Consider the following 56,849-nt stretch of genomic DNA (forward strand, 5'->3'; position numbering starts at 1 on the left):
CGAACTCGCTTTCCAGGGAATCGATGATGGTTTCAGCGCGGACGAAGCCGTGGGACTCGCCCTTGTACAGACGGTAAATGTACTCCACTCCGGCCAGTTCGAGTGTATCGACGAATTCCTGCGCCTGTGAGGGTGGGACGATTGGGTCGCGGTCGCCTTGCATGACGGCCACGGGCACCGTGATATCGCTGGTCCGGCGAATCGGCGACCGGGTGATGTACTCGTCCTGAGCTGCGGGCCAAGGTCCGACGAGGCCGTCGATGTAGTGGGATTCGAAGTCGTGGGTGTCGACGACGAAGCGCATGAGGTCGGTGACTCCGAAGTACGAGGTGCCGCAGGCGAACACGTTCGTCGAGGCCAGGGCGGACAGCACCGTCCACCCGCCCGAGGAGGCTCCGGAGATGGCGATGCGATTCGGATCGGCGAGTCCGGCTGCGACGAGTCCGTTGACAGCGGCGACGGTGTCCTCGACGTCGACGACTCCCCACCCGCCGCGCAGCCGGTCACGCCAGGCACGGCCGAATCCGGTCGACCCGCCGTAGTTGACTTCGAGGATGCCGATGCCCTGGGAGGTGAAGAAGCTCGTGCGGGCTGTCATCTCCGGGGTCGCCTGCCCCGTCGGTCCGCCGTGGATCGAGACCACGAAGGGCGGGAGTTCGTCGTCGGGGGCGGCGAAGCGAGGGTTGTGGGGCGGGTGGATGACAACGGGCACTCCCCCGAGTTCGCCGACGCTCGGGCGGGAATAGTAGCCCTGATGGGTGTCGAGGCGTTCGCTGGCGATCTCCGTGAACAGTCCGGTCACCCGGTCGACGGCGTAGAGGATTCCGGGGCGCCTGGTCGACTTCGCCATCAGCAGCAGGTGGGTGCTTCCGAGGTAGAGGAGTTCGATCGTGCCGAAGGTCTCCCCCGTCGTGTCGATGGTCTCCCAAGTCGTGTCGGAAGGGGTGAGCGTTGTGTCGGATCGGCTCAGCCGGCGGCGCACGAGTGTTGCGGTGGCCGCCTGAGAATGCGCCCACACCTCATCTCCGTCGTTGAGGTGCCACCGCGTGCCCAGCTGCCAGAGGGCACCGCCGATCTCCTCGCCGGTGTCGATGACCGATCGCAGCCGGTCGAATCCGATTCTTTCGGGCGCCGGCGCCTGACGGTCGTCGGTGACCAGGGGACGCACGGCGACGGGGTCGATGTCGAGGCCGTACAGCGCCCAGTGCCCTTCGTGATCGGAGATGACGTGGAGAGACGAATCTGACGTGAACTCCGCCTGGAGCAGCGAGATTCCCGGGTCGGTCGGACTCGGCAATCCCGGATCGAACCTGCGCGGGCGTTCGATCCCGTCACCGCTGAGCACGGCGACCGCAGGTGTGGCCGGGGTGCGCACATCGACCAGCCACAGGGTGGTTCCGTCCCACGGCATGTTCGGGTGCTCCCAGCCGATGAACGCCAAGGTGCTGCCGTCGGGTGAGAGCCTGGGCCAGGCCATGAAATGTGAGTGTGTCGAAAGCACATTCGTCGTCCCGTGCTTGGTCAGCAGCACGATGGCGCGTTCACGACGGGTGGACCGACAGTCCTCGCGCACACATAGCAGCCCCCACGGGCTCATGTGCAGATCCCCGTAGCGGATCCGCCCCGAAGTGTCCGGGGTCAGCGCGTGCGGAGCTCGCCCGGGAATGATCTGCCAGACGCGCTGATCAGCGGCGTTGACGAAGTAGATGACCTCGCTGCTCTGGTCGAGAGCCCACGAGGCTCCCCCGTATTCGTGCACGGCGGAGCGGATGTTGAACCCGGTCGGAATGACCTGCTCGCGCTCTCCCGGACGTGACAGTGATGTACGGACGAGGCCGGTGCGGGCCTTCTCGGCGGGAATCTTCGTCGAGTAGAAGATCTCGTCTCCGCGGAAGGCGGCATCGAAGATCGGAGCGGCACCGGCAGCCACCTCGGCGGCGCCCAGAGGTGAAGACCAGGTTCCATAAGGTGCCGTGACGACATCTTGGGGACTTTCCTTCATGACCCCAGAGTATCGCCCGTGGCCGACATCGGCCCCGAAGCCGTCGCTTAAGTGAGGTGAAGCGCCTCAGGCGCCTGCGAATTCGGGTGCCGGGGTGATGCGGTCCTTGGCCGTGGAGTCGATGGTGGCCTGACCGAGTACACGGGTGCCGCGGTAGATGACCATGGTCTGGCCTGGAGCAACTCCGGACAGCTCCTCATCGACGTCGACGTGCATGAGCTGCCCGGCCGGGCGTGCGGCAGGCACCTCGACCTCGTCGATGACCGGATTCGCCTCATGCTCGGGTGCTTCGGCGACGAACTCGCCGAGCCAGGCCCGGGCCGGCACCGGATCGGCGTGGGCGCGGATCTGCACTTCGCAGTCGATCCCGGTCTCCGGAGTCGAACCCATGTCCGACGGGGCCGCTCCAGCCCAGGAGGTGCGGATGCCGGTCAGATGCGAGACCGCGAGGTCGGCACGCGATCCGACGGTGACGGTGTTCGTCGCAGGATCGAGGCCGGTGACGAAGCGCGGCTTGCCATCACGAGCGGGCTTCTCGATGCCCAGGCCCTTGCGCTGACCGATCGTGTACGTCATCGCCCCGTCGTGCTCGCCGAGAACCTCACCTTCGGAGTCCTTGATGAGTCCCGGACGCATCGGAATCTTGTCGGCCAGCCACGCCTTCGTGTCCCCGTCGGGGATGAAGCAGATGTCGTAGGAGTCGGGCTTGTTCGCTACCGAGAATCCGCGCTCGGCCGCCTCGGCGCGCACTTCGGCCTTCGACGCGGTCGCCCCGATCGGGAAGTAGCAGTGCTCGAGCTGGTCGGAGGTGAGCACACCGAGGACGTACGACTGGTCCTTGGCCAGATCCTCACCGCGGTGCAGTTCGGGCCGGCCCTCGTCGTCACGCAGCACCTCGGCGTAGTGGCCGGTGGCGATGGCGTCGAAGCCGAGCGCCAGGGCCCGGTCGAGGAGGGCGGCGAACTTGATGCGCTCATTGCAGCGCATGCACGGGTTCGGGGTGCGTCCGGCGGCGTATTCGGCGATGAAGTCATCGACGATGTCTTCCTTGAACCGCTCGGAGAAATCCCAGACGTAGAAGGGGATGTCGAGCATTCCCGCCACGCGGTGGGCGTCGCGGGAGTCTTCGATCGTGCAGCAGCCGCGCGATCCGGTGCGCAGGGTCCCGGGCATTCGGGACAGGGCGAGGTGAACGCCGACGACTTCGTGTCCGGCGTCGACGGCACGGGCGGCTGCGACGGAGGAATCGACTCCGCCGGACATGGCGACGAGTACTCTCATGATGCTCCTTGCATCCATCGGGGTGTTGCCGAAACCATCCCGGCTCGGCGTGCCTGGTCGACGACCTCGGGCAGGGCCGCGAGCAGGGCGTCGACATCGGCTTCGGTCGTATCGTGACCGAGCGTGAAGCGTTGGGTGGTGCGGGCGCTGTCCTCATCCAGTCCACAGGCCAAGAGCACGTGGGAGGGACGGGAGACACCGGCAGAGCAGGCCGATCCCGTCGAGGTGGCCAATCCCCTGGCATCGAGACCGAACAGCAGTGAGTCCCCTTCGCAGCCCGGGAACGTGAAATGGGCGTTGGCAGGCAGGCGGTCCGCTCCGCGCGGGCCCGAGAGCACGGAACCATCGATGCTCGATTCGATTCCCGCGATGAGGCGGTCGCGCAGCCACGACAGTCGGGCCGACCGGGACTCAAGGTCGACAGTGACGAGGTCGACGGCGGCGGCGAAGGCAACGGCACCGGCGACGTCGAGGGTGCCCGAGCGCACGCTGCGCTCCTGTCCCCCGCCGTGGAGGATGGGCGTCGGGCTCGCTGCGCGGTCGAGCAGGAGTGCGCCGACGCCGACGGGGCCGCCGATCTTGTGCGCGGTGATCGTCATGGCCGTCGCCTTGAGTGCGGCGAAGTCGAGCGGAATCTGTCCGAGTGCCTGCACGGCGTCGATGTGGAAGGGAATGCCGAGTTCGGCGGCGATCTCACCGATCTCGGCGATCGGCTGCAGAGTGCCGATCTCGTTGTTCGCGGCCATCACGCTGATGAGCGCGGTGCGTTCGGGATCGCGGCGCAGTTCAGCGGTCGCCGCGTCCATATCGAGACGCCCCGACGAGTCGACGTCGAGGTACACGGCTTCGGCTCCGAGGCTCTCCAGCCACTCCACGGTCTCGAGAATCGCAGGATGTTCGATCGTCGTCGTCAGCACCCGAGGGCGGGCAGGCTCCGTGAACGTTCCGTTGTTGCGGGCGAGGTAGAGGCCCTTGAGAGCGAAATTGTCGGCCTCGGTGCCTCCGGATGTGAAGATCACCTCCGACGAGGTGGCCGCACCGACCGCGCGGGCAATTCCTTCGCGTGCTTCTTCGATGCGCATCCGTGCCGCCTGTCCGACCGCGTGCAGGGCCGAGGGGTTGGCCCGACGGGCCAGCTCCTTCGTGTACACCTCGAGCACCTCGGCGGGCATCGGCGAGGTGGCTGCGTGATCGAGATAGATGGGCACCCTGCCATTTTAGGCCGTGAGCCGGGCTACGGCCAGGATCCGTGCGGCATCTCACCCGCCGAGCGACACCTCCGGACGAGTTGCCCGCCGGCATGGCCGACTAAACTGAGTCGGGTGTTCACCGTTTTCATTATCGTCCTCTATGCCGCCACCGGCATCCTGACTCTGTGGTCGATCGTCGAGACCATCCGCAATCGTCCGGCCGGCAAGGCCCTGCTCGGCGGTGCCGCTCTGCTTCTGCTGCTGCTCATCGTGCAGCTGATCATCTCGATAGCGACCTTCGGCTCCACGCATGATGTCGACCCGCTGCTCTACTTCGGCTACATCATCACCGCGATCATGGTGATGGCGCTGGCCGGGTTCTGGGCGTTTGCCGAACTGAGCCGCTGGGGGCCGGGAGTCCTGGCCGCGGCAGGACTGACGGTGATCGTGATGATCGAGAGATTGGACCAGATTTGGCAGTGACCAGACGCAATCGGTTCGGCGGGGATTCCGCCGACGATGCGAACTCAGCAGGCAACAGCCCAACAGGCCGTGCACAATCAGCAGACGATGCGGACTCCACGGCCGCCTCGGCGCGGGGAAAGACGGGACGGTCGCCGTACTCGGCGATGCATACCGGACCGGGGCGGGCGCTGACGGCGGTGTACGGAGTCTTCGCGCTCTCGGCCACAGCCCGGGCGGGCTATCAGCTCATCCGCGAGTTCGACGTCGCACCGATCGCGTATTCGCTGTCCGCCATGGCTGCGGTGATCTACATCCTCGCCACGGTCTGCCTGGTCATCGGCAACCGGGTTTCACACCGGATCGCCGTCGCGGCCTGTGCGATCGAGTTCCTCGGCGTCATCGTCGTCGGCATCCTCAGCCACACCCACCCCGAGGACTTCGCGAAGCCGTCGGTGTGGTCGAACTTCGGCAGCGGGTACGGCTATATTCCGCTGCTCCTGCCGCTCATCGGCCTGTGGTGGCTGCTGCGCGTCGGCCGCCGCGCCAGTCGCAGATGAGTCGCGGCTGAGTCGCGCATGAGCGGGTTCAAAGTGCATATGCCGTGATCTCGATCAGTGCGCATGAATTTCGAACCCGCTGGTGTTGACGCACCACGCCCACCGCGGCTGAGCGCGGTTCACTCCACCTTGGAGGACAGAACGTTCCAGTCGGTGGCGACTGCGGTGAGTTCGTCACCGGTTCGCATCAGCACATAGGGGTGCGCGGTGTCGACCGTGATGGTGTCGCCCTCTTTTTCGTTCGTCTTCACGGCTTCGACGGTGTCGCCGAGGTCGAGAGCGTAGTCCGACGGCGCCTTGATCGTCAGCGTGCAGCGCACTTCGCCCATCCCGATCGCGCCGTGCTCGGTGCTCAAGCTCATGTCCTCGAACTTGAGGTCATCATAGGGCTTGCAGTCGACGTCGACCTTATCGAAGCCGGAGTCCTTGTCCCGCAGGTCACCCAGGTAGTCACGGAACCCCTTGAATCCACCCTCCTTGAGTCCCTCGGGACCCCCGGATTTCGCCTTGCCGTCGACGAGGAACGATGAGACGTCACCGGACACGGTCGTCAGATCCTCGGAGAAGTCCTCCGACCCCTTCTCCACGGCGCCGCGGTCATCGGCCATGAGGGCGGGCATCTGCTCGGTGGGAATGTAGGACGCCGAACGCACGAGCGGATCGGTCGACGCCGATTCCCGCGTCACCAGCATCACCTTGGTCAGCTGCTTGTCGCCGTCCGTGGAACTCTTGTCCGCGGTCCCGAAGGCGTAGAACCACATCGGATATTCGGTGAAGTTCGGGCTGCCGGCGACGACCTCGGTGAAGTTCGGCGCACGCAGCTTCTGCTTCGCCTTATCCGCGATCTGGATCTGCGCACGGGTGTGGTCGATGAGCGGTGCCGCCTGGATCTTGTCGAGGTCGGAGCCCTTGTCACCGAGCGTCTTGTCCAGCGATTCCGTGTAGTTCGTCATGAACTTCCCGGCCTCACCGGGGCGCACCGCCGTGCGCTCGTACGGGGTGGTGTCCGGGCTGCTGGGTTTGGCGATCGGCATATTCGCACAGCCGCTGAGCACGAGCCCGGTGCCCAAGACGGAGGCCGTCACTGCACGGAAGGACCGCCGGTTCCGCAGATCCCGTCGCCGCGGCGGCGCCTGGCCGGCCGTGCCCGGCTGCACTGTCGAGATCGGCTGGGTCGCCGGCCCCGGCTCGCCATTGACCGCGCGGTCAGCGGCCGGTCCCCGACCGTCACGGCCGCTGCGGCCGGAGCCGCCTGAGGGACCGTTTTCATCGCCGTCGGAGTCGCTGCCGCCTCCCTCGGGCCCGCCATCCTCGGGTCCGTTGCCTCCCTCGGGTCCGCTGCCGCTCGGGAGTCCGACGTCCTTCTTCGGCGGGCGGATGCGCGAGGTCCACCAGCGCATGAAGAGGAACACCGAGAATCCGGCGAGCATGATCGTGCCGGCAATGCCGAGCAGGCTGAGTGCGAACACGCCCTTGGCGCGCATCTGGAGACTCACCGTCGTTCCATCAAGACTGTCATCGGAGTTCGCAGGAGCGATGACGAGCACCTGCGGCTGCGCATCGAGGTCGAAGGTCTTCGCGACCGTCTGTCCCGTCTCCGTACTGATCCACCAGTCGCGATCGGCGATATCGGCCTCCGGCTTCGCGTCACCGGGAGTGAACCGGTGGGAGGCGGAGTTCGGGAAGGAGACATCACTGATCTGCTCCTGTGCCACACCGTCGAGGTAGCTGTCGGCGTCGACCCCGCTGGCGGTGCCGACGAACAGCTCCGTGCCCTTCGAGTTCTTCGCCGTCACGGTCACGCTCGAACCCGAATAGGGCACGATCGCCTCATCGAGGACGACGGCGTAGGCTCCGTCCCTGACCGTGAAGGCAGGCGTCTCGGTGATCTCGTCGGTGCCGACGACCGAGAGCGCAGAGATGACCAGTCCGGCGAGCGTGAGTGCCGCTGCGCCGAAGAGGACGGCGGTGATGAGTCGGATTCGCTGGATCAGAACAGTGCCCTCATGAGTGCGGTCCGAGCCTTGGTCACGGCTGGATCCTCGGCGCCGAGGACCTCGAAGAGATCGAGGACCCGCAGGCGCAGGGACTCCTTCTCATCACCCGCGGTGGTGCGGATGAGAGAGATGAGTCGGTTGAAGGCGCTGCCGGCATTGCCGCTGACCACTTCGGCGTCGGCCGCGGCCTTCGCGGCCCCGACGTTCTTGGGGTCCGCATCGGCGGCAGCGATGAGGTCGGCCGGTTCCTGGTCGATGAGGCGGCGACCCAGGCCCGCACGGGCGAGACCGAACTTCGCCTCTTCGTCGGCCGGAGAGTTCGCCAGCGCGGCTTTGAACAGTTTCTCTGCGGTGTCGAAGTCGCCCTTGGCGAGTGCCTCTTCGGCTTCCGGATGGGCGGGGCCGGCCGGTTCGGGTTCGGCTTCCCCGGTGGCGGCGTGCCCGGTCACACCGTTCTCACCGGCGAGCTTGAGCAGTTCGTCGAAGTATGCCTGGACCTGCGGTTCGGGCAGAGCACTCTGGAACAGCGGCACGGGCTGACCCTTGATGAGGGCGACGACCGTGGGGATGGACTGAACACCGAAGGCCTGCTGCAGACGCGGGTTCGCATCGACGTCGACCTTCGCCAGCACGAGGCGTCCCCCATAGGAGGTGACGACGCGTTCGAGGACGGGCGAGAGCTGTTTGCAGGGTTCGCACCATTCGGCCCACAGGTCGATGACGACGGGCACGCGGTCGGACATCGCCACCAGGCTGGTGAACGTCGATTCGTCGACGTCGAAGACCAGTCCCGGAACGGCGACCGCATCCGGGTCCCCACCGACCTGGTCACCGGCAGCACCGGCTCCCGCACCGGCGGCGTGACCGGCCTGCCCGGCCTGCTCGGCGGGCATGTTCTTGCTGCGCACCGCCGACAGGTCGAGTCCCTGATCGGGCTGTGCGTTCTCCTGCGAGGGATCCATTGACACGTGGTCTCCTTTGTGACGCGGTCGGTGGGCTCGGTGCAAACCGTGACGCACCTGGTCCATACTTATCCAACAGAACGTATCAACACCGGTGCGCCCACGGCTATTTCCTCAGCCGTCAGGGAAGGAACACCACGGTGCCGACCCTTCCGCCTCAGCCTGCTTCGGCTCCGGCGAGAGTCTCGAGTCCGCCGATGAGTCTGACCTTGCCGTCTTTGGGCACGAGGAAGGTGAGCACCTGGGTGGTCTTCGTCGTCACGGGCTGTTTGGTCGACGCGGAGCCGACGAGCTCCTTCTGCGGCGATGACAGGGTCAGGGTGCCGGTGCGTCCCTCTTTCGATTCGGGGCTGATCGTCGATTCGGCGTCGATGACTCCGGTGACGATGGCGGCGTCGCCGGCGGTGCCCTGAGCGACGAGTTCCTTGCCCGGGGTGTACTTGTACTTCACCTCGGCCTTGCCTTCTTCGGCGCTGGCTTTCTGCTCCTTCTGGTTCTTCCAGATGGACTTCGAGAAGTCATCGGAGTCGAACTTCTTCGCTTCCTTCGAGTCCGCTCCGCTGCCGAGTGCCTTCGCGTAGTCGGCGACGGCCTTCTCCGGAGTCGTGACGAAGTCCTTGGATCCGGGCTCGAGCATCGTCGCGCCCTGACGTGAGTCGGGCAGTTCGGGCAGCTTCGTGCCGGCCGTCAGCTGGGTCTGCGACCACAGTTTGTAGTCGCTGCGCGGGTCCTCCTGGGTCAGCACGAGCAGCTGCGAGCTCCCTCCGGCAGAGGTGATCAGGCTGGTCACGCGCGGCCAGGCGTCGGTGGCCGACGTGTAGTTGGCGACGATCTGGTCGCTGGCCACGGCCGGTGCCATCTTCTGGTCTTCGACCTTCTCCTTGACCTTGTACAGGTCTTCACGCTGTTTGAGAGCGGGGCCGGCGGCACGTTCGGCCAGCGCCTTCTTATCGGTCTTCTTGTCCGCGGCCGTGATGGCGGTGGCGACAGAGTCGAGGATCCGCTTAGCCTGGTCGTCCGTGACTCCCGCGGCCGCTGAACTCGGCGCCTCGGAGGGTTCGGGCTTCGGCAGCTCTTCGGGCCCGCAGGCGCTGAGCGCGAGCACGGGGACGACGGCGAAGGCGGTGCCGTACTCGGCGAGTTTGCGGCGACGTTCCTGCCGTGCCTTGCGTCGGTTCGCTTCCTTCTTCGAATTGTTCGCGCCGAGGACGAGGAGGACGACGCCGCTGATGAAGGCGACACCGCCGATGATCATCAGCGGCAGCGCCCAGGGGGTATCTGCGTGGTTGGGCCAGGTCAGCGTCACGGATTCGACCTCTCCGGCTTCGCCGTCGCCGGCGATGAGGAAGCCGGTCCGGTTGGCGTCGTCATTCCATTCCAGTTCCACCGAATCGGTGCCGGTGACTTCCGACTGCCACAGATCGGACCCGGCCGGGTTGGGCACCGTGCCTTCACCGTCGGTCGCCTTGGTCGTGAGCTTGCCGCCTTCGGCGAGTCCGGTGACGCGGTCATAGGCGGACTGTCCTGCCCAGGCTTCGACGTTCTCGATCGGTGCCTGGGCGATCGTGAGGTCGCCGCTGCCCTTGGCCGTCAGTGTGGTCGGGGTTTCGTAGAGGTTGAGCATTCCGGGGTCGACGATGACCGCCGGTTTGTCGGCGTCGATCTGCGCGGTGGCAGTGATCGTATCCTCCGGCGCCCACAGGGTCTTCTGCAGGATGCCGAGGCCACCGACGACGACACCCACCACCATGAGAATCACAGCGAATGTGTAACGCACGTGCGTACCTTCCCTCAGCCGAGCAAAAATGGCACCCCAGTTCGGGGACTCTTCAAGTTTAAGTCACATGCCGGACATCGCCTTTGTGCGCACGCTCAGTGTGTGTCGACGTTCACACGCCCACCCCGGAATGTCCCGATCACCTGCCCCTGGCCTAAGCTGGGCGGGTGAGCAACGACAGAATTGTGTGGATCGACTGCGAAATGACCGGCCTCGACGAGGTGCGGGACGAACTCATCGAGGTGGCCGCGATCGTCACCGACTTCGAGCTCAACCCCCTCGACGAGGGAATCGACATCGTCATCAGGCCCTCGGCGGATGCACGGGCGAACATGAACGAGTTCGTCACGAATATGCACACCACCTCGGGCCTGATCACCGAACTCGACGCGGGCACCACCGCCGCCGAGGCGCAGGCGAAGGTCCTCGAATACGTGAAGAAGCATGTCCCCGAGGCGGGCAAGGCCCTGCTCGGCGGCAATTCCGTGGGCACCGACAAGGTTTTCCTGACCAAGCAGATGCCCGAACTCGTCGACTACCTGCACTACCGGATCATCGACGTCTCCTCGATCAAGGAGCTGTCCAAGCAGTGGTTCCCGCGCGCCTATTTCCAGGCGCCGGCCAAGCACGGCAATCACCGCGCACTCGGGGACATCATCGACTCGATCATCGAGCTCCAGTACTACCGGAAGGCCGTGTTCTCCGCCGAGGGACCGAGCTCCGATGAAGCGAAATCGATCGCCGCCGAGGTGGCCGAGAGCTTTTCGACCCTCACCGAGGCGAACGCGTCCGACGAGGGCTGAGCATCTCAGCCGGCCTTCTTCTCGGGGCGGGCGAAGATGTTCGACGGGAAGGCACCTGACTTCGCGATGACGCGCAGCAGATCCCGGCTCGGCGAGAGCAGCGATTCGATCGTCCGATCGTCGAGGGCCGACCACGCGGCTGCAACAGTGCCGTCGGTGAGGGCCTCGACCTGTTCCTTCAGGTCACGCCCTGCTTCGGTGATGGTGGGCAGGTCATGCCCGCGGTCGTCCTTGTCCACGGTGATCAGCCCCGCCTCGGCGAGCCTCGTCTGCGCGGTCTGCCATTCCTCATCCGTGTAGCCTCGGGTCTTCTGCGCCGCCCGCGGGCGGAATCCGGCGCCGGTGGCGACGTCGAGCATGAGGGCGTCGATTCCGGGCACACCGGCCGTGACGAGTGAGGCGACATGGCCGTCGCCGCGGAATTCGCGAGCTATGGTCGCCACGTCCCACAACTTCTCGAACGCGGTGTGCCCCTGGTGGCTGCCGATGACATCGGCGGTGGCGGCGGCCAGGGTGCGGCCGGAGAAGTCCATGGCGGCGAGCACGGGGGCCAGAGTCTGGGTCATCTGGTCGGCCGCCTCGGTGAGCAAGGCGATGTCGTCACGGTCGCCGAAGAGTTCACCCAGGTACGCGCTCACGGCGTCGAAGCGGGCCTGGACCATCTGCTCCGGGCTCACCGTCTCCCACAGGCGCGGCAGCATTCCGGCGACGAAATTCGGGGAGTAGTTGTAGTACGCGGCGGACACGACTCCGGGATTCACCCGTCCCAGCGGAGCCGAACGGGCAGCCATATTGCCTTCGACACCGGGTTCGAGTCCGTACTTGGCGTACTCGGCGCCGACCGCCTGTGAGAAGTAGATCGACGAGTGGAAGGAGTTGATGCGGGCCGAGACCGTTCTGATGTTCTGTGTACGCTGGGAATCCATATCGTCATCCTAGGGGCGGTCCCCTTCCCACGTAAGGTCTGCGCGTGCGTCGCTGCCCACACCGACCGGCGCAGGAGAATAGCACAGTCTTATAGGACCTAAATCGTTTGCCCCTCCCCCGAGGCGGCCGGACTCCCGCGTCGATCCTCGCACCGGCGCGCCCGTCCGGTCGCGCACATTTGCCGCGTCAGGACCCGGTGCTACGGTCTGAGCATGGAGTGACACGGACCGTTTGCGACCACGGCATCGTCCCGGTCGGAAGTCGATCCCGCCAACCGCATCAGCACAGCGTCCGGCTTGGAGGTCAGATGAGGATCGCACTGTTCGCCACCTGCATCGTCGATGCAATGTATCCCGAGGTTGCGCAGGCAACCGTGAGTATTCTGCGCCGACTCGGCCACGAGGTGATCTTCCCCGAAGGCCAGTCGTGCTGCGGGCAGATGCACATCAACTCCGGTAAGTTCGCGCAGGCCGAACCGGTCATCGCCAATCACGTCCGCGCCTTCACGAGCACCGAATGGGATGTCGCCGTCGCCCCGTCCGCCTCCTGCGTGGCCTCGCTCGGCCACCAGCAGCCGATGGTCGCCACCCGGGTGGGCAATGATGCCCTGGCGTCCGAGGCCGCCGAGGTGGCCGGCCGCACCTACGAGCTCACTCAGTTCCTCACCGACGTCCAAGGCGTCACGGATGCCGCTACCGATCTCGGTTCCTATTTCCCGCACCGGGTGACGTATCACCCGTCGTGCCACGGAATGCGGCTGCTGCGCCTCGGCGATCGGCAGTCCAACCTCGTCCGGTCCGTCGAGGCCATCGACTTCGTCGAACTGCCTCTGGCCGATTCCTGCTGCGGGTTCGGCGGCACCTTCTCCGTGAAGAACCCGGAGGTGTCCTCGGCGATGCTCGCCGACAAGGTGCGCACGATCCAGGCGACCGAAGCCGAAGTCTGCACCGGCGGCGATGTCTCCTGTCTGCTGCACATCGGCGGCGGAATGTCGCGGTTCGAACGCACCGGCAGGTTCGACGGCGCCCCGGACGTCACCGCCGTGCATGTGAAAGAGACGAGCTCGACCGATGAGCATGGGCACACGACCGGGACGCTGACGACGGTCGTCGGTGCCGACGATGACGACCATCTCACCCCGGGCCATCGGGGCACCTCTCCGGCCGAGCCGAGCCGCACCCAGTCCAGGTTCCGCGTCGGTCAAGCCGCGGTCCATCTGGCCCGGATCCTCGCGTCGACGAGGGAGGACCCGCTGCGGGTGCCGAGCGAAGGAGCAGAAGTGAGCGGAGGGAGCCTGCGATGACCTTTCTGGGAATGCCGCTGCTGCCGTCGAAGCGACGCAGCGATCTGCCCGGTGGGCAGGGCAACATCATCGAAGTCGAGGCCTTTCCCGAGGTCTCACACCAGCATCTGAGCAACCAGCAGCTGCGCAACAACATCGGCCACGCCACCTCGACGATCCGGTCGAAGCGCGCCGAGGTCGTCTCCGAGCTCGACGACTGGGAAGCCCTGCGCGACGCCGGTGAGGCTACGAAGAACCAAGTGATGGAGAACCTGCCCGAGTACCTCGCGCAGTTCGAAGAGGCATTCACCGCCGCCGGCGGCATCATCCACTGGGCCCGTGACGCCGATGAGGCCAATGCCATCGTCACCAAACTCGTCGAGGACAATGCGCCGGTGCTCGAGACCGGCCGCCGCGAGGTCATCAAAGTCAAGTCGATGGCCACCCAGGAGATCGGTCTCAACGAGCACCTCGAGCATGAGGGCATCGATGCGTTCGAGACGGATCTGGCCGAACTCATCGTCCAGCTCGGCGAGGACAAACCCAGCCACATCCTCGTTCCCGCCATCCACCGCAACCGGGATGAGATCCGTGAGATCTTCATGGACAAGATGCCCGACGCCGGGGAACTGACGAACGAACCGGCCGTCCTCGCCGAGGCGGCCCGCCGACATCTGCGCCACAAATTCCTCACCACGAAGGTCGCGATCTCCGGAGCGAACTTCGGCATCGCGGAGACCGGCACCCTCGGAGTGGTCGAGTCCGAGGGCAACGGGCGCATGTGCCTGACCCTGCCGGAGACGCTCATCACCGTCATGGGCATCGAGAAGCTGCTGCCGAGGTTCGCCGATCTCGAGGTGTTCCTGCAGCTGCTGCCACGCTCGTCGACGGGTGAGCGGATGAACCCGTACACCTCGTTCTGGACGGGGAAGTCCGAGGGAGACGGTCCACAGAACGTCCATCTCGTTCTCCTCGACAACGGACGCACTCGGGCGCTGGCCGATGAGCACGGACGTACGGCGCTCAACTGCATCCGCTGCTCGGCATGCATGAACGTCTGCCCAGTCTACGAACGCACCGGCGGCCACGCCTACGGCTCGACCTATCCGGGACCGATCGGAGCGATCCTCTCCCCGCTGCTCACAGGAGTCGAAGAGCAGGGCAACGGTTCACTGCCGTACGCGTCGAGCCTGTGCGGCGCCTGCTACGACGTGTGCCCCGTGAAGATCAATATCCCGGACATCCTCGTCCATCTGCGGGGCGAAGATGTCAAAGCCAACCACTCCCCTGTGTCCTCCCAGCTCGACGCCGCCCTCACCGGCGCGTCGTGGATGATGGGCGACGGGAAGCGGATGGCCGCGGCGGAGAAGGGACTGCCTCTCGCGCACAAGGTCACCGGCGGCGAGCAGATCAACGCCCTGCCCGGAATCGCCGGTGCCTGGACCTCGAGCCGCGACATCCCGGCCCTGCCCGAGAAGAGCTTCCGACAGCTGTGGGCCGAAGAGGAAACGAACGACGGCGAGGAGGGACAGCGATGAGCGATACCGCCCGCGAGGAGATCCTCGCCCGCATCAATGAGGCCCTCGGTCGCCGCGGCGGCGGGGAATACGTGTCGTCGTCTACGCCGACGGCGGTACCGGGCATCGGCGGCACTGCAGATGCCGTATCCGGCGGGGTCGCCTCGGCGGAGCCTGCCGCCACGGCCGCCGACGCCGGATACCACCATGAGGGCACGCACACGGGTGAGAACCTCGTCGAGCTGCTCATCGACCGCCTCGTCGACTACAAAGCCAACGTCCACCGCGCCGACGGCGACCCGAGCTCGACGATCGCCGAACTCATCGGCGACCACTCCTCGGTCGTCGTCCCCCGCGGTCTCGACTCGTCCTGGCTGGAGGGGTACTCCGGTGATGTGCGGGTCGATGCTCCCGGTGACGAGCTCAGCGTCGACGACCTCGACGCTCAGGGGGCGGTGGTGACCGCCTCGGCGGTGGCGATCGCGCAGACGGGCACCATCGTCCTCGACGGATCGGACGAGTGCGGCCGGAGGGCGATCACGCTCGTGCCCGACCATCATGTGTGCATCGTCCGGACGGACGACATCGTCGACATCGTCCCTGAGGGAATCGCTCGGCTCGACGCGCACGCACCGCTGACGTTCATCTCCGGGCCCTCGGCCACGAGCGACATCGAGCTCAGCCGGGTCGAAGGAGTGCACGGACCGCGCACCCTCGACGTCATCATCCTCAACGAGTGAGCGCAGCGGGGACGTTCGACTCCGCCGAGCCGGCGAGCGCACTCGGACCAGCGAATGCGAATGGACCGGCGAGTGCGGAACAATGGAGCTCATGACCACGGCGCAGACCCTTCCGTACCCGCGGCCGGATGACCAGCCTCGACGTCGCAGCAGGCGGACGACGTTCATCGTCTCCGCGGTCGTCATCGTCCTCACACTCATCATCGGCAGTGTGGCGGCCGACCGCATCGTCGACTACGCCACGGAGCAGCGCATCGCCGACGGGCTTGCCGACTACGGTGAAGCCGAGGTCTCTGTCGAAGGCTTCCCCATCCTCACGCAGCTGGCTTCCAGAGAACTGAACTCGGTGCATGTCACCGCCGATGAGGCCACCTATGAGGGCGTCGACTTCACCGATGTCGATGCGAAGCTCTATGACGTTCCCACCGGCGGGTCGAAGCCGATCGGCACCGTCGAGGGCACTGCGGTGCTCCCCCACTCGACCCTCGACGAGCTCGCCGCCGAGCATGCGAACCTGCCCGAGGGGATGTCTTTCACGACCGTCGACGGTGAGCTCTTCCTCAAGGGGTCGATGCTCGGTCAGGATCTGCTTGTGGGCATCGACCCGAAGGCCGACGGCAGGCGGGCCATCGTCGATGCGACGACGATCAAGCTGGGGTCGGCGGAGTTCCCTCTCGATCGCCTGCCTGGATTCCTCACCTCAGAGATCTCCGATATCGTCATCGATCTCGACTTCCTGCCCGCCGGTCTCGAGCTCACCGGCATCACTGCCACCGACTCGGGACTGCAGGTCCGCCTCCACGGATCCGGCGTCAGCCTGCAGTGACCGGCGGGGAACCCGGGCGATCACGGTGGGGGCGGGCCGCCTCAGCGGTCGGGTTCCTCGGCGGTCGGGTTCTTGGGGGAACCGAACCCGATTCTCGAAGATAAGTGGGGCCAAAGTGTCATCTTCGCCCGGTGGGCTCAGGGTTCGAGTGCAACAGTGGATTGGGCTCAAGCTACCTGCTCATGCAGCAGATCAGCTAGGACTTCGGCCGGTGGCACGGCCTTATGTCTCGGTGGCACGGCGCGCTGCCGGTCGGCTACACTGTCGGAATGACTCCCGCCATGCGCAATGCCGCTTTCCGTCCGAAAGTGTGGGTTCTGCCGCACTCGGGCACCAACGGCTACATCACCGCGTGGGGCGAGATGCAGTCGGGCACACAGCCGTTCTCACACCGAGATCTTCCGCTCCGACCCCTGGTGTGACTCTCCGACAGCTCTCATCTGCCGAGCCGACGACGTCCGCTCGAATCACGCACGGACGCTCAGCGTCGCCGAACTGAGCGCTGTCTGCACATCCACTCTTCGGGTCGATCTCTCTTGTCTGCCGACCACGAACGGGATCCCTGTGACCACTACCTCTGCACCCACTTCACGATCCGCCTCACCGAACACCCCGGGACAGCAGCTGTTCCAAGTACTCCGCCGCGACACCGTCGGCGGCGCACTGCTCCTCATCGCCGCTGCTGCCGCTCTGATCTGGGCGAACTCCCCCGCATCGGCTGCATACTTCGCAATCCGGGATTGGGAATTCGGCTATGAGCCCTGGCACCTGCGTCTGAGTATCGGGCAATGGGCCGCCGACGGACTGCTCGCGGTCTTCTTCTTCCTCGTCGGCATCGAACTCAAGGCGGAATTCACCCGCGGTGACCTGCGGCGTCTCCGCACCGCCGTCGTCCCGATCGCCGCGGCGGCCGGCGGAGTCCTCGTCCCCGCCCTCATCTGTGCGGCGTTTCTGCTCACCCGTCCGGAGCTGCTGCGCGGTTGGGCCATCCCCACCGCGACCGACATCGCCTTCGCCGTTGCCGTCCTCGCGATCGTCGGCTCCCACCTGCCCAAGGCGCTGCGCCTCTTCCTGCTCACCCTGGCCGCGGTCGACGATCTGCTGGCGATCACCATCATTGCGCTCTTCTACACCGAGACCATCGCGGCTCTCCCCCTGGCCGCGGCGCTCGGAGTCGTCCTCGTCTTCGGACTCGTCGCACACCGCTTCCGTCGCGTCTTCGTCGACCGTGCGTGGGCCGCGTGGGTCGTCCTGCTCCCGCTCGGCTTCGTCGCCTGGGCACTCATGCACGCCTCCGGTGTCCACGCGACCATCGCCGGAGTGCTGCTGGGCTTCATGATCCCCGCCGTCGTCGGTCGTGGTTCGACCCGCACGACCGGTGACGAACACGCTCGCTCCGTCGACCTCGCCGAGGCGCTCGAGCACCGTATCCGACCTCTGTCTGCCGGGTTCGCCGTTCCGGTCTTCGCCTTCTTCGCTGCCGGTGTCGATATCGGAGGATTCCACGGTCTGGCCTCCGCGTTCTCCCATCCCCTGACCTACGGGATCATGACGGCACTGATCGTCGGCAAGCCGGTCGGCATCCTCGCCTCCACGTGGCTGGTCACCCGGTTCACCGCGAGTGTGGACCCCAGCCTGCGCTGGGCCGACCTCACCGGCATCGGGTTGCTTGCCGGCATCGGGTTCACCGTCTCCCTCCTCGTCGCGGACCTCAGCTTCACCGCCGGTTCGGTCGAACACGATGTTGCGAAGGTTGCCGTTCTCAGCGCCTCACTGCTCTCGGCCGTGCTCGCAGCGCTCATTCTCACGGTCCGAAACGCCCACTATCGTCGACTGCTCCAGGCACGAAAGCAGTCCGCCTCAGACGTATAAGGAAGACGGTCACGGGCGTGTGGTCCGTAGGTGACCGTCGAAACCGAAGCAGCCGATTGCCAGTTCCGTCACAGACAGCCCCACTAGGCTTCGAATCGTCCGTGTTCCTCCCCACGATCAGCACCGACAGTGTATTCGACCAACTGAGAAGGACCGTGCCATGGCATTCGACAAATTCCTCGACAAGGCCAAGAACCTCGCCAGTGATCCCAAGGTCAAGGACAAGCTCAATTCTGACAAAGCCGAGAAGGCCACCGACTCAGTCCTCGACAAGGCCGCCGGTGTCGCCGATTCCCTGACCGGAGGCAAGCACTCTGACAAGATCAAGAAGGCCCGGGACGCGGCAGACAACGCCATCGGCAATGACCGTGGTCAGACCGGTGGAGCGAATCGCGGCGACGAGCAGTCCGGCGGTGCGGGCCGCAGCGACGACGTTCGTGGGAACGGTGTCCGCGGAGACGATCGTGATGACAATGGCTTCGACGGCGGCAACGGACCTGCCGGAAGCCGCTGATCGTCTGCGTCATTTGATCGAGCCCCTGCCGACTGCGGCAAGGGCTCGATCTCTGTTCGGCGGTCTTAAGCGGACGCAGCGATCTGACCAGCAGATTCAGATATGCGACGGTGCAGACAATCCGGCCTCAGGAATCGATGTCCGGCGTCGGCACGGCTGTCGGGTCGGCGTCGATCGTGATGCGGACTGCGTCGATGACAGTGTGATCGCGCAGCAGCTCCTCACCCGACACGGCCCAGGACTCTCCCTTCTTCTCTCCGCACGACTGGCCGCGCGGAGCGAAGACCTCACAGTCGACGGCGGTGATCGGTGCCGCTGACTCGATGACGAGGTCTCCGCGGTCCAGGGGACGGACGTAGACGACGACACCACTGTCCTGTTCTCCGTTCAGGTCCGCGGCCGGCACGGCTGCTCCGGCAACCTCGTAGTCGAGGATTCCTCGGTGAGATCCTGCGGCGAGCCTGTCCGTGGAGAAGTCGATATCGACCGAATGCAGCTCTGTGTCGATGTGCGCCTCGCCAGCGGTCGAATCGATGGTTCCCCGCGGATTCGAATACTGAGCCCGCAGGTACGGAGGCAGCAGGGACTCGGTGTCGGGCAGGCGGAATCCGTCGTGGACTTCCCCGCCGAACCCCCATGCCGTATCGAGCGCGAGCTCGAGTTTCGTGTCCATCCGCACCGAGTAGCTGCCATCGGCGGCGATGCTGACCGTGTGCTCGACATACTTGCTGCGCAGCGGGTTCGGTGCGGCATCCACTCCGCCGGGCGCTGCGATCACAGTCGTGATCGTCACAGCCGCTGCGAGCGCCGCCGTGACGGAGAACGCGCGACTGCGTGGGAATCTGTGCTTCATCTCGCTCATCCCTACCTTTCAGACGCGGGGATCGGGGACGCCGTCATTCCTGCAGGAGGAGCGAAGGCGATGATTTCATGGCTGTCGGCTACGGACTCCCGCCACACCACATGCGCGCCGGTATCAGAGTCATCAGCATCATCGACCCGAGCGAATGCTTCAGCGTCACAGCCGTCGCCGAGGGCGAAGTCGACGTTGTCGGCAGGACAGTAGACGGGCCCGTCGGTGTCGATGTCGAGCGTATGTGTCTTCTGCGCGAGCTGACCGTTGCCGAGGGCGGGGACGGGCACGGCGAAGAATTCCTCGCCGTCCACGGAGATGAACACGTCATCGAGGGCATACTCGAGCTCGATGACATGACGACCTGCGCCCCACTGCACGGCTTTTCCGTCGGAATCCTGCGGGGTGATTTCGACGTGCACCGCCGGATGGTCGAAGCCCTCCCGCTCCGACTCGTCGACGTCGATGTTCAGCTCTGCGAGGGTTTTCGGTGAGTCCTGAGTCGAATCGTCGGCTGTGCTCAGCTCGACTGCGCTCAGCGGCGACAGTGTCGGCATCATCGCCAGTCGGCGGTCGGTCCGAGGATCTTGACCCACCCCTGCATCACTGACCCACAGACCGACAGGTTGTCCGTTCTCGGGTGGGGTTTCGAAGATCAGCCGTTGGCGGATCTGCACGGTCCCGTCTCTGCGCGGGGCCACCTCGGTGATGGTCTCCTGCGGGGTCAGCGCATGTTCGGACAGCTTCGTGGTCTCGTGGTGGGGCGGTGTGGACCGCAGCACCAACGCGGTCACGATCACGCCGATGACAACGACGGTGACCGCGGTGAACGCGAGGCCGACGAGGAGGAGCAACTTGGTCCGTGTCATGGTTCCAACGTAGTATCGGGCCGGTGTCAGCGCAGGCACGAGCGGTGCCAGTCCTGGAACAACCGACTACAACTGCAGCAGGAGGTGCCATGCGATCGCCCATCCCGGATTTTCTCGATGAGACGCTCGAACGATTCCGACCGGACCGGTCCGGGGAGAATGCGGACTACATCCCGGACCTTGCCGCGGCGGATCCGGAGAAGCTCGCGATCTGCATCTCCACCCTCGACGGCGTCGAGTACACCTCCGGTGATGCCGACTTCGAATTCTCGATCCAGTCGATGTCGAAACCCTTCATCTACGGCCTCGCCCTCGAGCAGGAGGGCCTGGCCGGAGTCCTCGAGATGGTCGGCGTCGAACCCAGCGGTGAGAAGTTCAACGAACTCTCCCTGGACAAGAAGTCGGGCCGACCGCTCAACCCGATGATCAACGCCGGGGCGATGACAATCCACTCCGTCCTCGGCGATCCCGGTGCAAGCTTGGCCGAACGCACGGAGATCGCGCGCGCCGGGCTCTCCCGCTTCGCCGGCAGGGAGCTGTCGATCGACGAATCGGTGGCCGACGGCGAATGGCGGGAGGCATACCGCAACGTCGCCATCGCGAACATGCTCCGGTCCTACGACATCTTCTACGACGACCCCGACGAGGTGGTTCGCGGCTATATCGAACAGTGCGCGATCACCGTCACCGTCAAAGACCTCGCCATCATGGCCTCGACTCTGGCCGGCGGCGGCATCAACCCGCTGACCGGTGAACAGGTGCTCTCTCCCAGAGTCAACCGGCAGGTGCTCGCCGTCATGATGACCTGCGGCATGTACGACGCAGCCGGCGACTGGATGACAGAGATCGGTCTCCCCGCCAAGAGCGGAGTCTCCGGCGGTATCTTCGGTGTCATGCCCGGTCAGGTCGGCCTCGCCACGTTCTCTCCACGACTGGACAGGCACGGCACGAGCGTCCGCGGAGCGAAGATCTTCCAGGACCTCTCAGATCGGTTGAGCCTGCATATCATGGATGCTCCGGAACCGGCCCGCTCGATCATCCGCCGTGACCGTCGCTTCGTCGACTCGGAGGGCAAGATGGTCCGCATCTGCAGCCTGCAGGGACTCATCCAGTGGAGCGGTTCGGAGAACGTCCTGCGCGCGATGGACGAACCCGGTTCCACCACGAACACCTTCGTCCTCGACCTGCGCCGCGTCAACGAGATCAACTCCGTCGCCCGGGGCATGCTCACCGAGGCGCTGTCACGAATGAAGGACGATGGGATCCGCGTGGTCCTGCTCGACCCCGACGACATGATGCAGTGCAAGGGACCGAACTCCGCGCTTCCGGGCGTGCAGATCCTCGATTCGCTCAAATCAGTCAAAGGACTCAAACGCATCCGCGACGATCGTCGCCGGGAGATGGCCGACCGCTCCAACTGACGGCGGCGATGGGCCGGTCCCACCGGCGGGAGCGGTGGGGGCCGATCCGCGTGGCGGAAGCAATGGAGGCCGATCCCCGCGGCAGGAGGCGTAGATTCCGTCCGCTGGGATCCGGAACCGGCCGCCGATGGGGATTTGATAAGGTGAGCCTTACTGATCCCCTGCGCCGAGGCGGCTCCGCGATCCGGAGTCGACCGTGGGCTTCCAGGGGCACCCCGTTTGAGAAAGGCCGCCTGTGACGTCCGCACCCGACTCCCCCGAACGCACTGCACGACCCGTCCGCCAGCAGGCTGTTCTCACTGTCCTCGAGACGACCGAAGTCAGCCCGCACCTGATGCGGATCCGCCTCGGCGGGGACACCTTCGACAACATCGATTCGAACGACGCGACCGACAAGTACGTCAAGCTCCTCTTCGCCGATCCGGCACATGAGCTCGTCCCACCCTACGATCTGACGGAGCTGCGCGAGCAGTCCCCCGAGAAGCTGCCGAGTCGCCGCACCTACACGGTGCGAGAGATCGACCTGGACGAGAAGTGGTTGAGCATCGACTTCGTCATCCACGACGATGACGGCATCGCCGGTCCCTGGGCGAGAAACGCGAAACCGGGAGACACGCTGGTCCTCTCCGGCGCGGGCGGAAAATACGCCCCCGCCGACGTCGACTGGCACCTGCTCATCGCCGACCATTCCGCGATACCCGCGGTGAGTTCGGCCATCGAGGCCATGCCCACCGAAGCCACCGGGGTCGTCCTGGCCTATGTCGCCGACGACGCCGATCGCGTTCTGCCCGAGGCGCCGGAAGGCGTCGAGGTGAGATGGGTGGACTCGGACGAGGAGCTCATTGCCGCAGTTGAGGGGCTCGAGTGGCGCGCGGGCACTCCGCAGGTCTTCGCTCACGGCGAGCGCGAGACGATCAAGGCGATCCGCACGATCCTCAAGGACCGCGAAGTGCCGCGGGAGTCCCTGTCGATCTCCGCATACTGGGCACGCGGCCGCGCCGAGGATCAGTTCCAGGCCGAGAAGCGCGAGCCGATCGGCCAGATCGACTGATTTGCCTGCCCGGTCACACCGACCGCTCGAGTTGCCGTCGACCGCTCACGACATACTGCGAGCGGTCGGCGCTGAGGTGAGCGGTCGGCGCTGAGGTGAACGGTCAGCGTGGGTTCAGCTGCGGCGGCGGGCGAGTAAGAAGGCCGCTGCGCCGAGAGCGATGATGCCGACAGCGATGCCGCCTAGGATGAGGTACTCACCGAGGTCGGCGCCGGTGCGCGGCAGCGGTTCACCGTCGGCGTCGCTGGAAGCTTCGGAACCGTCTGCACTCGAGCCCGCGTCTGAGGCGCTTGCGTCCGACGCGGCCTCAGTATCGATACCCGAGTCTGCGTTCGAGCTGGTCGCTGAGTCGCTGCCAGCGCCGGTGTTCGAGTCGCTGTCCGACTCCGCCCCGTCAGCGCCCGTACCGTCGGCGGCCGAGTCCGCACTGCTGCCCGTATCTGATTCGCTGGCCGCATCGGCCTGAGCATCCTCGTTCGCGTTGTCGTCGGCACCCGCGTCCTGGTCGGCGCCAGCATCCTCATCAGTCCCGGCATTCTCATCGTCGCCGTCGTCTCCACCGTTTGCGAGATCGGCCACCGAGTAGAGGCTCGTCGTTCCCGAGACCTCATTGCCGACGACGAGCGCAGCCCCACCCGTCGGCGACTCATCGGCGCCGAGGAACGTGATGCCCTCCGGCCCGAGGTCTCCGGCGCTCGAGAGCAGCGCAGCAGGATCCGAGACATCCTCGATCTCGTCCTCGACGGAGACCGAGAAGTCCCGATTGTTGAAGTAGGTCGCGAACTTCGGGGCGCTCGGGTCACTGAGGTCGAAGGCCGCGACTCCGCCGATGCGCTCGAAGCCGACGAACGCGTAGGTCCTCTCCCCCACTTGACCGATGGTCAGCGCCTCGGGCTCCGGGCCCTTGTCATCGCTGCATCCTTCGAGGTTCGACTCGGAATGGTTGGAGTTGAAGAACTCGGGCACCGCCTCGGCGGTCAGCTTCTCGAACTCGTCCCCGGAATCGGCGACGAGCTTCCCATCGGTGGTCCACACGGAGAATGAGCGGGCACCGAAAGCCACGAGCTCCTCATAGCAGTCACCGGCGTCGTTCAGACCCAGGTCGGTGATGATATTCAGCCGTCCGAGGTCCGCCTCGCCGAGTTTGTCAGCCAGCGGCGAGGTCTCGCACACCGCTGCGAGGCCGTCCTCGCCGAGATCCTTGACCCTGGCCGCATCGACGAAGTCGCCCCATTCGCGGGAGTCACCTTCGTTCGCGGTCACGAGGTAGTCGGTGCCGCCGGAGGTGAACGTCGAGATCGTGTCGGGCATATAGGCGCCCTTGAGCCCCTCGTATTCCGTGATGTTCACGGTCGGAGCATCCTCGGGATCCCGGTCCGACGCATCGAGTCCGTTGCCGGCCTGGCCATGATCTTTGAGACCCAACGGGAGGATCTCCTCGACAGACGCCGAGGCGATGTCGACGACCGCGATCGCGTTCGCCTCCTGCAGGGTCGCGTAGGCCTTGTCCCCGGCGACAGTGATGTACTCGGGTTCGAGATTGCGCGAGATCGGCAGGTCCTCTTCGGGTGTGGGTCCGACGATCCGCACATCCTCGGGCAGGGTCTTCGCTCCGCCGTCCTCGAACTCGTGGAAGTCCGCAGTGTGCGCGTCCGAGTCCGACGGCGCGGCCACTTCGGCGGGGAGGTCGATGACGGACACCGAACCTTCGGGATCGGTCGAGAAATCATCGGCCGGTTCGCCCTCGTTCGCGACCAGGGCATGGCTGCCGTCCGGAGTGACGGTCACCATATCTGGCAGGGACCCGACCGGAACCTCGCCGAGGATGTCCGCCTCGGGGTCGTTCGCGTCGAAGAACATCACGGTACCCGGGTGCGTCTTGTCCTTGTCCTCGAGGGCGATGACGCCGAGGCCGTCCTCACGGATGGAGATCGAGTTCGCGACCCCGGTGCCGGTGATCTCGGCGACCTTCTGCGGGTTTGTCGGGTCTGAGGCGTCGATGACGTCTACTGTGGCCGCCTGGGCGTTGACGGTGAAGACCGTGTCGCCGTGGACGGCGGTGATCTCGGCGGCGGATTCGTCGAATCGTCCGGTCTCGTGGGAGCCGAGGAAGCCCATCTCGATCTGTGCGTCCGAGGCCGAGGAACTGATGGGATAGTCCACTTTTGCGGCGTGAGCGGGGCTCGCGCTCGGAACCGTGCCGCCGACGGTGAAGCCGGTGGCCAGCAGGAGTGCGGCCGCCGAGGCCGTGAGCGTCTTCGCGGACAGTGGGATCGTCATCGGTTCTCCGGGTTCGATTGGGTGTCGCGGGCCGTTTGAACCCGCAAACACCTATTCATAGGCACCCGGAATGGACCGGTTCCGAACCGCAGGTGGACGGATGGTGAACACACTCAGCGACTGCTTCAGTTAACGTCGACCGCTCACGTTGCCGTCGCTGTACCAGGGTGTGCGGTGCGCGGTCGGCGGAGACGTCAGCGCTCGGCGAGGTTCGGGGTCAGCCGAGGTTCGGGGTCAGGCGAGATCGAGGTTGTCGACCACCTCGGCGACCTTACGCTTCGCTGCCGCATCGAGGTCACGCACCGGCAGAGGCAGGATGTCTGCACCCACGAGCCCGAGATGTTCGGCGATGGCGGCGGTCACGCGCAGGCTTCCGCCGAATTCGGTGAACAGATCCCACAGCGGCTGCAGCTCGGCCGAGAGTTCGCGGGCGAGCTGCGCATTGCCGAGTTCCGCGGCCCGCGTGATCTCGAGCATCGGCTCGGGGATGGTGCCGCCGACTGCCGTGTACCAAGCATCACAGCCGGCGATGAGGCCCTCGGCACCATGGGCATCGCCGGAGATGCCGATCGTCACCTCGCTGCCGATGGCCGCACGGATCTCGCCGATGCGCTCCTCCCATCCGGCAGGTGAGGCCGGAGTTCCGGGGATCTTGATCGAGGCCACACCGTCGAGCCCGGCCAGGCGCGAGTAGAGCTCGGTGGTGAACGTGAAGTGCGTGGTGCCCGGATTGTCATAGACGACAATGGGCAGATCGGTGGACACGGTGACGCTGCGGAAGAGTTCGAACACTTCGTCATCGGTCAGCGGCTGATAGCTCACCGGTGCCAGCAGCAGTCCCTGCGCTCCGGCGGCTTCGGCGGAAGCGACATTTGCCAGAACGTCTCTCGTCCGCAGCGCACCGACTCCGATGAAAACAGGGATGTCGAGAGCGGATTCGACGCTCAGCTGCGCCACTCGGGCACGCTCGTCGGTGTCGAGGTAGGCGTATGAACCGGTCGATCCGAGCGCCGTGATGGAGTCGACTCCGGCGAGGACGAGGCGTTCGATGAGCCCGACGAAGGCATCCTCGTCGAGGCGATCATCCTTCAGCGGGGTCAGCGGAAAGGCACTCAGCCCAGTCAACAGGGACGGGTCGGGGGTGTTCGTCAATGATCCTCCTCGGGTGGACGTGGGCCACCGATGGCGCGAACCTTGTTCGGCGGCAACGAGCCTCGTGTGGCAGCAGCGGATGGGTCCGTCTGCGTTCAGTCTGCCAGGTCAGTCGAGGGCGGACAGGTACGTCTCGAACATGTCGAATTCCGGCTGGGCGGAGGCGACTTCCACGGCCGCAGCACCCACGGCGTTGGCTGCCCGCAGTGCGCGTTCCGTTTCGATTCCGCTGGTCAGACCGATGGTCAGGGCCGCGCAGTAGGCGTCTCCGGCGCCGACTGCGCTCACGGGGGTCGCTTCCAGCGCCTCGGCGAAGGCGATCTGCTCACCTCTCTGCAGCAGTGCCGATCCCTTTGCCCCATAGGTGACGGCCACGAGCTGCGCGGTCTGCAGCTGCGGCAGCTGGAAGTATTCGTACTCGTTGACGATGATGAGATCGGCACGATCGACCACCTCGGAGGGCAGAGGACGGGCAGGAGCGGCATTGACGGTGAGGAACCCGGGCACACGGTGGGCCAATTCGACGATGAGGTCGAGGCGGATCTCGAGCTGAGTGAGCACGGCCTCGTCGGCACCGAATTCGATTCCCGCGAGGCTGGCTGAAGCATTCGCACCTTCGCACACGGCGATCTGATTCTCACCGTGCGCGTCGACCACGATGAGCGCGGTCCCGGTCTCGGCGGTCGCCTCAGCGATGTCATCGGTATTCACCCCGGCGGCGCGGAGTGCCTCGAGCATTGCCTGGCCGTCGGAGTCTGGGCCGACCGCACCGATCATGCGGGTCTTCGCACCGAGACGGGCGGCAGCTGCAGCCTGATTCGCGCCCTTCCCACCGGGCGAACGGGACAGTCGGCCGCCTCCCACGGTCTCACCGGCGGCGGGAAGTCGGGAGGTGGTGGCGGTGATGTCGGCGTTGATGCTGCCGACGACCGTCAGGGAGCAGTCGATGGTCATGGCCTCATTATCGACGATCGAGGACGGGCCGAGGATGACCGTCGGTGATCGAGGACGGAATGGGCCGGTGCCCTGTCGGCAAGGTTGGGCACACGGTGGGAAACCGCTGCCGGTCGTGGGCACACTGGGGAAATGGAAGAAGCCCCGTGATCCGTTCGCACAGATCACGGGGCTTCCCGATCGGGGTGAGTAACGGGACTTGAACCCGCGACATCCGCGACCACAACGCGGCGCTCTACCAGCTGAGCTATACCCACCACATGCGCTGCGACTCAAGGCGCAGACAGCAAGATATATCCTAACCGCTCCCGCCTGACCCGGGCAAACCTGAATCGCCCCTGAACCCCGATGAGACGCAGATCTCATTACGTGCAACGATTCAGTCGCGATCTATAACGGTTTCGGACAACGGGTAGGAGCACCCCCAGACATTCATTAGTATTGACTCGGCCCTGTCCTCGATAATTTTCAAGGAACCCTGTACATGCCTCGTGCGTTGATCTCCGTCTCTGACGACGGGTTCACCTACATCACCCTCAACGGGGCGACGAGTCGCTATTCGGACACCGGTCAGGCCATCTCTTACCTCGGCGACTATGCCCAAGAGACCGCGACTCCTCTGGCAGTGACGATCGACGACGGGTCGAAGAAGACCGAGATCGGCATCGATGAGAACGGGAAAGTCGGGGCAGTCCCCACGGACGACACCAGCGCCGAGGCGACCATGGACCAATCGTCCGCTGTGGCGTCCACGGATGGTTCGGCGCAGTCGGCCGGACTTCCGAAGCATTCCGACCGGAATTCGAAGGACCAGAGCACGAACGGCCAGTCCACGGGCAGTCAGAACGGCTTCGCTCCTCAGGACGACTCACCGGGGTCGAACGGTGACAGCTACCCGCTTGGCACCCCGTTCTCCGGACCGGCCGCGCCGGCCACGCCGACAGTGAAGAAGACCCCGGTGCGCAGACGCTCGGCCCGCAAACGTCCGCAGCGGCTGAAGAAGATCACCGTCCCCGGCCTCGTGCTCATCGGTCTGGCGATCCTCATGATCGGCGCATTCGTCGTTCCCAACATCGTCCCCGTCGACTCCCCCGACACCCCGCAGACGATCGGCTCGGAACAGCAGGTCAACCCCGCCTCCGAACTCTCCGTCGACAAGACCCAAGACGTTGTGCCCAGCTACGACGATTCCCCGGCCTGGGAAGCCGAGGTCCCCAAACGCGCCTCCGTGACGGCTTCTGATCGCGGAGTCCTCCTCGTCAACGACAGCCGCCTCGAAGTCCTCGACGCGGACACCGGCCGGTCCCGGTACAAGGCCACGATCGACGAGTCCCCGACCTTCGCCGTCGACACCGTCATCGACGGGCGGCCGGCCCTGCTGTGGCAGTCGGGCGATACCGCCGAGGCGCTCTTCGACGGAAAATCGAAGCCGAAGACCTACCAGCTGCCGGAGAACGCACGCATCACGTCGGCCGGCAAGAGCGTGCTCATCAAATCGGGCAACACGCTCTCGACCTTCGGCACCGACGGACTGGAAGACGTCCCCACCCCGCAGGCCGGTTCGACACCGATGGCTATCGACGACGATGAGCTCTTCAGTTCAGACTGGAACGGTCCGGTCAAGGCGAAGAACATCAAGACCGGCGACGAGCGCAGCATCAAACTCGAAAGCCCCGGCGACGACCTGAAGATCATCGACTGGATCTCGGCCGGCCACGGCAAGGCGATCACATTGTGGGGCGAACAGGGTGCTTCGACGAACTCTGGCCACAGGATCCAACTCGTCGTCCACTCCCTCGACGACGGGTCGATCCTCTCGACCGTGACCACGACGACCGATATCGTCGGCGAGCAGTCCTGGGTGCGCGGACAGGCCGGAAAACGCGCCTATATCGGTCCCTACCTCTTCGATCTCGAGTCGGGTCTGCTGCTCATGGACGTCTCAAGCCGCGACATCCATCTCTCCGAACCGCGCGGAACGATCGTGCCCTGCACGATGGACACGAACACCTCGTGCCTGCTCGCCGGCAAACAAGCGTTCAAGACCGATACCGATCTGCTGGCCGTCGTCAATGGAGGCAACGAGGCGCTGGTGCTCGGCGATGACTCAACCGTTCGCGCATATCCGAAGAAGTCAGAGACACAGGATCGCTGATTCCGCGCCACGGCGAAACACGCCAGCGACTTTAACAGGTCTGGTCGAGACATTAAGATGGGCACCGATGTGTCTGAACGTCATGTCCCCTTGACCCAATGAAGTCGGAATCCCCACCGCGAAGGAACGTAGTGCCAGTCTCACTCAGGTTCAGCCGCAGAGCCGCCGCAATCGGCGCCGCGCTTGCCCTGGCAGCACTACCTATCTCGGCGACGTTCACACCTGCATTCGCTAAGCCGAGCCCCACTACCACGGCCGACGGCACAAACGGTGCCGAGGGCAACACCGAGTCCGAGGTAGGAGCCGACAGCATCACCGATCCTGGCCCCACCGAAGAGGGTGACAAAGCCTGCGCGGACCCAAAGTGGACCTCGGACGAACCCTGCGAAATCGACGGTGAACTCACCGCCGACTGGCAGAGCGTCGGCCATCAACTGTCCGTTCCGGCCAACGACCAGGAAGAAGGCGCCGGCACCCTGCCGAAGAGCTGGGTCGGGAAGTCCTTCGAAGCTCCGAAACAGGAGATGAAGCGGATTCCCGCGCAATCGTCCGACACCGATTCCGCGGATTCGACCGGGAACGGCTCGGACACTGACGACAGCGGACAGTCCGTCGCCGAAGCGACCGCACAGGCCTCTATCCCGGATACCGTTAAGTTCAACAAAGACGGCGTGATCGTCGGTGCCGACGGTTCCGGTCCAGTGGAGTTCGAGAACTTTGATGCCGATAAGGGACCTGACCCCGCCTGGACTTTCGCCCTCAACGACAACGGCCAGATCGCCGTCACCAATGGGCAACCCTATCCCGACAACGAGGATGGGGCCGACGAGACCAGCGACCCGGACGGTTCCACTTCAGACGATTCGGAAAACGGCAACAATGATGGGTCGAAGGACAACGACCCCACTCCAGCGGCGGATGGGTCGACCTCGTCAGACGACGCCACTGCCGACGGCGGCGAAAAGACTGCCGGCGAAGACGGTGTCACCTCCGACGACGGTTCCACGAGCGACCGTGACGCCGGCACGGACGGGGCGTCGTCGGACAGCGACACCTCTGATGACAGCACCACCTCGACCGATGGCAGCACCTCATCGGATTCGGGATCGAACGATCGTGCGAACTCCTCGGGTGACTCGGACTCCGGTAACAGAGAAACCGACGCCGACACCGGTTCCGGCTCCGACGGCACTCGCAGCAGCGATTCCGACAGCTCGGGTTCCGATTCGGATTCCGACCAGGACGAAGAGAAGGATTCGGACAAGGACGGTACTGGTTCATCGGTCGGAGCCTCCGACGCCGACGGCACCACCCCCGACCCGTCGAACGGCAATGGCTCCCCGGACGACGAACGCGAAACCATTCCCGGCAACGCCGGTGACGAATGGCTGCCTGGTGACGATGAGAACACCAAACGCCCCGACTATTCGGACCCGGTGCCACGCAACCCCGAGGAGGCGGCACCCGAAGACGATACGGATCTCATCACGGGTGGAGATCAGCCGTCCCCGAGGGCCAATCAGAATCCGGCGACCTCGTTCGGCGAGTCCATCATCTCCACGATCGTCAGCTCCTGGCCCGTCTTCGTCCTCGCCGCTTCCGGTATGGCCGCAGTTGGGTTCATCATCTACCTCATGGGACGCCGCGGAAAGCAGGAGTGAGGTCGAATGGACCTCTTCGACTCCGAACTGCGCGTGGTCGCCGCCGCAGAAGAACTCGCGCGTGAACTCGGCGCCGATGAGAACCACACCGTCGCCGCGGCCGCGAACGCCGACCTTTGGTCACGATCGTAGCGGTCGGCGACTGGAACCGCGCGGTGTGCTGGCCCCGTGCGGACGCTGCCGTCAGGTCATCCTCGACCTCCATCCCGATGCGCTCGTCGTCGTTCCTGATGACACCACCGGCCAACCGTCGATCGCCCCAATCACGGCACTGCTCCCCCGGTCTTACCGGCATCCGGACTCTGCCCCCGCACGGCTGGTGTGATTCAACGCCCGCTCCCTCGACGTGGTCGCCGACGGGACGAAGACGCTGACGGTGCGGTGGAACGAACGCCACTGCACGGGGCCGGCTCTGGCGTACTTCGAGAACACCGAGCATGGCACGCTTTGAGTGGGAGTCGCCTCGGTGACGGTGAAGTGACTCGACGAACTGCGACCTGAGGATCCCGACCTCACCCGCTCGGGTGGGCTGGAACGGTACATCGCCGGTCTCCGCGACCACTACCCGACCATACCCGCCGACGCGAACGTCGAGATTGTAAGATTCCGTCGAACCGCGGCCGATATCTGACACTCGCAGTGCCCAGCCGCTAAGCTGGACAGCGAAGCACTGTGGCACAAGGTCACAGACGCAGCAAAGCATTCTCGACCGGGAGGACTCGACCCGATGACTGACAACGTCTACACCTCAGATGTGACCGTCGACCAGGCGACAACCGCGCAGCTCGCGGAGTCGATCCGACTGCGCGAAGAGCGCATCGCCGAGAACATCGACGAGCTCGTCGGCCGCATCCACCCGAAGGTGCTGGCGACGCGCGCCGTCAATAAGGCGAAGTCCGAGGTCGTCGAGGAAGACGGCTCCCCCAAGCCCGAGATCATCGCACTCGGTGCCGGTGCCGCCCTCGGTCTGGCCGCCCTCATCGTCGGACTCTCCGGTCGCAAGCGTGGCTGATGCCGCACTACCGATCCGGATGCTCCATGACCGGATCCTGCTCGAACCCAGCGCGGAAGCCGGGGAACGCAAATCCTCAGCGGGCATCGTCATTCCCGCCACCGCCAGCATGGGCAGACGCCTCGTGTGGGGCCAGGTCGTAGCGGCGGGCCCGCACGTGAGGCAGGCCAACCTCGGCGATACCGTCCTCTACGATCCCGAGGAACTCGCCGAGGTGGAGCTCGAGGGACGCGCTTATGTGCTGCTGCGCGAACGCGACGTCCACGCGATCTCCGAGCCGGCCGAACAGTCGAGTTCGGGAATGTACCTGTAGGGACTGGCCGCTGTCTGATCGGCTATCTGACCTGGGGCTTGCGACCTTCATCACAAAATCAGATACGGGCCGATCTCGGTTTGCATGATCGGCAGACACCTGAGTAATATTAATTCTCGTTGCGCAGGATGCGCGGCACGCACCTCTAGCTCAATTGGCAGAGCAACTGACTCTTAATCAGTGGGTTCCGGGTTCAAGTCCCGGGGGGTGCACAGCACACTGACAACCGCCATTCGGATCATCCGAGTGGCGGTTTTCTGTTCTCTTTCCTGCGAAGAGATCGTGGGCTGTAGGCCAAGATGTGGGACTGGACGTGTCAGCCTCGACACTGCTTTCGGTCCCTGAGAAGCCGATCGTCTCCTCCCAGCCCATCTTGAGTTTCGCCACCTTCGGGGCGCCACGCGATGATAGCCAGGCCCAGGGAGTACCGAACGACCGCTGGTCCTCGGGTGCCTCGGCATGAAGATACAACAGCAAGGTCAGATAGACTCCCTCCATGCAGAACTTCTCTGACCGTCAGCCAGGGCTCGGTCAAATCGTACGCAGTCTACGAACAGAGTCCGGATCGGCGATGTTTCTGGCGCTGGTCACAGTATTGGCGCTTGCGTGGGCGAACTCGCCGTTATCTGAAAGCTATTTCGCGCTCTGGCATCAGGAGGTCGGCTTCGATGTCGGTCCCGTGGGCATGCATATGACTCTGCACCACTGGATCAACGACGGACTCATGGTGATCTTCTTCTTTGTTGTCGGACTAGAGGTGCGGCAGGAGTTCGCGCACGGATCTTTGCGCGATCGCAGTCGTGCTCAACTCGCTTTGATAGCTGGCGTCGCAGGCGTCGCTCTCCCGGCTCTCGTGTACGTGCTTGTCGTCAGCTTGTCCGGCGGTAGCGGACTTGGCGGATGGGGTGCTGTCGTCGGAACGGATACAGCGTTCATGCTCGGCGCTTTGGCAATAGTGGGTCCACGACTGTCAGGTCAGTTGCGCGTCTTCCTCCTCACCCTGACAGTGGTCGATGACTTCCTGGCAGTATCGATCATCGGCATTGTCTATAGCGATGAGATCGAGTTTGTCCCCTTGCTGATCGCTCTAGCCTGCCTCATCGGCTTGTGGGCGCTTGGCCGTTCACGACAGTGGATTACGGGGCCCTATGTGATCATTGTGATTGTTCTGTGGTTCGCCACTGTCTCTTCTGGGGTTCATGCTTCAATCGCGGGCATGATCGCCGGGCTGCTCATCCCTGCCTACCCTACCCAGCGCCACGAGGTAGTTGCTGCCCGCCAGCTTTTCCGTGACTTCTGGCAGTCGCCCAGCGCCGCCTCGGCACGCGGTGTCAACCGCGGCCTAGCACGGGGGATCTCGGTGAACGAGAGAATGCACGAAGTCCTTCGCTGGCCCACTGCGCTGCTTGTCGTGCCGATCTTCGCACTCGCCAACGCCGGCGTCGACCTCAGAGGTGGATTGCTCGCTGATTCCCTCGGCTCATCCGTGACCTTGGGAGTCATTGCCGGCCTCGTACTCGGCAAGCTTCTTGGAATTGGCTTTGCCACTCTGCTGGCAGTCCGGCTGGGCCTCGGCCGACCGCCAGAAGGGGTGGGAATGGGCAGCGTCTTCGGCGGTGCAGCGCTTTCAGGCATCGGATTCACCGTCTCTCTGCTCGTCATCGGACTTGCCTTCGGCCCGACAACCGATCTCGGTCGACAGGCGACTGTGGGTGTCCTGGTCTCCATGGTGCTCGCCGTCGCCCTGGGCTGGTTGATTTTCAAGATCGCCGCCAAGCTGTGGGGTGAGGAGACTGCAGATCTGCCCATGGTGCTCGATCCTACGGTCGATCCGGAAGTCGATCACATTCGCGGCCCGCAGGACGCCATGCTGACACTGGTCGAATATATCGACTTCGAGTGCGAGTACTGTGCACACGCCACTGGCTCCTGGGAAGACCTGCGCGCGCAATTCGGCGACGATCTTCGTTACGTAGTGCGACATCTTCCCCACCACCCACACGGGCCATTGGCTGCAAAAGCGTCTGAAGCAGCTGCAAACCAAGGCGAGTTCTGGCGATGGCTCGATTTCGTATTCACACACCAGGACGCGCTCGAGCGGGAGCATCTCCTTGCCTATGCGGAAGAGCTCGGGCTGAACGTCGATCGCTTCATCCAAGACATGGACAGCGAGGCTGTCGCGCAACGAGTCAGCCGCGACCTCGTGAGTGCCGAGGCCAGCGGTGCTCACGCCACCCCAACGTTCTTTGTCGAAGGTCGCCGCCTGTTGGGCGACTATGACGCCCGGACGTTGACTGCGGCGCTCGAAGCGAGGAGGCGCGGCACACGTACCCAGGAGGCATCCAGCTGAAAGGAGGGCGCGGGGGTCGGCGACTGCTACCCAGGAGTGTCAAGCCGCGGGTTTCACAGAGGCTCCTATCCTGGTCTCCTTAACTGCCGCGGGTTCGGTCGCGGACTGGTTGATCCACTCCGAATGAACCTCGAGTGGCGGGCGGCAACTCGTCGCTGGGTGCAGTCAGGTCGTGTTGCACCAGGCCACGACCACGTATTGCGTGTTTGCCTCGTTTGCGACATCCGGATCGGCCTGGGCACGGACCACGCGCTCGACGGCACGATCATTGAGTTCGTCTGTGTATTTCACTGGCAACAGAGAATCTCCTTCCTCCAATCTCCCTGCCTCTGTTATCCCTGGGGCGATTCAAATAGGCTGAAGCAGCAGGCGAAAGATAAACGCTTTCGCATGCAAATTCCAGCAGAAAGCTGGATGACCATCCTATGGAAGGACACGACAATCATGGCTGACGGCAATCGCGCAGTAGTGTTCGCTAATCCACAAGACATGCAGGTCGAAAATCTCGACTTCCCGAAGCTCGAGATGCCCGACGGAGCAAAAGCACCGCACGGGGTCATACTGAAAATCGTCGCTACGAATATCTGCGGAAGCGACCTCCACATCTACCGTGGCTCCTTCCCAGTGCCCCAAGGCATGGTCATGGGACACGAAATGACAGGCCAGGTAGTTGAGCTCGGATCCGACGTCACTTTCCTCAAGGAAGGCGATCTCGTCTCGGTGCCGTTCAATGTCGCCTGCGGCCGGTGTCGCAATTGCCGGGCGCGCCGGACGGAAGTCTGCGAGACTACGAATCCAGATGTCTCCTGCGCAGCCTACGGGTTCAACCTCGGCAATTGGCAAGGTGGACAGGCGGAATACCTGTTTGTGCCCTATGCCGACTTTCAGCTGCTCCGCTTCCCCGACAAAGACCAGGCCATGGAGAAGATCCGCGACTTGGCCCTCTTGTCAGACATTCTTCCTACTGCATTCCACGGACTCATGGAGGCTGGTGCCAAGCCAGGCTCGACAGTCTATATTGCCGGTGCAGGACCTGTCGGCCGGTGCGGTGCGGCGGCAGCTCGCCTCCTCGGAGCGTCATGCATCATCGTCGGCGACTACCACAAGGACCGCCTCGATCTGATGAAACAGAACGGCTGCGAGACCATTGATCTCAACGAGGATGTTCCTCTGACCGATCAGATCGAAGCTATTCTAGGCGAGCCCATGGTGGATTGTGCGGTGGACTACGTGGGCTCGGAAGCACATGGAATCGGTCGTGAGGCCGGAGATATGGATCCCGCGCACGCGATCAATCAAGTCATGGACGCTACCCGACCTGGCGGAGCCACCGGCATCATCGGAGTCTACGGACCCGATCCGCTTGCAGAGTCGAAAGCAGAGCAGGAAGGAACTTTCCCACTCGACTTCGGAAAAGCATGGATCAAGTCGCCTCGAATCTCGGGCGGCCAGGCACCGATCATGCACTACAACCGCGAGTTGATGATGGCCATTCTCTGGGACCGCATGCCGTACCTCAGCGACATGCTCAACACGAAGATCATCAGTCTCGACGATGCTCCAGACGCCTACGCAACCTTTGATAAGGGTGTTTCGGACAAGTTCATCATCGATCCGCACGGGCTCATTCCAGCCTGACCTGATCCACCCTCCAGGAGGGCTGCAAGCTTCATTCAACGACATCAGAGAACGGGTTCGGGTGCTGCCTTTGGTGGCACTCGAACTGCACTAACTGTCCGATCAGTCTGTCTTCACATCGATTGACACGTCTTCGCGCGAAGCTAGGTGGTGTCGTGACCTTTGTGAGCCAACTCTGCCACCCACTCACGAGCCCCAGCGTCCCAATTCAGTCCTGACCGGCGCGGGCATAGGCACCGAGAACCTGTCTCTCCGAATCCCCGAGGTAGACGGCAAGCCTAGCAGCGGCGGCCCCCGGCCCATCAGAGCGATAGATCTCGACCACCTCGCGGTTGCGCTCGATGAAGGGCGCATGGAGGAAGTCGAGGACCTCCACCTTGAGGAAGGCCAGGCGCAGCTCGGCGAGCACATTGGCAAACGACCGCATCAACCGCCTGCTGTCCGACAGCGAGACGACGGCATTGTGGAACCCCATGTTCGCCGTACCGACTTCCAGCCAGTTCTCTTCGGCTGCGAACTTCTCGGCAGCCTCGACGGCCGCCTCCATCCTCACGGCGTTCGGGTGATTGCGCGGCGCGTACTCGAGCACCGAGCACTCCACATGATGACGCACCCGGTAGATGTCGACGACATCGGCGGTGCTCGGTGACGCCACCGAGACGCCTCGGTGCGGGATATGCGTGACCAAGCCCTGCTCACCGAGGACCCGGAACGCCTCGCGCAGGGTATTGCGCGAAACATCGAATTCCTTCGCCAGCGCGGTTTCGGACAGCCGCTCACCGGGGCGCAGCTCTCCCGCGATGAGGCGGTCAGTGAGCCTGTTGACCAGGGACGAATCGTGATTCACCTCTCCATCCTACTGAACCGACACCGCAAACTCCCATCCGTCCGTCGACAAAGAGACGACGAAAAGTGTGACCCCCGTCTATGTTTGTTCAACAATAAGTGCTAGATTGTTTACCACTTCACGTGTGCCAGGACACAGTCATCGCTGTCCTCACCCCATCGACACACACGAAGGAACAACTGACCACCAGACAGTCGGAGACTCCTATGTCACACGCACCGGAATCCCAACCGCCGGAATCCAGCTCGTCGGACGCAACCGCGTCGGGACGCGCCAATGCCTCGAGTGAGATCGGCTCGAAGATCAGCCGCAGCGCGATCGTCGGGGCCATCTTCCTCATGGCCACCTCGGCGATCGGTCCGGGCTTCATCACCCAGACGGCCACCTTCACGGCTCAGATGGGGGCGGCCTTCGCCTTCGCGATCTTTGCCTCGATCCTCATCGACATCGCCATCCAGCTCAATATCTGGCGGATGGTGACCTCCTCGGGCAAGCGCGCGGCCCAGCTGGCCTCCTCGGCCGTGCCGGGTTCGGGCATCCTCCTGTCCATCCTCATCGTCATCGGCGGACTGGCCTTCAACATCGGCAATATCGCCGGCGGCGGGCTCGGCCTCAACGCACTGCTGGGCATCGACCCGAAACTCGGCGGGCTGCTCACCGGCGTGCTCGCGATCGGCATCTTCCTGTTCAAACGCGCCGGAAAGGTCGTCGACACCGTCGTCCTCGTCCTCGGCATCGGGATGATCATCCTCACCTGCATCGTCGCCATCGTCTCCAATCCGCCCGTCGGTGAGGCGCTCAGACAGTCGATCGCACCCGACACCATCAACTTCGCCACCGTGACCACGATCGTCGGCGGCACCGTCGGCGGCTACATCACCTACTCGGGTGCCCACCGCTACCTCGACTCGGGCAAAACCGGCCCGGAGAACGCCGGTTCGGTCATGCGCTCGGCGCTGTCGGGCATCATCGTCACCGGTGTCATGCGCTACATCCTCTTCCTCGCCATCCTCGGCGTCGTCGCCTCCGGTGTCGCCCTCGACCTCGACTCGAGCGTGGCGAACCCCGCCGGTCAGGCCTTCGCCGCAGTCCTCGGCGATGCGGGAATGCGCATCTTCGGCGCCATCTTCTGGGCCGCGGCACTGAGCTCGGTCATCGGCGCAGCCTACACCTCCGCGACCTTCCTCTCCGCCTTCTCCACGCGCCTCAAGGGCGGTTGGCCGCTGCAGCTGGCGACCGTGGCCTTCATCGTCGTCTCACTCATCGTCTACCTCGCCCTCGGCACGGCACCCGCCACGCTGCTCGTCTTCGTCGGCGGCTTCAACGGCCTGATCCTGCCGATCGGTCTGACGATCTTCATGTACATCGGCTGGTTCAGGCCGCGCCTGCTGCGCACTGATTCGTACCCGAAGTGGTTGCTCATCATCGGCACCGCGGCAACACTGGTCACGTGGTACACGGCCACACAGTCCATCGGCCCCATCTTCGCCATGATCGGAATCGGAGGGTGACATTGTCTGTCAACAGCGAACTGAGAATCGACCTCAACTCTGACCTCGGGGAGAACGTGCCCGACCGTGTCGTCAGCGACGATGCGGCCATGCTCGGCCTCGTCACCAGTGCCAACGTCTCCTGCGGGTTCCACGCCGGCAATCCCGAAGGCATCCGCGCAACCGTCGACGCCGCTACGAAGGGCGGAGTCGCCATCGGTGCCCACCCCGGATACGACGACTACGAAGGCTTCGGTCGTCGCGCCCTCGACGTGCCCGCAGCCACGCTGCAGGCCCAGGTCGAATACCAGATCGGTGCGCTCATCGGACTGACCACGGCCGTCGGCGGAGATGTCACCTACGTCAAACCCCACGGCGGTCTCTACAACGCGATCGTCCACGATGAGGCGCAGGCGAAGGTCGTCGTCGACGCCGTCAAAGCCATCGATGATTCGCTGGTCTTCCTCGGACTCGCCGGCAGCGTGGCCAACCGCGTCGCCGCCGAAGCCGGACTGACCGTCGCCGCCGAGGCCTTCGCCGATCGGTCCTACAATCCCGACGGGTCCCTGGTCTCCCGGTCGGAGCCGAACGCGGTCCTCCACGACCCCGAAGCCGTGGCCGCCCGCGTCCTCCGGCTCGTCCAGACCGGACAGGTCGAAGCCATCGACGGCAGCCTCGTCGACGTCGACGCTCAGTCCATCTGCTTCCACGGCGACAGCCAGGGATCCATCGACATGGCCCGAGCCGCCCGCGACCTCCTCGAATCCGAAGGTGTTGCGATCGCCGCCTTCGCCGGAGTCGGACGATGAACGCTGCCGTTACAGGCACCACTGCCATGGACACGATGCGGGCTGCGGGCGCGGAAGCCCGCGCCCGCATCCGGGCAGGATTCGACGGCCCCACCTCGGGGATGGCACCGGGACTCGTCCAGGCGAACCTCATCTCCGTGCCCGCGGGCTGGGCTTTCGACGTCCTCCTGTTCACCCAACGCAACCCGAAGCCGTGCCCGGTCGTCGACGTCCTCGAACCCGGACAGCTGGCATCCGCGCTGGCGCCGGGCAGCGATATCCGCACCGACATCCCCGGCTACCGGATCTGGGAGAACGGCGCCCTGACCGACGAAGTCACCGACGCCACCGAGGTGTGGGAGACCCACCCGGACCTCGTGTCGTTCCTCATCGGCTGCTCGTTCACCTTCGAGAACGGTCTGAGTCAGGCCGGCATCCCGATCCGACACCAGGCAGCCGGTCGCAATGTGCCGATGTACCGCACGACCACGGCCTGCAGCCCGGCCGGCCGGATCAGCGGAGACATGGTCGTGTCCATGCGCCCGATCCCGGCAGCCCAGGTCGCCGAGGCGGTGCGCATCACCGACCGCTTCCCCGCCGTCCACGGTGCCCCGATCCACATCGGCGAACCCTCCCAGATCGGCATCGCTGACCTCGACGCGCCCGATTTCGGTGACGCCCCGGCCATCGAAGACGGCGACATTCCCGTCTTCTGGGCCTGCGGCGTCACTCCGCAGGCAGCCATCCAGGCATCCGGAATCCCCTTCGCAATCACGCACTCACCTGGGAAGATGTTCATCACCGACGAACCGGAAGACACCTACCGCCAATGACCTCGACACCGCCGGCCGACTCCCTGACCTTCCACACCGCCTCCAGGCGTCACCTCCTCGTCGAATGCGCGGACCTGCCCGCGACGATGGCCCTGCACCACAGTCTCGAAGCCGCCGATCTGCCCGGCGTCACCGAACTCATCCCCGCCGCCCGCACAGTGCTGATCAGTTTTGATCCCGCACGCACGAACGCCGAGATCCTCGCCGAGGCAGTGCGCGGGCTCGGGCACGCCGAGTCGGCCTCGGATGCGGCCCGTGAGGTGACGATCGATGTCCACTACGACGGGGACGACCTCGCCGAAGTGGCCGACCTCCTCTCCGTCTCCCCCGCCGAGGTGATCAACCGCCACCAGGCCGCGACCTGGCAGGTCGCGTTCGCCGGGTTCGCCCCCGGCTTCGGCTACCTCGCCGGCGACGACGAACTCTTCAACGTTCCCCGTCGCTCGTCCCCACGCACGCGAGTGCCCGTGGGGTCGGTGGCTCTGGCCGGCGAGTTCACCGGCGTCTACCCTCGCGCCTCCCCCGGCGGCTGGCAGCTCATCGGACGCACCGATGCGAAGCTGTGGGACCTGGACCGGGAACCACCGGCCCTGTTCGTACCCGGCACGATCGTGAAATTCGCCGAGGCGGGGCGCGAGACCGTCGAGGTCGCGGGCTCGAGTGCGAGGTCGGGTGCCTCAGGTTTCTCGGGTTCGCCAGGTGCGGAAGGTTCGGCGTCGGATTCTGCGGTGGATTCAGCAGCGGATTCGGCATCCGATTCGGCGGCAGCGGCCTCCCATTCCCTCGAGGTGCTGCGCCCCGGGCTGCAGCTGCTCATCCAGGATCTCGGTCGGGCAGGTTTCGCCTCGATGGGCGTCTCCGCCGCCGGTGCCGCCGACCGCTCCGCGTTGATTGATGCCAACCGTCTCGTCGGCAATGCCGAGACCGCTGCCGGGCTGGAGAGCTTCGGGGGCGCAGTGCTCCTGCGTTGCACGGGTGACGGCGTCGCCGCTGTCACCGGGGCCACCGGAACGATCACCGTCACCGCTGCCGATGGCACTGTCCTCACGCCCCGCCTCGGCGAGGCCTTTGCCCTGGCCGACGGGGACGAACTCGAGCTCGGACCAACCGAACGCGGAGTCCGCCGCTACTTCGCCGTGCGCGGAGGAATCGCTGTCGAGACGGCTCTCGACAGCAGCTCCGCCGACACCCTGGCCGGGCTCGGTCCGGCCGCTGTGGACACAGGCACCACGGTGGGAGTACACGATCCGCGGGCGGCGCCCCACCTCGTCGATCCCAATCCCACGCAGCCAAGGGATCTTCCGCAGGCGGGGGAAACCGTGACGCTGAGCGTGACGCTGGGACCGCGCGAGGACTGGTTCACCGAGGCCGGGATCGAGACTCTGCTGTCACAGGAGTGGTCGGTCACCCACGAATCCGACCGGGTCGGACTGCGACTGAACGGTGAGGTTCCACTCGAACGTGCCCGCACGGGCGAGCTGCCCAGCGAAGGCGCGGTCACCGGTGCCCTGCAGGTTCCGCCGAACGGTCAGCCGGTGCTCTTCGGGCCCGACCATCCGCTCACCGGCGGCTATCCGATCATCGCCAGTGTCGATGATGTCGACCTCGCCGCGCAGCTGCCTCCCGGCGTGAAGCTGCGCTTCACCACCTCTGCCCGACCGACGCCGAACGCCCATCCGACCGAGGCGTCCAGCACCGCAGCAGGGCCCCGCACCAACGAGAACGAAGGCTGAACAATGTCGAGAATCCTCATCGCCAACCGCGGCGAGATCGCCGTCCGCATCATCCGCGCCTGCGCCCAGCACGGGCACACCTCGGTGGCTGTCTTTGCCGATCAGGACGCCGACGCCATGCATGCCCGCCTTGCCGACGAAGCATTCGCCCTGCCCGGGACTTCGGCGGGTGAGACCTACCTCAACATCGATGCGATCCTGACCGCCGCGAAGTCCGCCGGTGCCGATGCCGTCCACCCCGGGTACGGATTCCTGTCCGAGAACGCCGACTTCGCCTCCGCTGTCGAAGCCGCCGGGCTCATCTGGATCGGCCCGAACGCGGAGACGATCACCGCCCTCGGCGACAAGGTCACCGCCCGTCAGCTCGCGCAGAAGGTCGGTGCCCCCTTGGCGCCGGGCATCGACCGTCCCCTGGAGAACGCGGTCGAGGTCGAGTCCTTCGCCGCCGAGGCGGGACTGCCGATCATCATCAAGGCCGCCCACGGTGGCGGCGGACGCGGAATGAAGATCGTCCACGAACTGACCGAGGTAGCCGGTGCCTTCGAATCGGCGACCCGTGAGGCCGTCGAGGCCTTCGGTCGACCCGAATGCTTCGTCGAAAAATACCTCGAACGTCCCCGCCACGTCGAGGTCCAGATCGTCGGCGACGGTCAGGGTCGAGTCGTGGCCGTCGGTGACCGCGACTGCTCCGCTCAGCGGCGCAATCAGAAGCTCATCGAGGAAGCACCCGCCCCGGGACTGACGGATGAGCAGCGTGAGCGCCTGCACCGTTCGGCCGAAGCCATCTGCGCCGAGGTGGATTACCGCGGTGCCGGCACCGTCGAATTCCTGCTCGCCGCCGACGGCACCATGACGTTCCTCGAGGTCAACACCCGACTGCAGGTCGAACATCCCGTCACCGAGGTGACCTCCGGGGTCGACCTCGTCGCCGAGCAGTTCCGCATCGCCTTCGGCCACGGCCTGTCGCTGCAGGCGACCCCGCAGCCAGTCGGTCATGCCATCGAACTGCGCATCAACGCCGAAGATCCCGGCCGTGGCTTCCTGCCGACTCCGGGACGCATCGATGTCCTCGATGTGCCCGGCGGCCTCGGTGTGCGCTGGGATTCCGGAGTGCGAGCCGGTGACACAGTGCAGCCGGCCTTCGATTCCCTCTTTGCGAAGCTCATCGTCCACGGTCCCGACCGCGAGCAGGCGATGGCGCGCACCGTGACAGCGGCGAAGGAGCTCCACGTCGAGGGCCCGGCCACCGTGGTGCCGTGCTCTCTGACGATCCTGCGTGATGAGGCGTTCACCGGTCTCGGCGGCGACGGCGTCGACGGCATCCACACGCAGTGGATCGAAGCCGAGCTGCTGCCGCGCTTCGAGACCCAGCAGCGCCCGGCCCCGGTCGCCGATGGGGAGATGCAGCGCATGTCGATCGAGATCGACGGGAAACTGACCACCATCGGACTGCCCGCCGGACTGCTCGCGAGCCTCGGCTCGGTCGGTGGGACCGGGCGGGGCGGCGAGGCCAGTGGCGCCGGAAACGGTGGAGCCGCCTCGGCGAGTGCCGGGGAGGTCGCCGCACCCGTGCCGGGCAGCCTTGTGGACTTCCTCGTCGAGGACGGTGCGCAGGTAGCGGCCGGTGACGAGGTCGCGGTGCTGTCTGCGATGAAGATGGAGACCCGGGTCGAAGCCCCGGCCGCGGGAACGCTGCGCCAGGTCGCGGCCGTCGGCGACGTCGTGGCGGTCGGGCAGGCCATCGCACGGGTCGACTGAGATGGCGGGCCGCCTCGGCGAACGGATCGGTCGAGGTGACTGCGTGCATCGGTCGCGGCATCGGGCTCGGCAACGGAATAGAGTGGTGGTCAGCAATGGTTGTCCACCACGGACACCCCAATCAGGAGGAGCATTCATGTCACGTCTGTCGGTCGGCGACACCGCCCCGGAATTCACTCTCGACAACCAGGACGGGAAGTCCGTCAGCCTCAGCGATTTCCGAGGTCAGCGGGTCGTCGTGTACTTCTACCCGGCCGCTATGACCCCGGGCTGCACGACCGAGGCCTGCGATTTCCGGGACTCTCTGTCGGCACTCAAGGCCGCCGGAATCGCCGTCGTCGGCATCTCCCCGGACAAGCCGGAGAAGCTGCAGCAGTTCATCGAGAAGGAAGGTCTCAACTTCGACCTCCTCTCCGATGAGGACAAGACGATGATGACCGAGTGGGGTGCCTTCGGCGAGAAGAAGAACTACGGCAAGGTCGTCCAGGGCGTCATCCGCTCGACCGTCGTCGTCGATGCCGAGGGCAAGGTCGAACTCGCCCAGTACAACGTCAAGGCCACCGGGCACGTCGCCCGCGTGCGCAAGGAGCTCGGCATCGACGCTGCCTGAGTCTGCTGCGGCTTCGTCGCATTGCCCAGGTAGCGGCGCCGGCGCGATCGTGGCCTGAGCATCGGGGCGGTCCGAGTTTTCAACAACTCGGGCCGCCCCTGCTAATCTTGAGGACGTTGCGGCCGCGTGGGTGGCCGCTTCAGCGCGAGTGGCGGAATTGGTAGACGCGCTGGATTTAGGTTCCAGTGTCTTCGGACGTAGGGGTTCAAGTCCCCTCTCGCGTACCGCGGTCCCCGCCGCGGAGGTCGACAGGCTTCCGCACCGGGGCATTTTTCTGTCTCATATGAGCCGTATGCGGCGAGTTCCGGACGATCCGTGCGGAATCTGCCGCACATTTCCAGCACATATCGTCCGGAACTCCGCTTGAACAGATGCGGGGAACGTAATGTGGTCAGTGCTGCACCGAACCTAGTGAGAGGACTGCCGATGACGACGTCCCCGGCTCCGACGATCCGCCCCACCTCTCCTGCCGACGAGGCCCGGTGGAAGGAACTCTTCCGTGCCTACCGCGAGTTCTACCGACTGGAGCCCTCCGAGAAGATCGTCTCCCGCGTATGGGGCTGGATCATCGATCCCTACCATGAGGTGAACAGCCTCGTCGCCGAGGCGGACGGATCGCTCGTCGGAATCGCCGACTATCGTCGTTTCTCGCGTCCCTCGACAGGCAGCGTCGGCATCTGGCTCGACGATCTCTTCACCGATCCCGAGGCGCGCGGCCGCGGTGTCGGCCGTGCCTTGATCTCCCGGCTGCAGATGATCGCCGCGGCCGAAGGCTGTTCGGTGGTCCGGTGGATCACCGCCGATGACAACGCTCAGGCTCAAGTGCTCTATGACGATGTCGCAGCGAAGACGAACTGGCTCACCTACGACGCGAAGCCGCAGGAGCCGTGAGCGCTGGGGTACCGAGTGACGTGAGCCCGACGAGGTGCAGTTCTATCGGTTCGAATCCAAGGAAGCGCTCGATTCCTGCCTCGCAGATCCGCGACGTCAGGCGCAGACCGCCGAACGCGATCGCGTCATCGCCAGGACGGAGCTGTTCCCGGTCAGCTTTCTTCCGACCGAGTGAGGTCTTGCGCGAAGTGCTGCTGTGCGAGCAGGACCAGCGCCTCGAGCAGCGGTCGGCGCAGCACGCTGCCGAGGACGACTCCGCGGATCCGCTCCTCCAGACTGCCTGCGTCACCGATCGCGTCGAGGTCGGTGCGACCGACGTCTTCAGCGGCTTCGACATAGGCGTCGAGCCGGTCGAGGATCGGAGTCAGGTTCTCCGTAGTCAACATGGCAACCGCGTTCACAGCCGCCCGATAGGCCGGTGACGACTTCGCGCAGTGCCAACCTCGCGCTGTGATCGCGCGGTCGAGTATCGCCGAGGCGGCTGAATCGTCCGTCTCGGCCTCGTCGATGAGCGCGTCCTGGATGACGCCCATCGCTTCGACTTCCGAGGCCTGCCCGTCCACCGCTTCAACGACGGCTCGCACCTTCGCCAACGGCAGTCCGGCCACCGACGTCATTGCCCCGATGAGGCGCAGCCGCTCGAGATGAGTGTGATCGTAGACGGCTTGATTCACGCTTGTCCGTCGTCCCGGCTGCAGCAGTCCTTCGCGGAGGTAGTACTTGATGGTCGGCACGCTGAGGCCCGAACGACGGGACAGCTCCGCCATCCTCATCCCCGACTTCTCCGCTGATTCCTGCATCGTCATCTCCTCCCGTCACTGTCAGCAATGTTCGGTGACTGATCTTGCTCGACCCTAGCAGATACCTCTACTATCTATTATGGATAGTATAACTACCTATTAAGAGGAGAGGTCATGGATGCCTTGACTTTGGCTGCGGTCCTCGTCACCGGCTTCGTCGGCTCAGCGGAATTCGGGTCGGCCGCCTTGGTTCATCCGGTGATCCGTCAGCTGAGGACGGACAATCAGCTGATCATGGAGAGGGGCCTGCTGAAGACGTTCGGCCGGGTGATGCCGGTGGGGATGACCGCAGCGACAGCGCTTGCCATCATCATTGCCATCGATGAGCCCAACGCATGGTTGGTTTCGGCAGCAATCAGCCTCAGCGTCGCTCTGGTCGTGACGATCATCGGGAACGTCCCGATCAACACCCGGACGGGACGGATCACCGAGGAGGCCGCCCCCGAGGGATTCATCGCCATGCGCAGACGGTGGGACGTCTTCCAGATCGTGCGCGCGACTCTTCAACTGCTCGGTTTCGTCCTTGTCGCGGTCGGAGTCGTCGGATTCGGCTGAGGTTTCAGTCCACACGTTGCCGGAGTTCGGCGACTCCGCTCCCGGTCAGTTCTGTCAGTGCTTCCGGTCGGCCGGCCATGGCCAGCACGAGGTCGAGGACACGACCGGTCACCTCCGGCCCGCTTCCGGATTCGAAGTCGGCGTCGACAGAACTGAGCTTCAACCCTTTGACCAGGGTCTTCGAGTTCACTGCGAAGTCCTTCGCGGCGAGTCGCGGAACTTCGCAAGAGTCTCCCCCGGTGAGCCACCGAGGCGGCGCTTGAGCAGTCGCGCATTGTGCTTTGCAGGGTCGAAACCTGCTCGGCCGATGCTCCGGATCCAGGCCCACCGCCCGGTGTTTGCCGCGGCGGTCAGGTGGGCGACGACCTGCTCGACCGACTATTCCATGCACAGGGTGGCGTGCGCCCACTGCTCAGTTCCGAGAGTCGTCAGCAGAGCGGCCAGGTGTGCGCGCTCCGCGTGGATGAGGTCCCAGTATTCGGTTTCGCTCATGCGCTCTTCCCACGTGAGCCGTCGCCGGATTCGCTGTCAGGCACTTCGCCGGCCGCGCCGAAGAGCATCCGGAAACGTTCACACACGATCGGCATCTCGGGCGAGAAACCACGCCGTCCATGCTCGCTCCAGAAGCGTTCATGGATGTCGCGCCAGGCAGCCAGGGTTCGGTCGCCCTCCCCTTCTGCATGGGCATGCTCGGCGGTCACTGCGGAGAAGGCCACGATGTCGATCGCCGTGGTTTCGATGAGGGCTCTCGGTCGGCCCCGGCCGTCGAGGATGATGCTCAGTTCGCCCACCTCGGGGACGGAATCGCCGTCGGCTTCGATGTCCCACAGCGCCGAGGCGGTGCCCGTCTTCGTCCCGGACAGCACGAGAGCGAGGAGGTCATCCGCGTGCTCGCGAGTCGCACCGAAGGCCCATGCTTCGGGAATCTCGCCGGGAAGGTCGGGCCGGGTCTTCCGCGCCAGCTCCCAGAACTGCTCGGGCGACTCACCGATCACGGTACAATCGCCTCCAGTTGCAGCCGCAGCCCGTCGATGAGAGCGCGCAGCCCGAATTCGAACGCGGCCGTCGCCGAAGAGGTGCCCGCGAACCCCGGATCCAGCGCCGCACGAATCGACGCGAACCGCTCGTCAGCCGAGTCCTGAGCAATGAGGTCGGCGGGGGCGATGATGTCGAGCGCCGACCCGAGGATGTGAGCCTCGACCGTGCGCATGACCGCCACGGTCCTCGACTCGGGCCAGCCGCCTCGGCGCAATCCAGCCACCACAGTGTCGTACATCCGATACGTCGACAGATCGCCGATCGACGTCGTCGCGAGCAGGCGGATGAGATTCGGATGCGCGGAGAAAGCGTGCAGGTACGAGCGTGCCCAGCACTCGAGCGCTGCATCCCACGGGACCGACTCCGAAGTCTGCCTCGACACGGTCGTCCCCAACGCAGTCTGCTCAGCCGAGGCGAACGGCGTGACGTCGATTTCGGCGACGATGCGGGCCCGCATCGCCTCGATCAGTGCGGTACGACCGGATATATGGTTGTACAGCGATGACACCTGACGATCGACCCGAGCCGCCAGAGTCCGCATCGACAGCGCCTCCGCGCCCTCCTCATCGACGAGGGCGAGCGCAGCATCGACGAGCCGCTCCCGATTGAGTCTCACACTGGCCTCGACTTCCTCTTCCCCGAACCTTTCGAAGAGTGTATCGTGTTCCCAGTCACAGATACGAACACTGTTCGTATTTGGCAGTGGACCAGAGATCACACACAGAGAAGCGGGGACGAACCGAATTGGCATCGACGCATTTCCATAACGGCACCATCTGGCTCGGGGCCGGACGAGAGCCCGCTGACGCACTGCTGGTCCACGACGGTGTCATCATCGCGATCGGATCCGCCGAGGTGGCCCGACAGCTGAGCACTCCCCCATCGTCTCCGTCGCTCGCCGACCCACACGAGCCTGTGGCCGGCGAGTCAGTCGATATCGAAACGGTCGACCTTCGCGGCGGCTTCCTCATGCCGTCCTTCGCCGATGGTCATGCTCATCCAATCTTCGGCGGGCTCGAGGCCGAAGGTCCGCAGGTGCGCTCGTGTGCCAGCGTCGCCGAAATCATCGCCGAAGTGCGCCGCTTCGCCGAGGCCAACCCTGACCTCGAATGGATCACTGGCGCCTCCTACGACGGCAGTCTCGTCGACAGCGGGCTCTTCGACGCCCATTGGCTCGACGAGGCCGTGCCTGATCGCCCCGCAGTGCTGCGCGCCTGGGACTATCACACGGTATGGTGCAATTCTCGCGCCCTCGAGCTCGCCGGTGTCACTGCGAGCACGCCCGAACCCGAACTCGGTGAGATCCCCCGTCGAGCCGACGGTTCACCTCTGGGAACACTGCGGGAATGGGGAGCGGTCGACCTCGTCGATGCCGTCCGCCCGCCGTTGGACGAATCGATGCGCCTGCGCTCGCTCGAACGGGCGGCCGACTATTACCTTCAGCGCGGAGTCACCTGGGTCCAGGACGCTTGGGTCGAGCCTGCCGACGTCGAAACCTATGTAGCAGCTGCAAGGCAGGGGCGGCTGACCATCCGATTCAATCTCGCCTTCTATGCCGACCCTCGCCACTTTGCCGAGCAGCTGCCGGCGATGATCGAGGCCCGACAGTGCGTAGACGAACTCGCCAGTCAGATGCTCACCGCCCGGACGGTGAAGTTCTTCGCGGACGGCGTCGTCGAGAACGAGACCGGAGCGCTGCTCGAACCGTACTGCTCCTCCCTGCACAGCCACGGTCTGCGGGTGTGGGAGGGAGACACTCTCGCGGAGGCGGTTCGTGCCGTCGATGCCGCTGGCTTCCAAGTTCACATCCATGCTATCGGCGACGCCGCCGTCCGGCAGGCCCTTGACGCCATCGAGTCCACCATCGCCGCCAACGGGCCACGCGACCGACGGCCGGTCATCGCCCATGCTCAACTCGTCGAATCGGCTGATCTCGACCGGTTCGCAGGCCTCAGGGTCATCGCCAATATGCAGCCTTTGTGGGCACAACTCGATGACCTCATGACTGTGCTCACGGTCCCCCGCCTCGGCGAGGATCGTGCCCGGCAGCAGTACCGCATGAGAACGATCCTCGACAACGGCGGATACCTGTCCTTCGGCTCGGACTGGCCGTGCACCTCAGGCACACCCGTCGAAGGGCTGGCGATCGGCACCAGCCGGCAGAACGAGGCGGGAGAACCATACGGCGGATGGATTCCGGAGGAGATCGTCGACGTCGACCGTGCTCTCGATTCCTATTCGGCGGCCGTGGCTCACCAGGCCTTCGCCGACGCCTCCCCCGAACCGTGGGGAGCCATTCAGGTCGGAGCGAGCGCCGATCTCATTCGATTCGACCTCGATCCGCGTGACCTGACCCCGCGCGAACTGGCACTGTTGCCGGTCCGCACCACCTACCTCGGCGGCACTGCCGTGTATTCGAGGGCCTGAAAGGACCATCATGCCCCAACACACAACCGACCACCGAACGGACGGCCAAGGTCAACTCAAACGAGCACTCGGAGTCCCCTCCCTGGTGTTCTTCGGACTCGTCTACATGGTGCCGCTCACGGTTTTCACGACCTACGGCATCGTCACCCAGGTCACCGGAGGCCGAGTTCCCCTCGCCTATGTCATCACGCTGCTTGCGATGGTATTCACCGCCAGATCGTACGCGAAGATGGCAGCCGAACTTCCATTCGCGGGATCCGCCTACACCTATACGCAGAAGAGCTTCGGGGCGGGTATCGGCTTTGTCGCCGGGTGGGCACTGCTGCTCGACTACCTGTTCCTGCCGATGATCAACTACCTCGTCATCGGCATCTACCTCTCGGCCGCATTCCCGATCATCCCGGCGTGGATCTTCGTCGTCACCGCAATCGCCCTCGTCACTGTCCTCAACATCATCGGCATCGTGTCCGTAGCAAGGGCGAATGTCGTCATCATCGCCGCCCAGACGATCTTCATCTTCACCTTCGCAGGGCTCGGGATTGCGTCGATGACCGGGACGGGAACTGTCGATCTCGCAGCGCCGTTCACCGGCGACGGAACCGCCGATGGCTTCGGCAATGTGATGGCCGGTGCGGCCATCTTGTGCCTGTCTTTCCTCGGATTCGACGCCGTTTCGACGCTGTCAGAAGAGGCGAAAGACGCAAAGCGCACTGTACCTCGTGCAATCATCATCGCCACCGTCACCGGCGGACTCATCTACATCGCCCTGTCCTTCCTCGCTCAACTCGCCTACCCATCGAACGATTTCACCGACGTCGACTCCGGCGCGCTCGACGTCATGGCGGCCGCAGGTGGCCAGTTCCTGACAATTTTCTTCACCGCCGCCTACGTCGCCGGTGCCTGTGGCTCGGCTCTGACTTCGCAGGCCTCGGTTTCCCGTATCCTGTATGCCATGGGACGCGACGGAGTCTTGCCCAAGTCGTTCTTCGGTCGCCTTTCTCCTCGATTCCACACCCCGGTTCTCGCCACGCTCGCGGTCGGTTTGGTGTCTCTGCTCGCCCTTGCCGTCGATCTCGGCTTCATCTCGGAGATGGTCAGCTTCGGCGCGCTCATCGCGTTCTCTGCAGTCAACCTCTCCGTCATCAAGCACTTCGTCATCGATGGGAAGAGGCGCGGAGGCGCCGCAGTCTTCAGCTTCATCGTGCTGCCGGGAATCGGCTTCTGCCTCACGCTGTGGCTGTGGACGAGCCTCTCGCCCCGGACTCTGCTGATCGGTGCGATCTGGCTGCTCATCGGCATCGCCTATCTCGCCGTCGTCACTCGCGGGTTCCGGCGCTCGACGCCGATGCTCGATCTGACGGAATAGCGATCACTGAGGCCCTGCTCCGCCGATGGAGCGCCGGCCCTCACCGCCGTCGCCGTGCTCAGTTCAATGACTGCAGCACTCACTCTCCACCCCTCCGGTCAATAGCGAAGTGCGGCGCACGGACACATCAGATCCGCGCTCGGCGCACTGTCGGCCCGATGCTTCTGCCACATTCCTCATACCCCGCCTCTTGTAATAGTGTGTGACACACACTATCGTGTGATGCATGAACGAGGATGAAGACAAGGCACTGGCCACCCACGAGCAGGAGCTGCGACGCGGCACCGTGGTCTTCGCCAGCCTCGTCGCCTGTCGACGGCCGCAGTACGGCTACTCGCTGCTGACGACGCTGACCGAAGCAGGCATCGCCACCGAAGCCAACACCCTCTACCCCCTGCTGCGGCGGCTCGAGAAGCAGGGGCTGCTCACATCGGTTTGGAATACCGAACAAGCCCGCCCCCGCAAGTACTACACACTCACCGACAGCGGCGCCGAAGTCGCCGCCGCACTGCACAGCCACTGGCTCGAACTCGACTCCAGCATCACGAAGCTCTGGAAGGACGGCACACCATGAGTGCGCTCACCGAAATCTACGTCGACAACGTCACCCGCCACCTCCCCGAAGAGTCCCGCCCGGACATTGCCGCCGAGATCACCGCCACGATCGATGACATGGTCGACGCCCGCCTCGGCGAGGATGCGGACACGTCCCCGGATCACGCGGCAACTGTCGAGCGCGAGGTCCTCGAAGAGCTCGGCGATCCCGTCGCGCTGTCGCGGGAGTACTCGAACTCACCACAGCACTTCATCGGCCCGAAATCGTACCCGCTCTTCCTCTGGAGCCTGCGCTGGATCCTGCCGGCCGTCGGCCTGCTGGCCATTCTCACGAATGTCGTGGTCACTCTCGCCACCTCCCCCGACGTCCAGATCGGCGAACTGATCGGCAAGACCGTCGGCAGCACCGTCACCGCGCTGCTGACCGCCTTCGCCGTCATCACGATCATCATCGGCCTCGGCGACCGCAGTTCGGACGGCGGCGCAGCCGAAACGATGCGCAAAAGGAAGTCGGGCACGTGGACGATCGATGACCTCGACCGTCGCGATTCCCACAGCAGGCAGATCCGCGCCGAGGCGGGGCTCGGGCTGGTCTTCATCGTCGCCCTGGCAGCCATCCCATTCATCCCCACGACCCTGCTCTACGTCAGCCACCTCAACGATGGGGAGACGTTCATCAACCCCGACCTCGGCGTCGGCTGGCTGGTCGGCTACTGGGCCTTCCTTGCCCTCATGGCCGCAGTCGAGATCATCAAGTTCACGACCGCCTCGGCGAAACCGGCCGTGGCCCTCATCGGCGGAATCGTCGACGTCGCCATGGCCGTCTTCCTCACCATCGCGCTGCTCACTCAGCCGGTCCTCCACCCCGAGCTCACGAACACCGCGAACGCCGACATCCAGCAGATCATCACGGTCATCGCGATCTGGATCATCGTGATCTGGGACCAGGTGAGCACCTGGCGGATCTATCGCCGCAATCGTCGGTGACGTCGTGCGGTCGGGACGGCCACCTGCCGACCCGACCGCACAGCTGCCGAGAGGCCTCAGCCGCGACGGCTGGCGATGACCGTGAACTTCTTGTTCCGGGCCAGCTCCCGACTCGGTCCGATGGTCGATTCGAGACGATCCCGGTAGCGCAGGTGCGAATTGAACACCGTGAGCACCTGCCCGCCCGGAGCCAGATGCTCGGCGGCCGTGGCCATGAGCGCCGCGGCCGTCTCTGTCTCGATGGTCGTTCCCTGATGGAACGGCGGATTGAGCAGGACCAGGTCGAATTCGCCCAGGCCCGCGAGCGCCGGCTCTTCCCGGTCCGCGGCATCACCGAGGATGATGTCGACGTCGACTCCGTTCGCTTCCGCTGTGGCCCTCGCCGAGGTGACCGCCGCCTTCGACACATCGACGCCGAATCCCGTATTCGCCCCCGAGGCCCGCATGGCCACGGTGAGCAGCCAACCGTTGCCGCAGCCGAGGTCGAGCACAGACTCCAGCGCTTCACCCGGGAGCAGCCCCAGCAGAGAGTCGATGAGCAGCTCCGAGCCCTCATCGCTCTTCGTCCCGGAGAAGCAGGCCCCATGTGCGCGGACTTCGAGCTCACCGACACCGCCGTGGGAGATCACTCCGCGGCGCGGGAATTCCGGCAGGCTCGGAGAGGACAGGGGGCGGCTGCCGATGATCATCCGGTGCTTGCCGACCCCGGGAGAGACATCGACTCGGCCGAAGCCGCGGGCAAGTTCCTTGTTGACGCCGCGGCTCATCGCATCGCTGCGGCCGATGACGATGATGGTGCTCGCGAACGGCTGCAGCACCGCGATCGTCTCGGTGAGCGCGTTCAGCGCCTTCGGAGCGTTGACGACGGCCCAGGTCTCCCCCACAGCGAGCTCGGCCAGTTCCGCGATCTCTCTGAGCTCGCTCACTGCCAGCACGGGTGCCGCTTCGGTGCCGGCCTCTCCGGCGACTCCCGCGGAATCGCCGGCGCCGGCCGAAGACTCGACCGCCGCGGCCGAGGCCCGCGCCTCGTCGAGCCGGTCGTTGTATGTGCACACCTGCGTCAGACGGCTGAGCAGGGTCGCCTGCAGACCGTGCCCATCATCGACGAGGATGAGGTTCTCAGGGACCTCAGCTGAGAGTTCGGCGGCGACGAAGGTGCCTTCGGTGTCTCGGCCCGAGACGTCGAGGACTCCGCAGCGGCGTCCGATGACGTAATCGATGAGCATCCGCGCCTGCGGCAGACCGGGCATGTCGCTCAGCCGGGGGTAAGCCGCCAACAGTTCCCGGCTGCGGTGGGCGGCGGCGGAGTCAGAGGGCAGCAGGGAGGCGGACATTCGCTCAGTCTAAACCGAGCGGGCCGTCTGCCGCCTCCTCGCTTGTGTGCCCTCAATCACCGGCCGAGGCCCTCCCCGCAGAGTGAACAGCCACCCGCCCGAACAGGGCGGATATGCTAGTAGTTGAGAGAGCTTCGTCCACTGTCGCACCAGGAGAGATCATGACAATTCTCGTCGGTTATTCCCCCTCGCCCGAAGGCAAGGCCGCTGTCGAATTCGGCATCGAGCAGGCCCGCGCATTCGACGACGTCCTCGTCGTCCTCAATGCCGGAATCGGTGAGACTCCCGACGAGCGCGGCGTGGCCACCAGCAAGGACATCGAGGAGCTCAAGGAGACGCTGAAGTCCTCCGAGGTCTCCCATGAGATCCTTCAGTTCCTCCGCGGCAATGATCCCGTCGAAGAGCTCCTGGCCCTCGCCGAGGCGACCACCGACACCCGCATGATCGTCATCGGATCACGCCGCCGCTCCCCCGTCGGCAAGCTCATCATGGGTTCGACGGCCCAGCGCATCATTCTCGACTCCGAGGTTCCCGTCGTCTCCGTCAAGGTCGACCGGCGCAAGAAGAAGTAGTCGCGCGCCGGTTCGCTGGAACGAGAATGCCCCGCACTGTCGTCAGTGCGGGGCAATTTCAATGGGATCGCTGCTGGGGTCGGCGTTCAGCCGGGCCCGCAGTCGGTCCGCCGCCCGACTTCAGTCATCAGCGCGAACCGGTGCGTCCCATGCGTCCAGGTCGGATTCGCTCCAGTCGCCGTAGGTCGGATTGGGTAGGACGATCCATTCGGTGCCGAACTTCGCACGGTTCTTCTCCACCAGTTTCCTCTGCTCGTCGACGGACGCATCCGCGAATGCGCCATCGAAATCGTGCAGGGTGTCACCGAGCTGCATGAGCAGGGTGTGGTTCGCCTCGACCTTCGCGCGCCGTTCATCCTTCGGCGGGCCAAGCAGCATCACGTGTTCGTCATCGGCCTGGGGCAGGCCCAACTTGGCAATGGCTTCGACATTCTTCGCCCGATTCTCTTCCGTCCGGTCCGAGACGTAGTAGATGTCGACTCCGAGCTGGTCGGCATGTTCGAAGAATTCCAACGCACCGGGGATCATTGCCGGCTCCCCGTTCTCCTCCCAGTCGTCCCAGGTGTCCCAGCCGCTGAAGTCATGGCACTTGGCGATATCACGGGCCAGCAGCTTCGAATTGTCGATGGCAGTCTCGTCGAGGTCGGTCATGATAGCCAGATCTTCCCCGCCCGGGGCCTTGGAAACGGCCTTGTCGAGCTGACGCGCAGCCATCTCATAGGTCTGTCCCTGCAGTGCCATCGCCTCAGCGCTCTGCTGTTGCCACTTCACACCCATGGTGTAGGCCGAGACGTCGCAGTCATCCGCCGCTTCGTCGCCCGATACCGGACCCGAATTGAGGATGTATCCGATCACCCCGACGATGAGCACGAGCAGAATCGTCAGGGCAGGAACGAGGGCTTTCTTCATTCATCTTCTTTCTTCAGTGTTGTTCTCTGCGGACAATTGTCAGTTCAGGAGGGTATCAGCCGTCGTGGCTGGCACGGCCGCTCGACGGTTCCGCAGCCTGGGAGCGTCGGATCAGTCCCCTGCGATGGCGGCGACGAGTGCGTCGATGTCCTCGGTCGTCGTGTCGAAGGCGCACATGAGGCGGACGATGTCCTTCTCCAAGGGCCAGTCGGCGAAGGCGAACGTCTGTCGGGCACGGGCGACCACCTCGGCGGGCATCCGGACGAACACGACGTTCGACTCAACTCTCTGCACGATCTCGATGCCGTGGACACGGCTCTGAGCGACCGCCTCGGCGAGGCTGTCCGCGAGATACAGCGCCATCTCGTTCGAGCGGGTGGCGGAGTTCCGCCACAGGTCGCCTTCGTACAGGGCGTTGAGCTGTGCCGAGAGGAAGCGCATCTTCGAGGCCAGCTGCAGATTCATCTTGCGCAGGAAGCGCATTCCGTGGCCGATGTCGGGGTTGAGGACGACGACCGCCTCTGCGCCGAGCAGGCCGTTCTTCGTCCCGCCCAGGCTGATGATGTCGACGCCGACCGCGGTCGTGATGTCGCCGAGTCCGACGCCGAGGTGGGCGGCGGCGTTGCCCAACCGGGAGCCGTCGACGTGGACGATCATGTCGAGCTCATGAGCGGTGGCAGCGATCGCGGCGATCTCGTCTGGGGTGTAGGTCGTGCCCCATTCGGTGGACTGGGAGATGCTCACGGCCAGCGGCTGCGCATTGTGTTCGTGGCCGCGGCCGATGATCGCGCCCTTGATGGTCTCGGGGGTGAGTTTGCCATTCTCGGTCGCGGCGCCGACGATCTTGAGTCCGCCGACCTTCTCAGGTGCGCCGGTCTCGTCGTAGTTGATATGCGCCGAGGCGGCCGTGATCACCGCCGCCCACCGCGGCAGTG

At 65.0% G+C, this 56,849-nt stretch carries 52 protein-coding genes and 3 tRNA genes (1 of these 55 running past the window's edge); 34 read left to right on the plus strand and 21 right to left on the minus strand.

Features of this window, described 5'->3' with window-relative positions:
- The 3 genes from ACTIIH_RS04445 to ACTIIH_RS04455 all read right to left on the minus strand — a co-directional run.
- A partial coding sequence (locus ACTIIH_RS04445; RefSeq protein ID WP_441450736.1) for an alpha/beta hydrolase family protein occupies window positions 1-2,002 on the minus strand: 2,002 nt, incomplete at its 3' end.
- Window positions 2,003-2,068: 66 nt separating this feature from the next.
- Complete coding sequence (gene mnmA, locus ACTIIH_RS04450; RefSeq protein WP_441450738.1) at window positions 2,069-3,283, minus strand: tRNA 2-thiouridine(34) synthase MnmA; 1,215 nt, start codon at window positions 3,281-3,283, stop codon at window positions 2,069-2,071.
- Entirely contained in the window at window positions 3,280-4,491 is a 1,212-nt protein-coding gene (locus ACTIIH_RS04455) for a cysteine desulfurase family protein (RefSeq protein ID WP_441450740.1), read from the minus strand. Before ACTIIH_RS04455 ends, mnmA begins: the two co-directional genes overlap by 4 nt.
- Before the next feature lie 114 nt (window positions 4,492-4,605).
- Between ACTIIH_RS04455 and ACTIIH_RS04460 the strand changes: the two genes are divergently transcribed.
- Window positions 4,606-4,956: a hypothetical protein gene (locus ACTIIH_RS04460; RefSeq protein ID WP_441450742.1), complete on the plus strand. Its 351-nt coding sequence runs from the start codon at window positions 4,606-4,608 to the stop codon at window positions 4,954-4,956.
- Between the two features lie 146 nt (window positions 4,957-5,102).
- Window positions 5,103-5,495 carry a hypothetical protein gene (locus ACTIIH_RS04465; protein ID WP_441450826.1) on the plus strand — a complete coding sequence of 131 codons (393 nt, stop codon included), beginning with the start codon at window positions 5,103-5,105 and terminating at the stop codon, window positions 5,493-5,495.
- 119 nt (window positions 5,496-5,614) lie between these two features.
- Here ACTIIH_RS04465 and ACTIIH_RS04470 read toward each other — a convergent pair whose 3' ends face one another.
- From ACTIIH_RS04470 to ACTIIH_RS04480, 3 genes are all read right to left on the minus strand, one after another.
- Window positions 5,615-7,318, minus strand: a complete 1,704-nt coding sequence (locus tag ACTIIH_RS04470) for a hypothetical protein (RefSeq protein ID WP_441091186.1) — start codon at window positions 7,316-7,318, stop codon at window positions 5,615-5,617.
- A 167-nt stretch (window positions 7,319-7,485) separates the two neighbouring features.
- The gene (locus ACTIIH_RS04475; protein ID WP_441091211.1) at window positions 7,486-8,454 is read right to left on the minus strand and encodes a tetratricopeptide repeat protein; all 969 of its coding nucleotides are present in this window, start codon (window positions 8,452-8,454) and stop codon (window positions 7,486-7,488) included.
- A gap of 157 nt (window positions 8,455-8,611) precedes the next feature.
- Window positions 8,612-10,231, minus strand: coding sequence for a hypothetical protein (locus tag ACTIIH_RS04480; RefSeq protein ID WP_441091185.1), 1,620 nt, complete (start codon window positions 10,229-10,231; stop codon window positions 8,612-8,614).
- Between the two features lie 203 nt (window positions 10,232-10,434).
- Between ACTIIH_RS04480 and orn the strand changes: the two genes are divergently transcribed.
- Complete coding sequence (orn, locus tag ACTIIH_RS04485; RefSeq protein ID WP_441091210.1) at window positions 10,435-11,034, plus strand: oligoribonuclease; 600 nt, start codon at window positions 10,435-10,437, stop codon at window positions 11,032-11,034.
- 5 nt (window positions 11,035-11,039) lie between these two features.
- Here the strand turns inward: orn and ACTIIH_RS04490 are convergent, their stop codons facing one another.
- A complete protein-coding gene (locus ACTIIH_RS04490; RefSeq protein WP_441450744.1) occupies window positions 11,040-11,960 on the minus strand; it encodes an SCO6745 family protein in 921 nt (306 codons plus the stop codon).
- Between the two features lie 308 nt (window positions 11,961-12,268).
- On the opposite strand from ACTIIH_RS04490, the gene ACTIIH_RS04495 reads away from it, so the two are divergent.
- From ACTIIH_RS04495 to ACTIIH_RS04525, 7 genes are all read left to right on the plus strand, one after another.
- On the plus strand, window positions 12,269-13,264 hold the full coding sequence (locus ACTIIH_RS04495; protein WP_441450746.1) for a (Fe-S)-binding protein: 996 nt from the start codon (window positions 12,269-12,271) through the stop codon (window positions 13,262-13,264).
- A complete protein-coding gene (locus ACTIIH_RS04500; RefSeq protein ID WP_441450748.1) occupies window positions 13,261-14,781 on the plus strand; it encodes a lactate utilization protein B in 1,521 nt (506 codons plus the stop codon). Before ACTIIH_RS04495 ends, ACTIIH_RS04500 begins: the two co-directional genes overlap by 4 nt.
- Window positions 14,778-15,500 (plus strand): LutC/YkgG family protein, encoded by a 723-nt coding sequence (locus tag ACTIIH_RS04505; RefSeq protein WP_441450750.1) that lies wholly within the window; start codon window positions 14,778-14,780, stop codon window positions 15,498-15,500. The genes ACTIIH_RS04500 and ACTIIH_RS04505 overlap by 4 nt, the downstream gene beginning before the upstream one ends.
- 91 nt (window positions 15,501-15,591) lie before the next feature.
- On the plus strand, window positions 15,592-16,326 hold the full coding sequence (locus ACTIIH_RS04510) for an LmeA family phospholipid-binding protein (RefSeq protein WP_441450752.1): 735 nt from the start codon (window positions 15,592-15,594) through the stop codon (window positions 16,324-16,326).
- 269 nt (window positions 16,327-16,595) lie between these two features.
- Entirely contained in the window at window positions 16,596-16,748 is a 153-nt protein-coding gene (locus tag ACTIIH_RS04515) for a hypothetical protein (RefSeq protein ID WP_441450754.1), read from the plus strand.
- A 142-nt stretch (window positions 16,749-16,890) separates the two neighbouring features.
- A complete protein-coding gene (nhaA, locus tag ACTIIH_RS04520; protein WP_441450755.1) occupies window positions 16,891-18,198 on the plus strand; it encodes a Na+/H+ antiporter NhaA in 1,308 nt (435 codons plus the stop codon).
- Between the two features lie 160 nt (window positions 18,199-18,358).
- Window positions 18,359-18,712, plus strand: coding sequence for an antitoxin (locus ACTIIH_RS04525; protein ID WP_441450757.1), 354 nt, complete (start codon window positions 18,359-18,361; stop codon window positions 18,710-18,712).
- A gap of 127 nt (window positions 18,713-18,839) precedes the next feature.
- Here the strand turns inward: ACTIIH_RS04525 and ACTIIH_RS04530 are convergent, their stop codons facing one another.
- Entirely contained in the window at window positions 18,840-19,565 is a 726-nt protein-coding gene (locus ACTIIH_RS04530) for a hypothetical protein (protein WP_441450759.1), read from the minus strand.
- An 11-nt stretch (window positions 19,566-19,576) separates the two neighbouring features.
- Window positions 19,577-20,434 carry a hypothetical protein gene (locus ACTIIH_RS04535; RefSeq protein WP_441450760.1) on the minus strand — a complete coding sequence of 286 codons (858 nt, stop codon included), beginning with the start codon at window positions 20,432-20,434 and terminating at the stop codon, window positions 19,577-19,579.
- A gap of 89 nt (window positions 20,435-20,523) precedes the next feature.
- Between ACTIIH_RS04535 and ACTIIH_RS04540 the strand changes: the two genes are divergently transcribed.
- The gene (locus ACTIIH_RS04540; protein WP_441091174.1) at window positions 20,524-21,855 is read left to right on the plus strand and encodes a glutaminase; all 1,332 of its coding nucleotides are present in this window, start codon (window positions 20,524-20,526) and stop codon (window positions 21,853-21,855) included.
- A 235-nt stretch (window positions 21,856-22,090) separates the two neighbouring features.
- Complete coding sequence (locus ACTIIH_RS04545) at window positions 22,091-22,906, plus strand: siderophore-interacting protein (protein WP_441450762.1); 816 nt, start codon at window positions 22,091-22,093, stop codon at window positions 22,904-22,906.
- A gap of 114 nt (window positions 22,907-23,020) precedes the next feature.
- On the opposite strand, the gene ACTIIH_RS04550 is transcribed toward ACTIIH_RS04545, so the two are convergent.
- From ACTIIH_RS04550 to ACTIIH_RS04565, 4 genes are all read right to left on the minus strand, one after another.
- Window positions 23,021-25,186 carry a choice-of-anchor I family protein gene (locus ACTIIH_RS04550; protein WP_441450764.1) on the minus strand — a complete coding sequence of 722 codons (2,166 nt, stop codon included), beginning with the start codon at window positions 25,184-25,186 and terminating at the stop codon, window positions 23,021-23,023.
- A 234-nt stretch (window positions 25,187-25,420) separates the two neighbouring features.
- On the minus strand, window positions 25,421-26,338 hold the full coding sequence (locus tag ACTIIH_RS04555) for a dihydrodipicolinate synthase family protein (protein ID WP_441450765.1): 918 nt from the start codon (window positions 26,336-26,338) through the stop codon (window positions 25,421-25,423).
- 108 nt (window positions 26,339-26,446) lie between these two features.
- Window positions 26,447-27,292: a PfkB family carbohydrate kinase gene (locus ACTIIH_RS04560; protein ID WP_441450767.1), complete on the minus strand. Its 846-nt coding sequence runs from the start codon at window positions 27,290-27,292 to the stop codon at window positions 26,447-26,449.
- Window positions 27,293-27,476: 184 nt separating this feature from the next.
- Window positions 27,477-27,549: transfer RNA gene (locus tag ACTIIH_RS04565), tRNA-His, on the minus strand.
- Between the two features lie 227 nt (window positions 27,550-27,776).
- Here ACTIIH_RS04565 and ACTIIH_RS04570 point away from each other — a divergent pair.
- The 8 genes from ACTIIH_RS04570 (at window position 27,777) to ACTIIH_RS04605 (ending at window position 36,421) form a co-directional block, all read left to right on the plus strand.
- A complete protein-coding gene (locus ACTIIH_RS04570) occupies window positions 27,777-29,447 on the plus strand; it encodes a hypothetical protein (RefSeq protein ID WP_441091169.1) in 1,671 nt (556 codons plus the stop codon).
- 131 nt (window positions 29,448-29,578) lie between these two features.
- Window positions 29,579-31,108, plus strand: coding sequence for a hypothetical protein (locus tag ACTIIH_RS04575; protein ID WP_441450769.1), 1,530 nt, complete (start codon window positions 29,579-29,581; stop codon window positions 31,106-31,108).
- Window positions 31,109-31,114: 6 nt separating this feature from the next.
- Window positions 31,115-31,240 carry a hypothetical protein gene (locus ACTIIH_RS04580; protein ID WP_441450770.1) on the plus strand — a complete coding sequence of 42 codons (126 nt, stop codon included), beginning with the start codon at window positions 31,115-31,117 and terminating at the stop codon, window positions 31,238-31,240.
- Window positions 31,241-31,835: 595 nt separating this feature from the next.
- A complete protein-coding gene (locus tag ACTIIH_RS04585) occupies window positions 31,836-32,120 on the plus strand; it encodes a DUF3618 domain-containing protein (protein WP_441091166.1) in 285 nt (94 codons plus the stop codon).
- Entirely contained in the window at window positions 32,113-32,433 is a 321-nt protein-coding gene (locus ACTIIH_RS04590; RefSeq protein WP_441091165.1) for a GroES family chaperonin, read from the plus strand. Before ACTIIH_RS04585 ends, ACTIIH_RS04590 begins: the two co-directional genes overlap by 8 nt.
- Window positions 32,434-32,572: 139 nt before the next feature.
- Window positions 32,573-32,645: transfer RNA gene (locus tag ACTIIH_RS04595), tRNA-Lys, on the plus strand.
- Window positions 32,646-32,929: 284 nt separating this feature from the next.
- Entirely contained in the window at window positions 32,930-34,783 is a 1,854-nt protein-coding gene (nhaA, locus tag ACTIIH_RS04600) for a Na+/H+ antiporter NhaA (protein ID WP_441091164.1), read from the plus strand.
- Between the two features lie 444 nt (window positions 34,784-35,227).
- Window positions 35,228-36,421, plus strand: a complete 1,194-nt coding sequence (locus ACTIIH_RS04605; protein WP_441450828.1) for an alcohol dehydrogenase catalytic domain-containing protein — start codon at window positions 35,228-35,230, stop codon at window positions 36,419-36,421.
- Between the two features lie 208 nt (window positions 36,422-36,629).
- Here the strand turns inward: ACTIIH_RS04605 and ACTIIH_RS04610 are convergent, their stop codons facing one another.
- A complete protein-coding gene (locus ACTIIH_RS04610) occupies window positions 36,630-37,268 on the minus strand; it encodes a GntR family transcriptional regulator (protein WP_173155775.1) in 639 nt (212 codons plus the stop codon).
- Between the two features lie 206 nt (window positions 37,269-37,474).
- Here ACTIIH_RS04610 and ACTIIH_RS04615 point away from each other — a divergent pair, with 206 nt between their 5' ends.
- The 8 genes from ACTIIH_RS04615 to ACTIIH_RS04650 all read left to right on the plus strand — a co-directional run bounded on the left by ACTIIH_RS04615 (window position 37,475) and on the right by ACTIIH_RS04650 (window position 45,371).
- Window positions 37,475-38,779 (plus strand): NRAMP family divalent metal transporter, encoded by a 1,305-nt coding sequence (locus ACTIIH_RS04615; protein ID WP_441450772.1) that lies wholly within the window; start codon window positions 37,475-37,477, stop codon window positions 38,777-38,779.
- Window positions 38,776-39,567, plus strand: coding sequence for a LamB/YcsF family protein (locus ACTIIH_RS04620; RefSeq protein ID WP_441450774.1), 792 nt, complete (start codon window positions 38,776-38,778; stop codon window positions 39,565-39,567). Before ACTIIH_RS04615 ends, ACTIIH_RS04620 begins: the two co-directional genes overlap by 4 nt.
- Window positions 39,564-40,379: a putative hydro-lyase gene (locus tag ACTIIH_RS04625; protein WP_441450776.1), complete on the plus strand. Its 816-nt coding sequence runs from the start codon at window positions 39,564-39,566 to the stop codon at window positions 40,377-40,379. The genes ACTIIH_RS04620 and ACTIIH_RS04625 overlap by 4 nt, the downstream gene beginning before the upstream one ends.
- A complete protein-coding gene (locus ACTIIH_RS04630; protein ID WP_441450777.1) occupies window positions 40,376-42,112 on the plus strand; it encodes a carboxyltransferase domain-containing protein in 1,737 nt (578 codons plus the stop codon). The genes ACTIIH_RS04625 and ACTIIH_RS04630 overlap by 4 nt, the downstream gene beginning before the upstream one ends.
- 3 nt (window positions 42,113-42,115) lie before the next feature.
- Entirely contained in the window at window positions 42,116-43,870 is a 1,755-nt protein-coding gene (locus ACTIIH_RS04635) for an acetyl/propionyl/methylcrotonyl-CoA carboxylase subunit alpha (protein ID WP_441450779.1), read from the plus strand.
- Window positions 43,871-44,006: 136 nt separating this feature from the next.
- Window positions 44,007-44,480 (plus strand): thioredoxin-dependent thiol peroxidase, encoded by a 474-nt coding sequence (gene bcp / locus ACTIIH_RS04640; RefSeq protein WP_441450781.1) that lies wholly within the window; start codon window positions 44,007-44,009, stop codon window positions 44,478-44,480.
- A gap of 142 nt (window positions 44,481-44,622) precedes the next feature.
- A tRNA-Leu gene (locus ACTIIH_RS04645) sits at window positions 44,623-44,704 on the plus strand.
- Window positions 44,705-44,906: 202 nt separating this feature from the next.
- On the plus strand, window positions 44,907-45,371 hold the full coding sequence (locus ACTIIH_RS04650; protein WP_441450782.1) for a GNAT family N-acetyltransferase: 465 nt from the start codon (window positions 44,907-44,909) through the stop codon (window positions 45,369-45,371).
- A 152-nt stretch (window positions 45,372-45,523) separates the two neighbouring features.
- On the opposite strand, the gene ACTIIH_RS04655 is transcribed toward ACTIIH_RS04650, so the two are convergent.
- Window positions 45,524-46,171, minus strand: coding sequence for a MerR family transcriptional regulator (locus tag ACTIIH_RS04655; RefSeq protein WP_441450784.1), 648 nt, complete (start codon window positions 46,169-46,171; stop codon window positions 45,524-45,526).
- Between the two features lie 114 nt (window positions 46,172-46,285).
- Here ACTIIH_RS04655 and ACTIIH_RS04660 point away from each other — a divergent pair, with 114 nt between their 5' ends.
- The gene (locus ACTIIH_RS04660; protein WP_441450786.1) at window positions 46,286-46,726 is read left to right on the plus strand and encodes a DUF1772 domain-containing protein; all 441 of its coding nucleotides are present in this window, start codon (window positions 46,286-46,288) and stop codon (window positions 46,724-46,726) included.
- A 4-nt stretch (window positions 46,727-46,730) separates the two neighbouring features.
- Here ACTIIH_RS04660 and ACTIIH_RS04665 read toward each other — a convergent pair whose 3' ends face one another.
- The 3 genes from ACTIIH_RS04665 to ACTIIH_RS04675 form a co-directional block, all read right to left on the minus strand.
- On the minus strand, window positions 46,731-46,916 hold the full coding sequence (locus ACTIIH_RS04665) for a hypothetical protein (protein WP_441450788.1): 186 nt from the start codon (window positions 46,914-46,916) through the stop codon (window positions 46,731-46,733).
- 298 nt (window positions 46,917-47,214) lie between these two features.
- Window positions 47,215-47,721 (minus strand): ASCH domain-containing protein, encoded by a 507-nt coding sequence (locus ACTIIH_RS04670; RefSeq protein WP_441450789.1) that lies wholly within the window; start codon window positions 47,719-47,721, stop codon window positions 47,215-47,217.
- Window positions 47,718-48,380 (minus strand): TetR/AcrR family transcriptional regulator C-terminal domain-containing protein, encoded by a 663-nt coding sequence (locus ACTIIH_RS04675; RefSeq protein ID WP_441450791.1) that lies wholly within the window; start codon window positions 48,378-48,380, stop codon window positions 47,718-47,720. The genes ACTIIH_RS04670 and ACTIIH_RS04675 overlap by 4 nt, the downstream gene beginning before the upstream one ends.
- A gap of 128 nt (window positions 48,381-48,508) precedes the next feature.
- Between ACTIIH_RS04675 and ACTIIH_RS04680 the strand changes: the two genes are divergently transcribed.
- From ACTIIH_RS04680 to ACTIIH_RS04695, 4 genes are all read left to right on the plus strand, one after another.
- Window positions 48,509-50,191 carry an amidohydrolase gene (locus tag ACTIIH_RS04680; RefSeq protein WP_441450793.1) on the plus strand — a complete coding sequence of 561 codons (1,683 nt, stop codon included), beginning with the start codon at window positions 48,509-48,511 and terminating at the stop codon, window positions 50,189-50,191.
- A 10-nt stretch (window positions 50,192-50,201) separates the two neighbouring features.
- On the plus strand, window positions 50,202-51,557 hold the full coding sequence (locus tag ACTIIH_RS04685) for an APC family permease (RefSeq protein ID WP_441450795.1): 1,356 nt from the start codon (window positions 50,202-50,204) through the stop codon (window positions 51,555-51,557).
- Between the two features lie 226 nt (window positions 51,558-51,783).
- A complete protein-coding gene (locus tag ACTIIH_RS04690) occupies window positions 51,784-52,131 on the plus strand; it encodes a PadR family transcriptional regulator (RefSeq protein WP_169252795.1) in 348 nt (115 codons plus the stop codon).
- Window positions 52,128-53,099, plus strand: coding sequence for an HAAS signaling domain-containing protein (locus ACTIIH_RS04695; RefSeq protein ID WP_441450797.1), 972 nt, complete (start codon window positions 52,128-52,130; stop codon window positions 53,097-53,099). Before ACTIIH_RS04690 ends, ACTIIH_RS04695 begins: the two co-directional genes overlap by 4 nt.
- Before the next feature lie 56 nt (window positions 53,100-53,155).
- Here ACTIIH_RS04695 and ACTIIH_RS04700 read toward each other — a convergent pair whose 3' ends face one another.
- Window positions 53,156-54,433 (minus strand): class I SAM-dependent methyltransferase, encoded by a 1,278-nt coding sequence (locus ACTIIH_RS04700; protein WP_441450799.1) that lies wholly within the window; start codon window positions 54,431-54,433, stop codon window positions 53,156-53,158.
- Between the two features lie 161 nt (window positions 54,434-54,594).
- Between ACTIIH_RS04700 and ACTIIH_RS04705 the strand changes: the two genes are divergently transcribed.
- On the plus strand, window positions 54,595-55,005 hold the full coding sequence (locus tag ACTIIH_RS04705; RefSeq protein WP_039209735.1) for a universal stress protein: 411 nt from the start codon (window positions 54,595-54,597) through the stop codon (window positions 55,003-55,005).
- A gap of 120 nt (window positions 55,006-55,125) precedes the next feature.
- Here the strand turns inward: ACTIIH_RS04705 and ACTIIH_RS04710 are convergent, their stop codons facing one another.
- A complete protein-coding gene (locus ACTIIH_RS04710) occupies window positions 55,126-55,914 on the minus strand; it encodes a 5'-nucleotidase, lipoprotein e(P4) family (RefSeq protein WP_441091145.1) in 789 nt (262 codons plus the stop codon).
- Between the two features lie 111 nt (window positions 55,915-56,025).
- A protein-coding gene (locus ACTIIH_RS04715; protein ID WP_441091144.1) for a threonine aldolase family protein crosses the window boundary here: on the minus strand, window positions 56,026-56,849 show its 3' portion. 319 nt of this gene lie beyond the right edge of the window; only the last 824 of its 1,143 coding nucleotides appear in the window; the start codon falls outside the window, past its right edge; the stop codon is at window positions 56,026-56,028.

This window comes from Brevibacterium sp. (assembly GCF_052105255.1).
GTDB classification, from domain to species: domain Bacteria; phylum Actinomycetota; class Actinomycetes; order Actinomycetales; family Brevibacteriaceae; genus Brevibacterium; species Brevibacterium linens_B.

Excerpts from the sequence above, each read along its gene's own strand:
- ACTIIH_RS04695 (WP_441450797.1), top strand. The coding sequence starts at position 52,128 with ATGAGTGCGCTCACCGAAATCTACGTCGACAACGTCACCCGCCACCTC.
- nhaA (WP_441091164.1), top strand. The coding sequence starts at position 32,930 with ATGCAGAACTTCTCTGACCGTCAGCCAGGGCTCGGTCAAATCGTACGC.
- ACTIIH_RS04630 (WP_441450777.1), top strand. The coding sequence starts at position 40,376 with ATGACCTCGACACCGCCGGCCGACTCCCTGACCTTCCACACCGCCTCC.
- ACTIIH_RS04500 (WP_441450748.1), top strand. The coding sequence starts at position 13,261 with ATGACCTTTCTGGGAATGCCGCTGCTGCCGTCGAAGCGACGCAGCGAT.
- ACTIIH_RS04490 (WP_441450744.1), bottom strand. The coding sequence starts at position 11,960 with ATGGATTCCCAGCGTACACAGAACATCAGAACGGTCTCGGCCCGCATC.
- mnmA (WP_441450738.1), bottom strand. The coding sequence starts at position 3,283 with ATGAGAGTACTCGTCGCCATGTCCGGCGGAGTCGATTCCTCCGTCGCA.
- ACTIIH_RS04700 (WP_441450799.1), bottom strand. The coding sequence starts at position 54,433 with ATGTCCGCCTCCCTGCTGCCCTCTGACTCCGCCGCCGCCCACCGCAGC.
- ACTIIH_RS04625 (WP_441450776.1), top strand. The coding sequence starts at position 39,564 with ATGAACGCTGCCGTTACAGGCACCACTGCCATGGACACGATGCGGGCT.
- ACTIIH_RS04505 (WP_441450750.1), top strand. The coding sequence starts at position 14,778 with ATGAGCGATACCGCCCGCGAGGAGATCCTCGCCCGCATCAATGAGGCC.
- ACTIIH_RS04635 (WP_441450779.1), top strand. The coding sequence starts at position 42,116 with ATGTCGAGAATCCTCATCGCCAACCGCGGCGAGATCGCCGTCCGCATC.
- orn (WP_441091210.1), top strand. The coding sequence starts at position 10,435 with ATGACCGGCCTCGACGAGGTGCGGGACGAACTCATCGAGGTGGCCGCG.
- ACTIIH_RS04475 (WP_441091211.1), bottom strand. The coding sequence starts at position 8,454 with ATGGATCCCTCGCAGGAGAACGCACAGCCCGATCAGGGACTCGACCTG.
- ACTIIH_RS04515 (WP_441450754.1), top strand. The coding sequence starts at position 16,596 with ATGACTCCCGCCATGCGCAATGCCGCTTTCCGTCCGAAAGTGTGGGTT.
- ACTIIH_RS04585 (WP_441091166.1), top strand. The coding sequence starts at position 31,836 with ATGACTGACAACGTCTACACCTCAGATGTGACCGTCGACCAGGCGACA.
- ACTIIH_RS04705 (WP_039209735.1), top strand. The coding sequence starts at position 54,595 with ATGACAATTCTCGTCGGTTATTCCCCCTCGCCCGAAGGCAAGGCCGCT.
- ACTIIH_RS04710 (WP_441091145.1), bottom strand. The coding sequence starts at position 55,914 with ATGAAGAAAGCCCTCGTTCCTGCCCTGACGATTCTGCTCGTGCTCATC.
- ACTIIH_RS04605 (WP_441450828.1), top strand. The coding sequence starts at position 35,228 with ATGGCTGACGGCAATCGCGCAGTAGTGTTCGCTAATCCACAAGACATG.
- bcp (WP_441450781.1), top strand. The coding sequence starts at position 44,007 with ATGTCACGTCTGTCGGTCGGCGACACCGCCCCGGAATTCACTCTCGAC.
- ACTIIH_RS04650 (WP_441450782.1), top strand. The coding sequence starts at position 44,907 with ATGACGACGTCCCCGGCTCCGACGATCCGCCCCACCTCTCCTGCCGAC.
- ACTIIH_RS04465 (WP_441450826.1), top strand. The coding sequence starts at position 5,103 with ATGCATACCGGACCGGGGCGGGCGCTGACGGCGGTGTACGGAGTCTTC.
- ACTIIH_RS04510 (WP_441450752.1), top strand. The coding sequence starts at position 15,592 with ATGACCACGGCGCAGACCCTTCCGTACCCGCGGCCGGATGACCAGCCT.
- ACTIIH_RS04655 (WP_441450784.1), bottom strand. The coding sequence starts at position 46,171 with ATGCAGGAATCAGCGGAGAAGTCGGGGATGAGGATGGCGGAGCTGTCC.
- ACTIIH_RS04525 (WP_441450757.1), top strand. The coding sequence starts at position 18,359 with ATGGCATTCGACAAATTCCTCGACAAGGCCAAGAACCTCGCCAGTGAT.
- ACTIIH_RS04540 (WP_441091174.1), top strand. The coding sequence starts at position 20,524 with ATGCGATCGCCCATCCCGGATTTTCTCGATGAGACGCTCGAACGATTC.
- ACTIIH_RS04580 (WP_441450770.1), top strand. The coding sequence starts at position 31,115 with ATGGACCTCTTCGACTCCGAACTGCGCGTGGTCGCCGCCGCAGAAGAA.
- ACTIIH_RS04550 (WP_441450764.1), bottom strand. The coding sequence starts at position 25,186 with ATGACGATCCCACTGTCCGCGAAGACGCTCACGGCCTCGGCGGCCGCA.
- ACTIIH_RS04615 (WP_441450772.1), top strand. The coding sequence starts at position 37,475 with ATGTCACACGCACCGGAATCCCAACCGCCGGAATCCAGCTCGTCGGAC.
- ACTIIH_RS04560 (WP_441450767.1), bottom strand. The coding sequence starts at position 27,292 with ATGACCATCGACTGCTCCCTGACGGTCGTCGGCAGCATCAACGCCGAC.
- ACTIIH_RS04660 (WP_441450786.1), top strand. The coding sequence starts at position 46,286 with ATGGATGCCTTGACTTTGGCTGCGGTCCTCGTCACCGGCTTCGTCGGC.
- ACTIIH_RS04690 (WP_169252795.1), top strand. The coding sequence starts at position 51,784 with ATGAACGAGGATGAAGACAAGGCACTGGCCACCCACGAGCAGGAGCTG.
- ACTIIH_RS04685 (WP_441450795.1), top strand. The coding sequence starts at position 50,202 with ATGCCCCAACACACAACCGACCACCGAACGGACGGCCAAGGTCAACTC.
- ACTIIH_RS04535 (WP_441450760.1), bottom strand. The coding sequence starts at position 20,434 with ATGACACGGACCAAGTTGCTCCTCCTCGTCGGCCTCGCGTTCACCGCG.
- ACTIIH_RS04530 (WP_441450759.1), bottom strand. The coding sequence starts at position 19,565 with ATGAAGCACAGATTCCCACGCAGTCGCGCGTTCTCCGTCACGGCGGCG.
- ACTIIH_RS04570 (WP_441091169.1), top strand. The coding sequence starts at position 27,777 with ATGCCTCGTGCGTTGATCTCCGTCTCTGACGACGGGTTCACCTACATC.
- ACTIIH_RS04495 (WP_441450746.1), top strand. The coding sequence starts at position 12,269 with ATGAGGATCGCACTGTTCGCCACCTGCATCGTCGATGCAATGTATCCC.